The sequence below is a fragment of the Streptomyces guryensis genome (genome assembly GCF_021261325.1).
In the GTDB taxonomy this organism is placed as follows: domain Bacteria; phylum Actinomycetota; class Actinomycetes; order Streptomycetales; family Streptomycetaceae; genus Streptomyces; species Streptomyces guryensis.
In genome coordinates this window covers 56514-113321 of sequence record NZ_JAJSBI010000028.1, presented here as the reverse complement: position 1 = coordinate 113321, position 56808 = coordinate 56514, and the positions used below count along the sequence as shown (strand labels likewise).

Sequence of the window (56808 nt, the reverse complement as noted above, 5' to 3'; positions counted from 1 at the left end):
CAGGACCACCCGCACGGCGACCGCGCCCAGCACCACGGGAGTCGACTTCCCCCTCACCTGCGGCCCGGTGAAAGCAGTCGTACAGAAGAAGGCCACCGGAGACCTCGACGGCGACGGAAACCCCGAAACCGTGGCCGTGGTGCACTGCGACGCCCCCATGGGCACCCCGCCCGACGGCGTCTACGTCATCACCCGCGCCGGCGGCAGCAACAAACCCCGCGTGGTGGCCACCCTGCTCGACCCCAAGACCGGCGACACCGTCAGTGACTTCGCCATACGCGACGGAGCCGTCGTCGCCACACTCCTCGGCTACTCGACCAACGACATCCCCCGCTGCTGCCCCGACGTCACCGACAGCGCGAAGTGGCAGTGGAAGAACGGCGCGTTCACGCGCTCGACACCTGCCGGAGCACACAGCGTCTGAGCCGCGCAACCCCGCGTGTGAGATATCAGACAGCAGTAACAGGCAGTACTCGACAGGTCACTGCGCGTCCGGACCGTAGACCTCGACCCTGTCCGAAACCCGACGCACATGAATGCACTCGCCCGGACACTCCTTCGCCGAATCCACCACATCCGCCAGAAGCGGCAGCGGCACGGGCGTTGTGGCACCACTGGCCTGCAACAGCTCCTCGTCCGAGCCCTTCACATACGCCAGCCCGTCGATGTCCAGCTCGAACACCTCCGGCGCGTACTGGGCGCAGATCCCGTCGCCGGTACACAGGTCCTGGTCGATCCAGACCTCCAGCGCCTCGCCGCCGACCGCGGCCTCCTGCTGCACGCTCATGTCTCCTGCCGTAGAGAAGCCGAGCCGAACCGGGAATCCGGCCAGCTCTGACGGGTGTTGAACACTTCGACCCTACCTCCGGCGGCTTCCCAATCATGTTCGGTGGGTATTCCCCTGGCGTGAGGGAGAGCGCAAGGGTGAAGATCGGACACACCCCGACAGTCTTTGTGATCTAGGGGTTTCAATCGACACCCACCCAGGTAGGGTCTGGAAGCGTCCAGCTCCCCTTGGAGGAGGTGAGGACCGTGGCAGCCCACGACGACGACATGAACCGCGGCATCCGCCCGGGACGAGGGTCCGACGACCCGGCCGGGCAGATTGCCTACCTTGAGCAGGAGATCGCCGTCCTGCGACGCAAGCTCGCCGACTCTCCGCGACACACGAGGATTCTCGAAGAGCGGATCGTCGAGCTGCAGACCAACCTGGCCGGCGTGTCCGCCCAGAACGAGCGACTCGCCAACACGCTCCGTGAGGCCCGCGACCAGATCGTGGCCCTCAAGGAAGAGGTCGACCGGCTCGCACAGCCCCCGGCCGGCTTCGGAGTCTTCCTCACGGCGAACGAGGACGGCACGGCCGACATCTTCACCGGCGGCCGCAAGCTCCGCGTCAACGTCAGCCCCAGCGTCGACCTCGAAGAGCTCCGGCGCGGCCAGGAAGTGATGCTCAACGAAGCGCTCAACGTGGTCGAGGCCATGGAGTTCGAGCGCGTCGGGGACATCGTCACCCTCAAGGAGATCCTCGAGGACGGCGAGCGCGCCCTGGTACTCGGGCACACCGACGAGGAACGGGTGGTACGGCTCGCCGAGCCCCTGCTCGACGTGAACATCCGCCCCGGTGACGCCCTGCTGCTCGAACCCCGATCCGGCTATGTCTACGAGATCGTTCCGAAGAGCGAGGTCGAAGAACTCGTCCTCGAAGAGGTTCCCGACATCGGATACGAGCAGATCGGCGGCCTCGGCGGACAGATCGAGGCCATCCGCGACGCGGTCGAGCTGCCCTACCTCTACCCCGACCTGTTCAAGGAGCACGAACTGCGCCCGCCGAAGGGCGTCCTGCTCTACGGGCCGCCCGGATGCGGAAAGACGCTCATCGCCAAGGCCGTCGCCAACTCACTGGCCAAGAAGGTCGCCGAAGTCACCGGCCAGGCCGCCGGCAAGAGCTTCTTCCTCAACATCAAGGGCCCCGAGCTCCTCAACAAATACGTCGGCGAAACCGAGCGGCAGATCCGCCTCGTCTTCCAGCGAGCCCGCGAGAAGGCCAGCGAGGGCACACCCGTCATCGTCTTCTTCGACGAAATGGAATCCCTCTTCCGCACCCGCGGCTCCGGCGTCAGCTCGGACGTGGAGAACACCATCGTCCCCCAGCTGCTCGCCGAGATCGACGGAGTCGAAGGCCTGCAGAACGTGGTCGTGATCGGCGCCTCCAACCGCGAGGACATGATCGACCCCGCCATCCTGCGCCCCGGCCGCCTCGACGTGAAGATCAAGATCGAGCGCCCCGACGCCGAGGCCGCCAAGGACATCTTCGCCAAGTACCTCACCGAGCGGCTCCCGCTGCACGCCGACGACGTCGGCGAGCACGGCGGCAGCAAGACCACGACCGTCGAAAGCATGATCCAGACGGCCGTCGAGCACATGTACGCGGAATCCGAGGAAAACCGCTTCCTGGAGGTCACCTACGCCAACGGTGACAAGGAAGTCCTCTACTTCAAGGACTTCAACTCCGGCGCCATGATCGAGAACATCGTCGGCCGCGCCAAGAAGATGGCGATCAAGGACTTCCTCGACCACCAGGCGAAGGGCCTCCGCGTCTCCCACCTCCTCCAGGCATGCGTGGACGAGTTCAAGGAGAACGAAGACCTCCCCAACACCACCAACCCGGACGACTGGGCCCGAATCTCCGGGAAGAAGGGCGAGCGGATCGTCTACATCCGCACCCTCATCACCGGAAAGCAGGGCGCCGACACCGGACGCTCCATCGACACGGTGGCGAACACCGGTCAGTACCTGTAAAAAACAGGGCGGCTGCGGGTGCCCTCACCGGGTACCCGCAGCCGACTGTTTTTCAGGCCAAGACCGCAACAAGAGGCGCGCAAGGCAATGACGCAAATGATCTCCCCACCAGCGCAAAGCCGTTCTAGGCTCTTCGGTACCGCCGAGTCGCGCACTGCGGGGACGGGCACCGCACACGCACCGGAGCGCCAGCGGTACTTGAGCAGCGCCCCCGACCGAGGGCGCCGCCGGGCAAGGAGGGCCGCATGACCGTACGGCGAGTAATGGGCATCGAGACGGAGTACGGCATCTCCGTCCCCGGCCACCCCAACGCCAATGCCATGCTCACCTCGTCCCAGATCGTCAACGCCTACGCGGCGGCGATGCACAGGGCCCGCAGGGCCCGCTGGGACTTCGAGGAGGAGAACCCGCTGCGGGACGCGCGGGGCTTCGACCTAGCCCGCGAGGCCGCAGACTCCAGCCAGCTCACCGACGAGGACATCGGCCTCGCCAACGTCATCCTCACCAACGGCGCGCGACTCTACGTCGACCACGCACACCCCGAATACAGCTCCCCCGAGGTCACCAACCCCCGCGACGCCGTCCTCTGGGACAAGGCCGGCGAACGCATCATGGCCGAAGCCGCGGAGCGGGCGGCCGCCCTCCCGGGTGCCCAGCCGATCCACCTCTACAAGAACAACACCGACAACAAGGGCGCCTCCTACGGCACCCACGAGAACTACCTGATGAAGCGGGAAACCCCCTTCTCGGACATCGTGCGCCACCTCACGCCCTTCTTCGTCTCCCGCCAGGTCGTCACCGGAGCGGGCCGCGTCGGAATCGGCCAGGACGGCCACGAACACGGCTTCCAGCTCAGCCAGCGCGCCGACTACTTCGAGGTCGAGGTGGGCCTCGAAACCACCCTCAAGCGCCCCATCATCAACACCCGCGACGAGCCGCACGCGGACGCCGAGAAGTACCGCCGCCTGCACGTGATCATCGGCGACGCGAACCTCTCGGAGATCTCGACCTACCTCAAGCTGGGCACGACGGCCCTCGTCCTGTCCATGATCGAAGACGGCTTCATCGCCGTCGACCTGGCCGTGGACCAGCCCGTCCGCACCCTCCACCAGGTCTCCCACGACCCCACACTCAAGCGCCTGGTCACCCTCCGTAGCGGCCGCACACTCACCGCGGTCCAACTCCAGATGGAGTACTTCGAGCTCTCCCGCAAATACGTCGAGGAACGCTTCGGCGTGGACGCCGACGACCAGACCAAGGACGTCCTGGCCCGCTGGGAGGACACCCTCAACCGCCTGGAGAACGACCCCATGAGCCTCGCCGGCGAACTGGACTGGGTCGCCAAACGGGAACTCATGGAGGGCTACCGGCGCCGCGACGGCCTCGACTGGGACGCCGCGAAGCTCCACCTCCTCGACCTCCAGTACGCCGACGTACGCCCCGAGAAGGGCCTCTACAACCGTCTCGCGGCCCGCGGCCGCATGAAGCGGCTCCTGGACGAGAGCGAGGTCGAGAGGGCCCGCACGAAGCCCCCGGAGGACACCCGCGCCTACTTCCGCGGACGCTGCCTGGAGCAGTACGCGGACGACGTCGCGGCGGCCTCCTGGGACTCCGTGATCTTCGACCTCCCGGGCCGGGACTCGCTCCAGCGCGTCCCAACCCTGGAACCGCTTCGCGGAACGCGAAATCACGTCAAGGAACTCCTCGACCGCTGCCGCACGGCTGGAGACCTGGTCAGGGTGCTGTCCGGCGGCTGAGGAGCACACGGGACAGCCTCGTCCCGGCAGGGTGGAAAACCCGACGTCCGGGAATCATCGAGGTGGCACCCGTACGTTGTAGCAACTGCGGGGCCGATGTCAGACCCTGCTTGTAGGGTCTGATCAAGAACGTCGAACCGAGCGGGGTGAGGGGTTATGGCGACCAAGGACACCGGCGGCGGCCAGCAGAAGGCGACGCGCTCCACGGAGGAGGTCGAGGAGCAGGCGCAGGATGCGCAGGCTTCCGAGGACCTCAAGGAGCGGCAGGAGAAGCTGAGCGATGACGTGGACTCCGTCCTGGATGAAATCGATGACGTACTCGAGGAAAACGCCGAGGATTTCGTGCGCTCCTTCGTGCAAAAAGGTGGCCAGTGAAGGTCTGTTGAGCATCTAGCCTTCGAATCGAAGACTACGGGGGATGGGTGTGGCTGGCGAGCCGAACGCGAAGGAATGCCGCAAGTGCGAGCGAGACCTGCCACTGGCTGCGTTCGCGAGGGACAAGAACCGGCGTGATGGCCTTCCGGTGCACTGCCGGGAGTGCGTGGCGGAGTACAGCGCCGCGCACTACCGGCGTCGCCGCGAGGCCATAGGGAAGTCGGTTCGGGAACCCGTGGATGTCCCGGTCGGCCATAAGCTCTGCCGGACGTGCGGCGAGGTCAAGCCTCACAGCGAATGGCATCGAAACGCGACGGCGTCAGATGGCCTCTCTACGCGCTGCAAGGCATGTCGGGCCGAGCGTGGGCGGCAAGACCACCTGAGGCGCAATTACGGCATCACCGAAGCCGAGCGCGACGAGTTGATCGCCTCTCAAGGGGGCGTCTGCTGCATATGTTTGGCGGCTGTGCCCGAGCATGTGGATCACTGCCACAAGACGGGTAGGGTCCGAGGCGTACTGTGCTTCAGCTGCAATGCCGCACTGGGGCAGTTCAAGGATCGGCCCGATGCCATAAGGCGGGCTGCTGCTTACGTGGAAGGAATCGCGTGGAAGCCAACACTCGTAGCACCGGGCGTCTACCAGCTGCCTTCCTGACGCCTGGGTCCTCGTCCTTCATGGACTTCCTGTCCGAGCACCAGCCGGAGATGCTTCCGGGTAACCGGCAGCTGCCGCCCACCCAGGGTGTCATCGAGGCGCCGCACGGCACGACGATCGTGGCCGTGACCTTCCCGGGTGGTGTCGTGCTCGCCGGTGACCGTCGCGCCACCATGGGCAACGTCATCGCGCAGCGGGACATCGAGAAGGTGTTCCCGGCGGATGAGTACTCGGCCGTCGGTATCGCCGGTACGGCTGGTCTGGCCGTCGAGATGGTCAAGCTGTTCCAGCTGGAGCTGGAGCACTTCGAGAAGGTCGAGGGGGCGCAGCTCTCGCTGGAGGGCAAGGCGAACCGGCTGTCGACCATGATTCGTTCGAACCTGGGCATGGCCATGCAGGGTCTGGCTGTGGTTCCTCTCTTCGCGGGGTATGACGTGGACCGCGAGAGGGGCCGTATCTTCTCGTACGACGTGACGGGTGGCCGCTCAGAGGAGCACAACTTCGCGGCCACTGGTTCCGGGTCGATCTTCGCGCGTGGTGCCATGAAGAAGCTTTTCCGTGGGGACCTGAGCGAGGACGAGGCCACGACTCTGGTGGTGCAGGCCCTCTATGACGCGGCTGATGACGACTCGGCGACCGGTGGTCCCGATGTCGCCCGCCGGATCTATCCGATCGTCACGGTGATCACTGAGGACGGCTTCCGTCGGCTCACCGACGACGAGTCCTCCGAGATTGCCCGCTCGATTCTGGAGCGGCGGCTGGAGCAGCCCGACGGTCCGCGGGCCGCGCTGCTGTAGTCGGGTGACGGGCTCTTACGAAGGTGATCGCGTGACTTCGACAGAAAGGGACGGATAACCGGTGTCGACGCCGTTCTATGTCTCACCCCAGCAGGCCATGGCCGACCGGGCGGAGTACGCCCGTAAGGGCATCGCCCGTGGTCGCAGCCTGGTCGTGCTGCAGTATGCCGACGGCATTGTCTTCGTCGGCGAGAACCCGTCCCGTGCGCTGCACAAGTTCAGCGAGATCTATGACCGGATCGGCTTTGCGGCCGCCGGCAAGTACAACGAGTACGAGAATCTGCGGATCGGTGGTGTGCGGTATGCCGATCTTCGTGGTTACACCTATGACCGTGATGATGTGACCGCTCGGGGTCTTGCCAATGTCTACGCGCAGACGCTGGGCACGATCTTCTCCAGTGCGGCCGAGAAGCCGTACGAGGTGGAGTTGGTCGTTGCCGAGGTGGGTGAGACGTCTGAGGGTGACCAGATCTATCGGTTGCCGCATGACGGGTCGATCGTGGACGAGCACGGTTCGGTCGCGGTCGGTGGCAATTCTGAGCAGATCAGCACCTATCTCGATCAGCAGCACCGTGAGGGCATGTCCCTCGCGGAGGGGCTGAAGCTGGCTGTCGAGGCTCTGTCCCGTGACACGAATGGCACGCAGCGGGAGATTCCTGCTGAGCGTCTGGAGGTCGCGGTGCTGGACCGTACGCGTCCGCAGGCGCGGAAGTTCAAGCGGATCGTGGGTCGTCAGCTTGCCCGCCTCCTGGAGGTCGGCGGGGCGGCTACTGAGGCGGAGAGCAGTTCGGAGGAGGGCTCGGACGAAAAGTAGTCCCGCCTCGCCCCCACTCCCACCTCAGCCTCATTCCGCTCCTTGTGTGCCCCGGTCGTCGATGCGGCCGGGGCACAGGGCGTTCAGGGGCCGCTGGGCGGCGCCGTCGAGCCCCGTACGACCAGTTCGACGGGGATGTCGCCTGCGTCGGGCACGCGCCCCTCCAGGACGGCCAGCAGGGCCTTCATGCCGCGCTCGCCGAAGAGCTCGGCGTCCAGGCGGACGGTGGTCAGTTCGGGGTCGAGGGCGGTGGCGAGGGCGAGGTCGTCGAGGCCGGTGACGGAGATGTCGTCGGGGATGCGCAGGCCGAGGCGGCGGGCCGCCTTGTAGGTGCCGGCGGCGAGTTTGTCGTCGTCGCAGACCAGGGCCGTGGGTCGGGGGCCGGGTGTGGACAGGGCTGCTTCGGCGGCGGTGCGGGCGTCTTCGATGGAGATCGGTGCGCGGGTCGTCCGTACTGATGTACCTGGGACGGCGCCGACGCGTGCGGCCAGTTCTCGCGCGCGTACGTCGAAGGTCCAGGAGGCGACGTCGGCCGCGAGGTGCAGGAAGCGGCGGTGTCCCAGGGCCAACAGGTGGTCGGCGACCTGCCTGACTCCGTCGGCGATGTCCAGGTTGACCGTCGCGGCGCCGAGGCTGCCGTCCGGGTCGCTGTCGAGCATCACCAGGGGGAGTTGGTCGCCGCTGATGGCGGTGAGGGCGTCGGCGGCCATGGAGGAGGCGATGACGCCGTCGATGGCGGCCTGGGCGGAGGCGAAGGGGTCGCGGGCGGGGCCGATGCCTTCGGGGGAGGGGTATAGGACGACGCCGAAGCCGTGCTCGGCGGCCACGCGCGCTGCGCCGGTGTAGACGCCGGCGAAGAACTCCGTTGTCAGGGCGGGGACGACGAGGAGGACGGTGCGGGTACGGCCCAGGCGGAGGTTGCGGGCGGCGAGGTTGGGCCGGTAGCCGAGGTCGCGGGCGGCTTCGCGTACGCGTTCGGCGGTGGCCTGTGAGACGCGGCCGCGCCACTTGTCGCCGAGTACCAGGGAGACCGCGGCCTGGGAGACGCCGGCGGCCTGGGCGACGTCGCGGCTGGTGGGGCGGGTGCTGCCTGGTGCCACCGGGGGCCTGCTCTTTCGTCTGGACTCGTGAACAGCGCACATGGTACGTATGAGAGCGGACGTTATACGTAAAACTTCCGGCGATGGCCCGGGTGAGGGGAAGCGGACATGGCTGCGGGATACGTGGAGATCCTCAGGACTCGGCACGCCGTGCGTCTGCTTGCCGGCACGCTGGTGGGCCGGCTGCCGTGTGCGGTCGCCGCGATCGCCATCGTGCTGTTCGTGCGGGCGGAGGGCGGTACGTACAGCCTGGCCGGCGGCCTCGCCGCGACGTACGGGGTCGCCAATGCCGTGGGGCAGCCGCTGCTGGGGCGGCTCGTGGATGTGTACGGGCAGCCGCGGGTCCAGCTGCCCGCCGCGCTCGGCTCCGCGCTCGCCATGTCCGGGTTCGCCTTCGCAGGCATCGATCCGCTGGCGCTCGCGTACGCGTGCGTGGCGCTCTCCGGGCTCTTCACGCCCCCCTTGGAGGGTGGCCTGAGGGCGCTGTGGTCGTCGGTGCTGCACGGCGAGGGGCAGGTGCAGACGGCGTACGCGTTGGATGCCGTCGCTCAGGAAGTCATGTTCACCGTCGGCCCGTTGCTGGTGACGCTGTGCGTGTCGCTGTGGTCGGCGCAGGCGGCACTGGTGGTCGTCAACGTCGTCGGGGTGCTGGGTGCCTTGTCGGTGGTCGTGTCGCCGCCCTCGCGCGCGTGGCGTTCGGCGCCGCGCGAGGCGCACTGGCTGGGTGCGCTGCGCTCGCCGGGTCTGCTCGTCCTGCTCGGTGCGTTCCTGGCGGTGGGGATGGCGCTCGGCTCCATCGCGGTCGCGGCGGTGGCGTATGCGGACGGCCATGGTGGGGACGCGGTGTACGGCTGGCTGATGGCGGCGATCGGTCTCGGGGCTCTGGTGGGTGGTACGGCGTACGGCGCGCGGCAGTGGAGTGGTGCGCCGGAGCGGCGACTGCGGGTGCTGGTGGCTCTTCTGGCGGTGTGTTATCTGCCGCTCACTCTGATGCCGGGTCCGGTGGCGATGACGGTGCTGGCGGCGGTGGCGGGGCTCTTCCTCGCGCCGTGCCTCGCGTGTGCGTTCGTCCTCGTCGACCGTCATGCGCCGCGGGGCACGGTCACCGAGGCGTTCTCGTGGGTTGTGACGACGTTCACGGTGGGTTCCTCGGTGGGAACGGGCCTGGCGGGCCCGGTCGTCGAGTGGGGCGGGGCGGTGTGGGGCTTCGCGGTGCCGGGTGTCGCGGGGGCCGTGTCGTTGCTGGTTCTGGTGGCCACGGGGCGGGTCCTCGCAGCTCCCGCAGGGGGTGCGGTTGTTGCGGCTTCATCGGAAAATGATCCAAACCGTGCCGTCGAACCCCGTTTCAGCTCAGGGGATCGGGCGTAATGTTCAGTCATGGACCGCCGCATTTTCGGGCTGGAGAACGAGTACGGCGTCACGTGTACGTTCAGGGGACAGCGCCGCCTGTCTCCCGACGAGGTGGCGCGGTACCTCTTCCGCCGTGTCGTGTCATGGGGCCGCAGCAGCAATGTCTTTCTGCGAAACGGCGCCCGCCTCTATCTCGACGTGGGCTCACATCCGGAATACGCGACACCCGAATGTGACAACGTGACCGAGCTGGTCACCCACGACAAAGCGGGCGAGCGCATTCTCGAAGGACTCCTGGTGGACGCCGAACGACGCCTGCACGAGGAGGGAATCGCGGGCGACGTCTACCTCTTCAAGAACAACACCGACTCGGCGGGCAACTCCTACGGCTGCCACGAGAACTATCTCGTCGCACGCCATGGGGAGTTCTCCCGGCTCGCGGACATCCTCATCCCGTTCCTCGTCACGAGGCAGCTTCTGTGCGGTGCCGGCAAGGTGCTGCAGACTCCGCGGGGCGCGGTGTACTGCGTCAGTCAGCGGGCCGAGCACATCTGGGAGGGCGTCTCCTCGGCGACGACCCGTTCGAGGCCCATCATCAACACCCGCGACGAGCCGCACGCGGACGCCGAGCGCTACCGCCGCCTGCATGTGATCGTGGGCGACTCGAACATGTCCGAGACGACCATGCTGCTCAAGGTCGGGGCGACCGACCTGGTGCTGCGCATGATCGAGGCGGGCACGGTGATGCGTGACCTGACCCTGGAGAACCCGATCCGGGCGATCCGTGAGGTCAGCCATGACATCACGGGCCGGCGCAAGGTGCGCCTGGCCAGTGGCCGCGAGGCCTCCGCCCTTGAGGTGCAGCGCGAGTACTACGAGAAGGCCGTGGACTTCTGTGAGCGCCGCGGTATCCGCACCGGCGTCGTCGAGCAGGTCCTGGAGCTGTGGGGCCGGACGCTGGACTCGATCGAGGCCGAGGACCTCGACCGGATCGGCACCGAGATCGACTGGGTGATGAAGTACAAGCTCATCGAGCGGTACCGGGCCAAGCACAACATGACCATGTCGCACCCGAGGGTCGCGCAGATAGACCTCGCCTATCACGACATTCACCGCCGTCGTGGCTTGTACTACCTGCTGGAGAGGAAGGGGCAAGCGGCGCGGATCTGCAATGACTTGAAGATCTTCGAGGGCAAGTCCGTTCCTCCGCAGACCACTCGGGCCCGGTTGCGCGGTGACTTCATCCGCAGGGCCCAGGAACAGCGCCGGGACTTCACGGTCGACTGGGTCCATCTGAAGCTCAACGACCAGGCTCAGCGCACGGTGTTGTGCAAGGACCCGTTCCGTTCCGTGGACGACCGGGTGGAGAAGCTGATCGCAGGAATGTGAGCTATGTGAACAACGCGTTCCGGTGAAAGCCCGGAACGCAACACGGGCGCCGTACGTTTCCCGTACGGCGCCCTTCTCACGCCGTAGAGTTGCGCGCACGCCATCCACAAGATCGACCGATACGAGGCCTTTACCGTGCGCCGACGCTCCCTTCTCACCGCCGTACCCGCTGGACTGGTCACACTCGCTGCATGCGGTGACAACAAGGCCGCCTCGAGCAAGGCCGAAGCGAGTCCGTCGCCCTCTGCACCGGCCACGTCCGCCGCTCCGCCGCCGAAGATCGTCGACGGGCCGCTGCCGGCGATCACGGCGGGCGCGAAGTTCGGTGAGAAGCCGACCGTGGCCAAGGGCACGGGCGAGCCGTCGAAGAATCTCGCGGTCAAGACGCTCATCGCGGGCGGCGGGCAGACGGTCGCGGAGAACGACTATGTCCAGGCCCATTACCTCGGGCAGGTCTGGAACACGGCGAAGGTCTTCGACAACTCCTACGACCGCAAGACGCCGCTGATCATCCAGCTCGCTGCGGGCAGCATCATCGACGGCTGGCGTTACGGCCTGACGGGCAAGAAGACCGGCAGCCGCGTCCAGATGGCCGTCCCGCCCACCTGGGGGTACGGCACGTCGGGCAACCCGCAGGCGGGCATCAAGGGCACCGACACGCTGGTGTTCGTGGTGGACGTGCAGGCCACGTTCAACGCCAAGAGCTCCGCCAAGGGCACGGAGGTGGCGCAGAAGGACGCGGCGCTGCCCAAGGTCGGCACCAACACCGACGGCGCGGCGCCTTCCATCGACATCCCCAAGAAGTCCGCGCCCACCAAGCTGGTGGCGAACTACATCATCGAGGGCGACGGCGCGGTGGTCGGCGCGCAGGACAGCGTGCTCGTTCAGTACAAGGGCGTGTTCTGGGACTCGGGCAAGGAGTTCGACTCGACGTACAGCCGGGGGGCCCTGACGTCGTTCGGGCTGCAGCAGGTCGTCAAGGGCTGGGGGCAGGGTCTGACCGGCAAGAAGGTCGGCAGCCGGGTCCTCATCGTCATCCCGCCGAAGCTGGGCTACGGCGACAAGCCGCCGGCTGGCAGCGGCATCAAGAAGGACTCCGTGCTGGTCTTCTCGGTCGACATCCTGGCCAAGATGTAACGGCTCGGTGATGTAAGACTGTGCGTGTTGCCTTTCCGCAGACAAGCAGGAGCTAGAGACGTGAGCATCGAGAAGCCCGAGATCGACTTCCCGGGCGGCGAGCCCCCGGCGGACCTCGAGATCAAGGACATCTGGGAGGGCGACGGCGCTGTTGCGCAGGCGGGCCAGACCGTCACCGTCCACTACGTGGGCGTCGCCTTCAGCACCGGCGAGGAGTTCGACGCCAGCTGGAACCGCGGGACGCCGTTCCGCTTCCCGCTCGGTGGCGGCCGTGTCATCAAGGGCTGGGACCAGGGCGTGCAGGGCATGAAGGTCGGCGGCCGCCGCCAGCTGACCATTCCCGCCCACCTCGCCTACGGCAACCAGAGCCCGACCCCGGCGATCAAGCCGGGCGAGACCCTGATCTTCGTGGTCGACCTGGTCGCCGTCTGATCGTCGGTTGCGACCGGACCCGATCACCTGGGGCCCATGCCTGTCCGGGCATGGGCCCTCGGCTTTTGCCACGCCACCCGGGGGCGGTACGGTCATCGTCGTAAAGCACCGTAGGGAGGCGAAGGGCGTCGATGGCCATTGCCAAGGCCGAGCGGCTGATGAACCTGGCGCTGTGTCTGCTCGGGACGCGGCGACCGCTCAGCAAGCGCGAGCTGCGTGAGTCCATCGAGGCCTACCTCGAAGCGGGCAGTGACGACTCCTTCAGCCGGATGTTCGAGCGGGACAAGGACGATCTGCGCGAACTCGGCCTGGTCATCGAGACGGTGGAGAACCTCGACGGCGAGGTGGGCTACCTGGCCCGCCGTGACAGCAACCGCCTGCCGCCCGTCACGCTCGACGCCGAGGAGGCCGCCGCCCTCGGTCTCGCCGCCAAGGTGTGGCAGCAGGCCCGGCTCGCGGGTGCGGCCAGCGGCGCCCTGCAGAAACTGCGCGCGGCCGGGCTGCCCGAGGACGTCGACCCGTACGAGGCCCACGGCGCCCTGGAGCCCCGTATCCCCGTGCACGAGGTCGCGTTCGAGCCGCTGATGCTGGCCTGCCGCGACCGCCGCCCGGTGGTCTTCGACTACCGCAAGGCCACCGCCGCCCACCCCGAGCCCCGGCATGTGGAGCCGTGGGCGCTGGAGTGCTGGCGCGGCCACTGGTATCTGGCCGGCTGGGACCGCGACCGGGGCGCCGAGCGGGTGTTTCGGCTGTCGCGGATCACCGGCAAGGTGCGCAGCCGCAGCGGGCGGTTCACGGCCGAGGTGCCCGATGTCGTCACTGTCCGGGAGACCGTGGCGAGCTGGGCGGGGGAGACCGCCGACCGCTCCGCGCTGATCCGGCTGCGCTCGGGCGCGGGGTACCCCCTTCGGGCGAAGGCCACAGCGGTCCGGGAACTCGGGGATGGCTGGGACGAGTTGGAGATTCCGTACGGGCACGGGCTGGACGCCTGGCTGGTGGAGTTCGGGCCGGACGTGGTGGTCCTCGAGCCGGCCGAGCTGCGCGCGGACGTGGTGGACCGGCTGCGTGCCGTGGCCAAGGGCTGAGGGGGAGCGGAGCAAGACAGTGGCAGGCAAACCGGTCAGGCCCGTGAACGCCATCGACCAGACCCGGCGGATGCTCTCCCTGGTGACGTATCTGAAGGAGCGTCCCGGGGCGCGGGTCGAGGACGTCGCGCGCGCCTTCGGCATCAGCGAGGACGAGCTGGTCTCCGACCTGGACGTGCTGCCCATGTGCGGCACCAGCTTCCGCGGCGGCGACCTGCTCGACATCGACACCGACGGCGAGCGCATCTGGTGGCACAACCCCGCTGCCCTCGGCGAAGAGACGGCGGAGCCGCTGCGGCTGGCCGCCGACGAGGCGACGGCCCTGCTGGTGGCCGCCCGCGCGGTGTCCACGCTGCCCGGGCTGCGGGAGAGCGACCGGCAGGCGCTGCTGCGGGCCAACGCCAAGCTGGAGGCGGCGGCCGGTGAGGCGGCGGGCGCCAGTTCCCGGCTGTCGGTGACCTTCGAGTCCGAGGGCGGTGTCTTCGCCGACGTCGACCGTGCGATCTCGGAACGACGCCGTCTGTGGATCCGCTACTACTCGCCCGCTCGGGACGAGCTCACCGAGCGGGAGATCGACCCCATCCGCCTCGTCAGCGTCGGGCACACCTACGTGGAGGCCTGGTGCCGGCGCTCCGAGGCGCGCCGTACCTTCCGGCTCGACCGGGTCGCCGAGATCAGGATCCTGGACGAGCCGTCCGCGCCCCCCGAGATCGAGCTGCGGGACCTGTCGGAAGCACTGGTGCAGCCGGCCGCCGAGGATCCGGAGGTCGTCGTCGAGGTCGGCCCGGGCGGACGCTGGGTCGCCGAGTACTACCCGCACGACAGTGCGGATGAGCTTGTGGACGGCGGGCTGCGTATCACCCTGCGGACCCCGGATCCGGCGTCGCTGCGGCGGCTGGCGCTGCGGCTCGGGCGTGACGGCCGGATCGTCTCGCCGCCCGAGCTGGCCGACAGCGCCCGCCGGGCGGCCCGTGAGGCACTGGCGGCGTACGACGGTGTCGAGGCGCAGGAGCCGCACGACGGGCATGCGGTTCTCGACGGGTAGTCCGGCGGGCGGGAGTGAGCTGGAGGGGGCGTCGGCCGTGGGGCCCCGAGGCGATCGACCCAGGGAAGAGGAGCAGGGGCTGTGAGCGAGTCGTCGGTGTCTGGTGCGGGGGGCATGTCGGTGGCGGCCGCCTTCGCCGGGATGAGAAGCGTGACCCCGGTGACGTTCAGGGCGGGCTGCCCGGACTGCCGCGGCAGCTTCGAGCTCGCCGCCGCGGCCCTGCGCCTGGCGATCGGTGCCACCAGCCGCACCACTTTCTACTCCTTCACCTGCCCCGACTGCGGCGTCTCGGTCCGTAAGCCGGCGGGGGATCGGATCGTCGAGCTGCTGACCGGCGGCGGGGTCAGAACCCTGCGGCTGCATTCCCCGGTCCAGTGATGCTTCGGCGGTTCCTGATTCTGTTTGTTGTGATGACGTCGGATTCACGAATTGCGGTCGTGCGGGCCGTGTGACGAAAAGGCCCCGCAGCCAGGCCGGACATGGTCCTGGTTGCGGGGCCCGAATTTCGCCCGGCGGTGGGTCAGCAGCTACCGCCCCGGGCGGACGCGAAGGTCAGGGGCTTGTTGTACACGACGGTGTGGCCCTTGCCGTCCGCGGCCACGTTCGCGCACCACTTGTTGTTGAACAGTGCGTTGGTGGTGCCGGCGATCGCCGACTTCACCGTGCAGGTGTTGTGGTAGTAGATCGTGTAGGTGGCGTCGCCGTCCGCCCACGAGTAGTTGAAGCAGCCCACGCTGCCGCGGTGAACGGAATCGGCCGACATGGTGGCCGCACCCGCCGGCGCGCCGGCCGCTATGCCGAGAATTGCCGCAGAGCAGGCGGCGATAACGCTCAAGCGCTGCTTGAGGTTCACATTTCCCCCATACAGTTGCAAAGATTAAGACAAAGGGGCATGCAACGGCCCGCCCGGTAATTCAAGTCATGGGCGACGGTTATCCGTGCTTTCCCCGTCTCAGGTCGAGCAGACGTTAACCGGAGGCGGGTCCCGGTTGTCAAGATCTTTGTGGGGCCCGCCGGGGCGTGGACCGTCTAGGCTCGACGCCATGTTCTGGCCGATGTTCGCGGTAGCTGTGGGTTTCCTGGGTCTCGCCGTCCTCGGAGTGTTCGCTGTGCGGGTGTTCGTGGAGGCGCAGCGCCTCGGTAGGCAGGTCACGGACTCCGCGCGCCGAATCAGCAGAGCCGCCGAGGACCTCGAGCGGGCGGCGGTGAGTACGGCCCGCGCGGTGGACTCCCTCTGAGCGCCGCTGTGCGAGGTGTGTGAGTCCTGCGCCTCAGGCGGTTTGGGTCACTTCGACCTGTCATCGGGGCCACCCTGGCGGGTACGCTGCTGGTCGCGGCCCGGAGAACGAGGCCCGGACCGCGGACCGGGAGTACGCACGGGGATTGCCTCACGTTTACCCCTGAGCGTTACGATCGCTGTTAGCACGACTGATCGGACACTTGTCCGACCGGTCGGACGGCATCCCGCCCCCAGCCGCCTCGGTGAGAAGGTAAAGACTTATGTTCGGAAGGCTCGGCGCCCCCGAGATCATTCTCATCCTTATCGTCGTCGTTCTCCTTTTCGGCGCCAAGAAGCTTCCCGACATGGCGCGCTCGCTCGGCAAGTCCGCTCGCATCCTCAAGAGCGAGGCCAAGGCGATGAAGGAAGAGGGCAACAGCACGGCCACCCCGGCCGGCCCGCCCAACAACGACGAGCAGTCCCCGGCTCAGCGCACCATCCAGGCCGCCCCCGGCGACGTGACGAGCTCGCGCCCGGTCAGCGAGCCCACGGACACCACCAAGCGCTGACGCAGGGCCGGACACCTCCGGCCTGCCGCACGAGATGAGGACGTGGGTTGCTCAAGTCTGCCCGCAAGAAGGAGAAGGATCCCGAGGGGCGGATGCCGCTCGTGGATCACCTTCGTGAGCTCCGCAACCGGCTCGCGAAGGGCATGCTGGCGATCACGGTCGTGTCCGTGGTGGCCGCCTTTTACAGCCAGGACCTGATGAACTTCCTGATAGACCCCGTGCCGCGCTGCACGACGGGTCTGGGCGAGTCCACCGGAGGCACCTGCGCTGTCATCGCGTACACCGACCTGTTGTCCCCCTTCACCACCACGGTGAAGGTGTGCTTCATGGCGGGCGCCGTCCTCTCCAGCCCGGTCTGGCTCTACCAGCTCTGGGCGTTCGTGGCGCCGGGCCTGCACAAGCACGAGCGGAAGTACACGTACTGGTTCGTGTCCGCCGCCGTCCCGCTCTTCCTGAGCGGTGCCTGGCTCGCCTACACGATCCTGCCCATCAGCATGCGCGTGCTCCTGGGGATCACGCCCCAGGGCTCGGCGAACATCCTGCCGATGGACAAGGTCCTGGACTTCATCGTCCGGATGATCCTCATCTTCGGCGGCGCCTTCGAGCTGCCCCTGGTGCTGGTCATGCTCAACTTCGCGGGCATCGTGACCGGCCGCAGGATGGTCAGCTGGTGGCGCGGCGTCGTCATGGGCGTCTTCGTCTTCGGAGCGGTGGCGACTCCCACCACCGACCCCTTCGGCATGATCGCGCTGGCCGGGCCCATCGTGGTCCTGTACTTCATCGCGGTCGGCGTCGCCATGCTCAACGACCGCCGCCGTCAGCGTGCCAACCCCGACGCCCAGCTGGACGACGACGAGGCGTCGGACCTCGACCTGACGCCGGAACCCGTCGGCGAGGTCGAGCGCGTGTCGGCGGGGCCGTCCGTGCCCGAGCAGGCCAACGGGAGCGTCAACGGCTACGACGACGTCACCTGAGCAACACCCCGAAGCAACGGCATGAGCGAGGGCCGGACGGAAGACCCGTCCGGCCCTTGTGCTGTGCGCGGTGAGGGGCCCGGAACGGATAATGATCGTCCTGTTGTCAGTGCGGCCCGGTACGCTCGAAAGCACGATGACAGAGGAACTCTCCCCGGCTGAGCGGTACGCGGCTGCCCGCAGGCGCGCTGCCGAGCAGGCCACCGCGCTCGCCCCCTTCCGCGAGATGTACGACTTCGGCCTCGACCAGTTCCAGATAGAGGCCTGCCAGGCACTCGAAGCGGGCAAGGGTGTGCTGGTCGCCGCGCCCACCGGCTCCGGCAAGACGATCGTGGGCGAGTTCGCCGTCCACCTCGCCCTGATGCAGGGCAGGAAGTGCTTCTACACGACACCCATCAAGGCGCTGTCGAACCAGAAGTACGCGGACCTGAGCCGTCGTTACGGGGACGGCATGGTCGGACTGCTCACCGGCGACAACAGCATCAACCCCGACGCCCCGGTGGTCGTGATGACCACCGAGGTGCTGCGGAACATGCTGTACGCGGGCTCGCAGACCCTCCTCGGCCTCGGCTACGTGGTCATGGACGAGGTGCACTACCTCTCCGACCGCTTCCGCGGCGCCGTATGGGAAGAGGTGATCATCCACCTGCCCGAGTCGGTGACTCTGGTGTCCCTCTCGGCGACCGTGTCCAACGCCGAGGAGTTCGGTGACTGGCTCGACACCGTCCGTGGTGACACCGAGGTGATCGTGTCCGAGCACCGGCCCGTGCCGCTGTTCCAGCACGTGCTCGCCGGGCGGCGGATGTACGACCTGTTCGAGGAGGGCGAGGGCCACAAGAAGGCCGTCAACCCCGACCTCACCCGCCTGGCCCGGATGGAGGCCCAGCGTCCGTCGTACCAGGACCGCAGACGGGGCCGGGCGATGCGCGAGGCCGACCGCGAGCGGGAGCGCAGACAGCGGTCGCGGGTCTGGACCCCGGGACGCCCCGAGGTCATCGAACGGCTCGACGCCGAGGGCCTGCTGCCCGCCATCACCTTCATCTTCAGCCGCGCCGCCTGCGAGGCCGCCGTACAGCAGTGCCTGTACGCGGGGCTGCGGCTCAACGACGACGAGGCGCGGGACAAGGTCCGTGCCCTCGTCGAGGAGCGCACCGCCGCCATCCCCACCGAGGACCTGCACGTCCTCGGCTACTACGAGTGGCTGGAGGGCCTGGAGCGCGGTATCGCGGCCCACCACGCGGGCATGCTGCCGACGTTCAAGGAGGTCGTCGAGGAGCTGTTCGTGCGGGGGCTGGTGAAGGCAGTGTTCGCCACCGAGACCCTCGCGCTCGGCATCAACATGCCCGCGCGCTCCGTGGTGTTGGAGAAGCTCGTCAAGTGGAACGGCGAACAGCACGCCGACATCACCCCCGGCGAGTACACACAGTTGACCGGCCGCGCGGGCCGGCGCGGCATCGACGTCGAGGGACACGCGGTCGTCCTGTGGCAGCGCGGGATGAGCCCCGAGCACCTCGCGGGACTGGCCGGCACGCGCACCTACCCGCTGCGCTCCAGCTTCAAGCCCTCGTACAACATGGCGGTCAACCTGGTCGAGCAGTTCGGCCGGCACCGCTCGCGTGAGCTCCTCGAGACGTCGTTCGCGCAGTTCCAGGCCGACAAGTCGGTCGTCGGGATCTCCCGGCAGGTGCAGCGCAACGAGGAGGGCCTGGACGGCTACAAGGCCTCCATGACCTGCCACTTGGGCGACTTCGACGAGTACGCGCGGCTGCGCCGCGAGCTCAAGGACCGGGAGAACGAGCTGGCCCGGCAGGGTGCGGTCGAGCGGCGTGCCGAGGCCGCCGTCGCGCTGGAGAAGCTGAAGCCGGGCGATGTCATCCATGTGCCGACGGGCAAGTACGCGGGTCTGGCGCTGGTGCTGGATCCCGGGCTGCCGGCGGGGCGTTCCAACGGCCACCGGGGCTTCGAGCACCATGACGGGCCGCGTCCGCTGGTCCTGACCGCCGAGCGGCAGGTCAAGCGGCTCGCCTCGATGGACTTCCCGGTACCGGTCGAGGCGCTGGAGCGGATGCGCATCCCGAAGTCCTTCAACCCGCGCTCCCCGCAGTCCCGCAGGGACCTCGCCTCCGCGCTGCGCACCAAGGCCGGGCATATTCCGCCGGAGCGGGCCCGCAAGAAGCGCTCCCAGGCGGCTGACGACCGCGAGATCGCGCGGCTGCGGACCGCCCTGCGCGCGCACCCCTGCCATGGGTGCGACGAGCGTGAGGACCACGCGCGCTGGGCGGAGCGGTATCACCGGCTGCTGCGGGACACCTCGCAGCTGGAGCGTCGTATCGAGGGCCGCACGAACACGATCGCGCGGACGTTCGACCGGATCGTGGCGCTGTTGACCGAGCTGGACTATCTGCGGGGCGACGAGGTCACCGAGCACGGCAAGCGGCTGGCACGGCTGTACGGCGAACTCGACCTGCTGGCCAGTGAATGCCTGCGGGCCGGTGTCTGGAACGGGCTCGGCCCTGCCGAACTGGCCGCCTGTGTCTCGGCGTTGGTGTACGAGGCACGGGTGGGCGACGACGCCATGGCCCCGAAGCTGCCCTCCGGCAAGGCGAAGGCCGCGCTCGGCGAGATGGTGCGGATCTGGGGGCGGCTGGACGCCCTGGAGGAGGACTTCCGCATCACCCAGACCGAGGGCGTGGGACAGCGGGAACCGGACCTCGGGTTCGCCTGGGCCGCGTACATGTGGGCCGACGGCAAGGGGCTCGACGAGGTGCTGCGGGAGGCCGAGATGCCGGCCGGGGACTTCGTACGGTGGTGCAAGCAGGTCATCGACGTGCTCGGGCAGATCTCGGCGGCGGCTCCCGTCTCCGGCGGGGAGAGTTCGACGGTCGCGAAGAACGCGCGCAAGGCGGTCGACCTGCTGCTGCGCGGAGTGGTGGCCTACTCGTCCGTGGGCTGAGCCACCGACCCCGCCGGGGCCGACTCCACCAGGGCCGAGGCGGCGTCCCGGACGACGCCGACCCGGCCGAAGCACCGCGCTCCCGCTGACCGGGATCGCGGTGCTTCGGCTTCCGCGGGCGGGGCGGCGTGCTGCTGGGCGCCGGGTTCTGAATCATCGGGCCGGGGAGTGAGGCGGCAGGCCGTCCGATTCGCGGGGCGGAGCGTGGCGCTTTCACGGCGCGTCGGCCTCGTGGGGGCCGCGGTTCGTCGCCGCGACGGTCTGTCGGCGCCGCAACCTGAAGAGCGTCGGCTGGGCCTCCACCGGGTCGGCCGAGTGGGGTCAGCGGCTGAGGTATGCCCGCCAGCTGCCGTATGACGTGATGTCCTCGGCGTCCGTGAGGGCGGACGGTTCGCACAGGAAGCCGGGGACGCGGGTGCCGTCCGCCAGTTCCACGCTGCCCAGGGTCATCGGGCGGGGGAGCGTCGCCAGCAGGCGGCCCAGGCCCTCCGTCGGGAGGGCCCAGACCTCCGTCTCGATCGCCGTGCCGCCCTCGCCGACGTGGACGAGGCCCGGCTTCGGGGGCGTCGTGCGCAGGGCGTGCAGGCGGTAGGCGGGGGCGGTCGTGGTCGTACGGTCCAAGCGGGCGCCCAGGGCCAGGAGTTGCGGGTTGAGGGGCTGGCCCGTCAGGTGCGCGCCCACCACCGCCACCCGCGTGTCAGGCTGGAGCAGTGCGGCGATCCGGGCCAGGCGTTCGTCGCTGAAGGCCGGGCCGATCAGCATCACGCCGAACGGCAGACCGTTCACCTCGCCCGCCGGGACGGCGGCCGCCGCCAGGTCGAAGAGGTTGGTGGAGTTGGTGAAGCGGCCCAGGCGGGCGTTGGCGCCCAGCGGGTCGGCGGCCACCTCGGCGAGGGTCGGGTGGCCGGGGGTGGTGGGCAGCAGCAGGGCGTCCGCGTCGGCCAGTTCCGCGAGGGCGCGGGCCCGCAGGGCGGCCAGGCGGTCGGCGTCTGCGTAGAGCCGGTGGGCCGGGATGTCGCGGGCGCGGGTGATGATGCCGGCGACGGTGGGATCGAGGCCCGCCGCGCCGTCTGCGATCGCCTTGTCGACAAAGGTGCCGACCGCCGTGTAGCGCTCGGCGACGAAAGCGCCCTCGTAGAGCATCGCTGCCGCCTCGGTGAAGGCCGTCAGGTCGAGGGTGCGGATGCCGGCTCCGGCCGCTTCGAGCCGGCGTATCGCCGCCTCGTACGCCTCCGCCCAGCCCTTGTCCAGCTCACCGAGCTGCTCCCGCGGCGGGACCGCGATGCGCCACGGGCCGGGAGCCCGCTGGGGCAGCGGCGGGAGTTCGCGGTCCGGCGGGGAGGTCATCAAGGACAGCGCCTGCTCGGCCTCCGGGAGGGTGCGGGCGAACACCGTCACACAGTCGAGGGAGGCGCAGGCCGGGACCACGCCCGCCGTCGGGACCAGACCGCGGGTCGGTTTGAGGCCGACGATGCCGTTGAACGCGGCCGGGACCCGGCCCGAGCCCGCGGTGTCCGTGCCCAGCGCGAGGTCGACGATGCCCAGCGCCACGGCGACGGCCGAGCCGGAGCTGGAGCCGCCACTGACGCGGGCGGGATCGTGTGCGTTGCGGACCGCGCCGAGGGGCGAGCGCGTGCCCACCAGACCCGTCGCGAACTGGTCCAGGTTGGTCGTGCCCAGCACGATCGCTCCCGCCGCGCGCAGGCGGGCGACGACCGGTGCGTCCGCCTCCGGCTGGTAGGCGTACGCCGGGCAGCCCGCGGTGGTGGGCAGACCGGCCACGTCGATGTTGCCCTTCGCCGCGAAGAGGCGTCCGGCAAGCGGCAGTTGCTCACCTGCCGCCACCCGGGCGTCGATGGCGTCCGCCTCCGCCTCGACCTCGGCCCGCGGGCGCAGGTCGATCCAGATCTCGGGACGGTCCACGGCCTCGATGCGGGCGTAGGCGGCACGGACACGGTTCACAGCGGACATCTCTTGCTCCTCGGTGTGGTTCAGTGCGCGGCCGGGGCCAGGACCAGCAGTGCCGTCCCCGCCTCCACCTGGTCGCCCGGCACGGCCAGGATCTCCGCCACCACGCCGTCGATCGGGGCGTGCACCCTGGACTCCATCTTCATCGCCTCCAGGGCGAGGAGCGGCTGTCCGGCCGTCACCTCGTCACCGGGCGACACGATCAACTGCCATACGCAGGCGGCGAATTCGGCCTCGACAAGGCGGCCGCCCGCCGGGATGGTCACCTCGGCCGGAGGAGCCGCCGGTGCGGCCGCCGCCTCGGCCCGGGTGAACTCGCCGACGGCCTCCCAGGCGTCCCGCTCCGCGGCGAAGGCCGTCTGCTGCCGGGCCCTGAACTCACCGATCGACTCGGCGTTCTCGTCCAGGAAGCCCTGGTACTCGGCGAGTGAGAAAGTGCCCTCCTCGATGCGCGGCACGAAGCGGCCGGACGTGATGTCCGCGCGCAGGTCGAGGAGTTCGTCCGCGTCCACCGGATACCACCTGATGCGGTCGAAGAAGCGCAGCAGCCAGGGCGAGCCCGGCTCGAACGCGCCGCGCTGCTGCCACCCCGACCACACCTGCGTCGTACGGCCCACGAACTGGTAGCCGCCCGGGCCCTCCATGCCGTAGACGCACAGGTACGCCCCGCCGATGCCGACCGAGTTCTCGGCGGTCCAGGTGCGTGCCGGGTTGTACTTCGTGGTCACCAGGCGGTGGCGGGGGTCGAGCGGGGTCGCCACGGGGGCGCCCAGGTACACGTCTCCCAGGCCCAGTACGAGGTACTCCGCGTCGAAGACCGTGTCGTACACGTCGTTCACCGACTCCAGGCCGTTGACCCGGCGGATGAACTCGATGTTCCACGGGCACCAGGGGGCGTCGTCACGGACACCCGCCATGTAGCGGGCGATCGCCTCGCGGGTCGCCGGGTCGTCCCAGGAGAGGGGGAGGTGCACGGTGCGGGAGGGGACGACGAGCTCGTCCGTGGGCGGGAGCGTCGCCGTGATCTCCCGTACCGCGGCGAGGAGTTGGTGCTGGGGCAGGCGGCTCGGGTCCGTCCGGATCTGCAGTGAGCGGATGCCCGGTGTGAGGTCCGTGACGCCTTCGGGGCCCTCCTCGGCCACCGCCTCCATCAGCGCGTGGACGCGCATGCGGAGAGCCAGGTCGAGCTGCATGGGCCCGAATTCGACCAGCAGGTTGTCGTCGCCGCTGCGGCGGTAGGTGATGTCGCCGTCGCGGGCCAGTATGCCGCCGTCCACGATGTCCGCGCGGGGCGAGCCGTCGACGGTCACCGGCGCGAAACGCACCGTGTCGCCCGGGCGCAGCTGGCCCAGCTTCCACCGCTCGCCGGTCAGGACCGTGGCCGGGCAGACGAACCCGCCGAGGGAGGGGCCGTCCGGGCCGAGCAGCACCGGCATGTCGCCGGTGTAGTCGACGGCACCGACGGAGTACGGGGTGTCGTGGATGTTGGACGGGTGCAGGCCCGCCTCGCCGCCGTCGGTGCGTGCCCAGCGCGGCTTCGGGCCGACCAGCCGCACGCCGGTGCGGGCCGAGTTGAAGTGGACCTTCCAGTCGGCGGCGTAGAAGTCGCGGATGTCGTCCTCGGTGAAGAACTCCGGTGCCGCATGGGGTCCTTCGGCCGCGCCGAGGTGCCATACGGCGGTGAAGGACGGGCGGTCGTCGACAGGCACCGGGGTGCCCTCGGCGACCGTACCGCCGTGCAGTACGTCGCCCGTGCGCAGCGCCCGGCCGCCGTGCCCGCCGAACCGGCCGAGTGTGAAGGTGCTCGCGCTCCCCAGGAAGCCCGGTATGTCCAGGCCGCCGGCGAAGAGCACATAGGTGCGCAGGCCGTGCTGTGACGGTGCGCCGATCTCCAGTACGGCACCCGCCGGCACCGTCACCGGTTCCCACTGGGGGGCCGCCGTCCCGTCCACGCTCACGGCCGCCGGGGCGCCCGTCACGCACACCGTCGTCGGGTGCGTGAACCTCAACGACGGCCCCCGGAGCGTGCATTCGAGACCCGGGGCACCCTCCTGGTTGCCGAGCGCCCGGTTGCCGAGCCGGAAGGACAGGTCGTCCATCGGGCCGCTCGGCGGCACGCCGACCTGCCAGTGGCCGGTGCGGCCGGGCCAGTCCTGCACGGTGGTGAGGGTGCCGCCGGAGACGACCTCGACACGCGGCGTCGGGTCGGTCACGGAGGCAAGCGTCGCCGTGGAGTGAGCGGCGGCCTGGAAGTCCCGGTCGGCGAGCGCCGCGCGCACCAGGCCCAGGTTGGTCTCGATGCCGTCGACGCGGGTGCGGGCCAGTGCCTCGTCCAGTCTGCGGAGCGCGTGGGCGCGGTCGGGGCCGTAGGCGATGACCTTGGCGAGCATCGGGTCGTACGACGTCGTCACCTCGGTGCCGGTCTCCACCCAGCCGTCGAGACGCACGCCCGGCGGGAACTCGACCCGCGTCAGCAGGCCGGCGCTGGGCCGGTGTCCGTGCGAGGGGTCCTCGGCGTAGAGGCGGGCCTCGACGGCGTGGCCGCGGGGTGCGCCCGGTTCGCGTACGACGTCCGACTCGCCGCGGGCCAGGCGCAGCATCCAGGCGACGAGGTCGACGCCGTAGATCTCCTCCGTGACCGGATGCTCCACCTGGAGGCGGGTGTTGACCTCGAGGAAGTGCGCCTCCTCGCGGGCGGCGTCGTAGACGAACTCGACGGTGCCGGCGGAGCGGTAGCCGACGGAGGCACACAAGTCGCGGGCGCTCGCGGCGAGTTGCTTGCGTATGCGATCCGGGAGGTCCGGGGCCGGGGCCTCCTCCAGCACCTTCTGGTTGCGGCGCTGGAGGGAGCAGTCGCGGTCGCCGAAGGTGACGACCCGGCCCTCGCCGTCGCCGAAGACCTGCACCTCGACATGGCGGGCGTGCTCGACGAGCCGCTCCAGGAAGACACCCGCGGAGGAGAAGGAGGCGGCGGCGACGCGCTGCACCCGCTCCCAGGCGTCGGTCAGTTCATCGGCTGACCGACATGCCGACATACCGATACCGCCGCCGCCACCGGTCGCCTTGAGCATGACCGGGTAGCCGATCACGGTGGCCTGCGCCAGGGCCTCCTCCACAGAGGCCAGCAGTCCCGTCCCCGGCGCCAGCGGCACACCCGCCGCCTCGGCCGCCGCCCGCGCCGTGTGCTTGGCGCCGAACAGCTCCAGCTGCCCGGGGGTCGGGCCGACGAACACGATCCCGGCGTCCTCGCAGCGACGCGCGAAGGCCGCGTCCTCGGACAGGAAGCCGTAGCCGGGGTGGATCGCCCCCGCGCCGGTGTCCTTGGCCGCCTTCAGCACCAGGTCGGCGCCGAGGTACGACTCCTTCGCGGGCGCCGGGCCGAGCCGTACCGCCTCGTCGGCGAGCCGCACGTGGGGGGCGGAGCGGTCCGCATCGGAGTACACGGCGACCGTGCGCAGGCCGAGTTCGCGGGCGGTGCGGATGATCCGGACCGCGATCTCGCCCCGGTTGGCGACCAGCAGCGTGTCGAAGCTCATGCGTCGGCCCCCGAAGCCGCGGCCCCGATCGTCATCTCCACCGCCGTCGGCTCGAAGCCGTTGCACGGGTTGTTGATCTGGGGGCAGTTGGAGACCAGGACGAGGACGTCGCGTTCGGCGCGCAGGGTCAGCTTCAGGCCCGGCGCGGAGAGGCCGTCGACGATGCCGAGGGTGCCGTCCTTCTCGACGGGCACGTTCATGTACCAGTTGATGTTGGAGACGAGGTCGCGCTTGCCGAGACCGTGTTTCGCGCCCTCGGCCAGGAAGTTGTCCACGCACGCGTGCTGGGACCAGGTGTGGTGGCCGTAGCGGAGGCTGTTCGACTCCTTGGAGCAGGCCCCGCCGACCGTGTCGTGGCGGCCCACGTCGTCGGCGGTCAGCGTCATCAGCGGGGTGTGCTCGTTGGACATCAGCACGCTGCCCGTGGTCAGGAAGATGCTGCCCTGGGCGTGGACGGTGTCGGGGGCGCTGTAGCGGACCGAGGTGTCGTGGGCGTCGTAGACGAGGAAGTCGACTGCCTGGTTGCCGTGCAGGTCGGTGATGGTCAGCGTCTGGCCCGTGCGGACGACGGAGGACCAGGCGGCGCGGGCGGGAACGGTCGTCGTGCTCATGCGAGCCCCCTCGCGGCGAGGAATTCGGTGGTGTTGAGGAAGGCGCGACGGCCCTCGGGCGTGGCCTCCCACAGCGGGTCGCCCGGTACGGTCGGCGCGGCACGCCAGGCGAGGACCTCCAGCGGCGTGCTGACGTAGTCCGGGCGCGGGTCGGCCGGGTGCGGCACGTTGGCGATCAGTACGGTGACGTCCTGTTCGGCGCGGAGGGTGACGCTGCCGCCGGGGCCCGTGGACCCGGTGAAGTCCAGGGCGCCGTCCTCGCGCACCTCCACGCCCTGGAACAAGGACAGCGACGGCGGCAGGTCGCGCGGCCGGAGGCCGTTCTTGGCGGCCGCCAGCTTGAACAGCTCGCGGCCCGCGGGGGAGGCGGACTGCGGGGTGCCGTCGCCGTACCGCTCCGTGTTGCGTACGAGAGTGGAGGTGCCGCACAGCGCGTCGTGCCGCCCGGAGGTGTCGGCGACGACACTGGCGAGCACGCGGCCCTGGTCGGACAGGAGCAGCCGGCCCTCGCCGAGGTAGGCGTTCCACTGGACCTTCACCGTGTCGGCGACGTTCAGCCGCTCCCAGGGCCGGTCGGCCACGTACAGCAGCAGATGGGCGCAGGCGTCGCCGTGCAGGTCGGTCAGGCGCAGCTCCGTGCCGCGGGCCAGCACCCGGTGGGTGTAGTTGCCGCCCGCCACCGTCTCGGCCCAGACCAGATGGCCCGCCGCGCGGGGCGGGCCGGGCCAGGAGGCGGCCGGCACGACGGGCATGGCTTCGGCGTGTGTGCCCTCCTGGGCGCGTGCGTGGTCGCGGGCTCCGTATGTGGTCGCAGTCGCCATTGCGGGACCTCCGGCTCCGGTGTGGTCTCTTCCGGGGTTATTTCTGTCGCCCGACAGAAATTAGAAGGCGGACGGGTCACGGGCGTTGCCCGCGCGTTGCCGACGGGTTACCGGGCCCTCACGAGGACCACCGGCGGCTCACCCGAGGAACGCTGGGGCGCCCGAGGGTGCGTGCTGGTGGGTTTGGGGTCGTCCGGAGACGCCTGGATGGGTCGGGTGTTGCCCGGCGACGCCTGGAGATGGGGCGGGATGCCCGAGGATCCACGAGGTGGGTCGGGGGGCGACGGGGGACCTGGAGGTGAGCCGGGGCGTCCGAGGGCCCTGAAGAGGGGTCGGGGAAACGGGGGCCCTGGAGGTGGCCGAGGTCGCCCGGAGATACCCGAATGCCGCCGGGGGCACGTCGGGAGCCGCTCAAAGGTGGCCGAAGCCGGTCCCAGGGCGGCGAAAGGCCGCCCGCAGATCTGCGTTGGACCGACCGGAGATCTGCGGTGGGCCGACCGGAGATCGTCCCGCCCGGCCGTGTGCGAGGATCGAACGCATGGGAACGCCGGGTGGAGGAGGCGGCCGTCGGGTCGGCAGGCCGCGGGTCGCGCAGCGGCCGGACACCGGGCTGCAGCCGCGCGACGAACTGCTCGCGGCCGCCGCCGAGTTGTTCACCACTCAGGGCTACGCGGCCACCACCACCCGTGCGGTCGCCGAGCGTGCGGGGATGCGGCAGGCATCCATGTACCACTACGTCTCCGGCAAGGAAGAACTCCTCGCCGAGCTGCTGGAGTCCACGGTCACGCCCTCGCTGGCCTGCGCCCGTCAGCTCCTCGCCGACGACGCGAGCCCGCCCGAGGGCCGGCTGTGGGAGCTGTGCCGGACGGACGTGGAGTTGCTGTGCGGCGGTCCGCACAACCTCGGCGGGCTGTACCTGCTGCCCGAGGTGCGCGCCGAGCGCTTCGCCGGCTTCCATGCCGTGCGCGCCGAACTCAAGGACGCCTACCGGCAGTTGCTCGCCGCCACGGCCGCCGGGAGCGCGCTCGCCAAGCACGAGCTCGATCTCCGTACGGACCTGTTGTTCGGTCTGATCGAGGGCGTGATCCTCGTTCACCGCTCCGACCCCGAACGCCCGGTGTCGGTGTTCGCCGAGGCCACGGCGGACGCGGCCCTGCGGATCGCCGGCGTGTGACCGACCGCCGCGGAAGCTGATCTTCACTCGTCACGGTGAGTGTTTTTCGTACGCCCGTACGTCGTGACGCACCGTGTTCGAACAGTGCCCGAGTGTGTAAATGCAGCCGAGGTTACCCCCTGGCCCGGTCCGGTTTCAGGTGCTTGCTGAATATGACACGGTGATGATCCGGTCGGACTAAGCTCGCCCGCAGCGCACCGAGTTGAGGCGTATTCGTGCGCTTGTTCCCAAAAATACCGAAGATCCAGCGCAATCCCATGCGTACCCCACTTGCAAGCTCCCCAGACACCCAGCCGATCTTTTTCAGAGGGCCTACATGGTGAGTGTTCAATCCCCTCCAAGGCGCCGTGAACTTCCTTACGCGCGCGTTCTGTTGCTCCCCGCCATAGTGATGGCCGCAGCCACCGGAGCAGCCGTCGCCCTGGTGACCGTGCCGGCCCGCGCGGCCGTCGTGTGGTGCGGCGCCGTCGCCACGCTCCTGGTGATCGCGACGACGGCCGAAGCGGTACGCCGCGGCCGCACCCTGCGGGCCCTGCGCGAGGAGAGCGCCCGTGACCGTGCGTACATGGAGCGGCGTATCTCCGGACACGACCAGGAGATCCACCGTCTCGCGCACGAGATCGTCCCGACCGCCATCGAGTACCTGCGCGGCGGGCATTCGCCCAGAGAGGTGGTCCGCCAGCTCGGCCGCATCGACCCCGCCTACGCCGAACTGCCCAAGGCCCAGGTGGCGTTGGTCAAGCGGATGCTCGACATCATCGACACCGAGGAAGCCCTGCGGGACTCCTCGCAGCGTTCCTTCGTCAACATCGCCCGCCGCGTCCAGGCGATCGTGCACCAACAGGCCAAGGAACTCCGGGAGATGGAGGAGGACCACGGCCGCAACCCCGAGGTCTTCGACGACCTCCTGCGCATCGACCACGGCACCGCGCTGATCGGCCGCCTCGCCGACTCCATCGCAGTGCTCGGCGGCGGCCGCCCCGGACGCCAGTGGCCGCAGCCCGTACCGCTGTACAGCGTGCTGCGCGGCGCCATGTCCCGGATCCTGGAGTACCGGCGCATCTCGCTCGACAACATCGCCAAGGTCAACATCCGCGGCATCTCCGTCGAGCCGGTCATCCACGCCTGCGCCGAACTCCTCGACAACGCCACGCGCTACTCGCCGCCGCAGACCAAGGTGCACGTCATCGCGACCGAGGTGCAGACCGGCATCGCCATCGAGATCGAGGACGCCGGCGTCAGCCTCAGCGAGGAGGCCCGCGCCAAGGCGGAGTCCATGCTGGAGCGCGCCCAGGCCGGCGTCGATCTCCAGGAACTCGGCGACTCCCCCCGGCTGGGCCTGGCCGTCGTCGGCCGTCTGTGCAAGGCGTTCGACATGCAGATCTCGCTGCGCGCCTCCGCATACGGCGGTGTCCGCGCCGTCCTCGTCATCCCGCGCGTGATGGTGACCAGCGGCTCCGCGCCCGGCCTCGCCCACGGCATCGGCGCCACCGCGGCGCCCAAGCTGGAACTCGGTGCGCTCGAAGGTCCCAAGCGCGCACCGAAGCGGCGGCGTCCCACCAGCCCGCGCATCCCGGCCGGCGTGTCCATGGAGGACGAGATCCCCGAGGTCACCGAGTGGACCGCGGGCGGCCTGCCGCAGCGCCGTAGCCGGGTCAAGATCCCGCTCAGCCAGCGGCTCGCCGAACAGGCCGCCGCCGAAGAGGCGGAGCGGGAGGCCCGGGCGAGCAGGCCCGCCTGGGCGACGCCGGTGCCCGAACCGGAACCGGAGACGAAGGAAACCGAACCCGGGCTGTGGGTCGAGGCGTTCTGGGAGGGCCTCAAGGGCGACCCGGACCCGACCGCGTTCACCCAGCCGACCAACGAGCCGGCCCGTATCGAGGCCGACGACGAGAGGGACCACAAGTGATCCAGCAGCGAGCCAACTTCGACTGGATGCTCAAGGATCTCGCCGACGGAGTACCGGGCATCGAGATGATCGTGGTGCTCTCCGCCGACGGCCTGCGCATCGCTCGCTACGGGGGCGATCCGGACGCCGCCGACCGCGTCGCCGCGGCCTGTGCGGGACTGCAGAGCCTGGCAGGCGCCGTCGCCCATGAGATCCCGGGCAGCGACGGCCGGATGAAGCTGGTCATCATCGAGATCAACGGCGGTTACTTCTATCTGATGGCCGCCGGAGCCAACGCCTACCTCGCGGTCCTCTCCGACGTGGTGGCCGAACCCGGTCTGATGAGCAACCGCATGCGGGACCTCGTCGTACGCATCGGGGCCCACCTCACCAGTCCGCCCCGGCGCAACGGGCAGACCGTATGACTCCTCCGCAACGCCGGCGGCGATATCCCAGTCAGGAAACCGCGGAACCTCACCCGACACGCCCCAAAGAAGGCCCTGAGGGTGACACGAAGGCCCCGGAGCGGCTCTACGTCGTCGCCGGGCCGGACGGGGAACGCGCCGACATCGACCTGGTCACGTTAATCGTGGCGCGCGCCGACCCGCCGCCTTCCGCCACCCCGGAGCAGACGGCGATGCTCCGGCTCTGCACGGCCCCGCTGTCGGTGGCCGAGCTCTCGGCCTATCTGAGTCTGCCGTTCAGCGTGGTGACCGTGCTGCTGACCGAGATGCTGACGACAGAACTGGTGCAGGCGCGCGCCCCGATCGTGCGGCAGGCGCTCCCCGACCGTTCCCTCCTCGAAGCGGTGATGCATGGACTTCAAAGGCTCTGACACCATCCCCGGCCCACGAACAGAGGATCATCTGCCGCAGACGGCCCAGGCCGCGGTGAAGATCGTGATCGTGGGCGGCTTCGGAGTCGGCAAGACGACGATGGTCGGCTCGGTCAGCGAGATCAGGCCGCTGACCACCGAGGAGACCATGACGCAGGCCGGCGTCGGGGTCGACGACAACTACGGCTCCGAGTCCAAGACGGCCACCACCGTGGCCATGGACTTCGGCCGTATCAGCATCACCGAGCAGCTGGTGCTCTACCTCTTCGGCACCCCCGGCCAGGAACGCTTCTGGTTCCTGTGGAACGGGCTGTTCGAGGGGGCGCTGGGCGCGGTCGTCCTGATCGACACCCGTCGGCTCGAGGTCAGCTTCGACGTCATCGGGCGGCTGGAGGAGCGCGGTGTGCCCTTCGTGATCGCCGTCAACTCCTTCCCGGACGCGCCCCGTTACCCCGTCGCCGACCTGCGCGCCGCGCTCGACCTGGCCGAGGAGATCCCGATCATCGACTGCGACGCGCGCCGCCGGGCCTCCAGCCGGGACGTCCTGATGACGCTGCTGCGCTTCCTGCATTCGCTGGCGCGGGCGAAGGCCCCCACGTGAGTCACGCGCCGATCGAGCCGGGCCGTACGTCGCCCCGTCCCGTCCCCGAGTCGTACGGACCGGCCACCGTCCACCTGAACGACCTCCCCCACGTTTCCGGTTTCGCCCGAACCGCCCGAACCGGGGGACCCCATCACCTCCTGTACACCGGATCCACTTCAGCTTCGGAGCGATCATCGTGACGCCTGAACCCTTCTCCCCGCCCGGTACGGACGAGTCCATGGCCGGTCCGCCCCCCGGCTGCCCAGCGCACGGCATCGGCCCCGGCGGGGCGCGACGGCTGTACGGCCCCGAGGCGGAGGACCTCGGTGCCGTGTACGAGAAGCTCCGCGCCGAGCACGGCACCGTGGCTCCCGCGCTGCTGCACGAGGACGTGCCGATGTGGGTGGTGCTCGGCCACAGCGAGAACCTGCACATGGTGAGCAGTCCCTCGCTGTACAGCCGTGACAACCGGTTGTGGACGGCTCTGCAGGACGGCACGATCAAGCCGGATCACCCCCTCATGCCGCACATGGCCTGGCAGCCCATCTGCTGTTTCGCCGAGGGTGACGAGCACCTGCGGCTGCGCGGCGCGGTCACCGGCGCCATGTCGACCATCGACCACCGGGGCATCCGCCGGCACATCAACCGCGCGACCCAGCACCTCGTCAACAAGTTCTGCGAGGAGGGCAGGGCCGATCTGGTCGGTCAGTTCGCCGAGCACCTGCCGATGGCGGTGATGTGCGAGATCCTCGGCATGCCCGAGGAGTACAACGACCGGATCGTGCAGGCCGCCCGCGACATGCTCAAGGGCACCGAGACCGCCATCGCCAGCAACGCGTACATCATGGACACGCTGACCCGGCTCACCGCCCGCCGCCGCGCCGAACCCGAGGACGACTTCACCAGCCACCTGATCAACCACCCGGCGGGGCTCACCGACGAGGAGGTCGGCCAGCACCTGCGCGTCGTCCTGATCGTCGCGTTCGAATCGACCGCCAACCTCCTCGCCAACGTACTGCGCGTGGTGCTCACCGACCCCGGGTTCCGTGCCCAGCTCAACGGCGGCCAGATGACCGTGCCCCAGGCGGTGGAGCAGTCCCTGTGGGACGAGCCGCCGTTCAGCACCATCCTGGGCTACTTCGCCAAGCAGGACACCGAGCTGGGCGGTCAGCGCATCCGCCAGGGCGACGGCCTCCTCCTGGGCATCGCGCCGGGCAACGTCGACCCGCGCGTACGCCCCGACCCGTCGGCCAACATGATGGGCAACCGATCCCACCTCGCCTTCAGCGGCGGCCCTCACGAATGCCCCGGCCAGGACATCGGCCGTGCCATCGCCGACGTCGGCGTCGACGCGCTGCTGAGCCGCCTGCCGGACGTCCAGCTCGCCTGCGAGGAGGACGAGCTGCGCTGGCGGGCGTCCATCTCGAACCGGCACCTGGTGGAACTGCCGGTCTATTTCGAGCCGAAGCCCCAGCAGGACGTGAAGGCGCTGCCCGGCCACGCCCCCGTGCCGTCACAGCGCAAGGACTGGCAGATCGGCACCATGCAGTCCGAACCGCCCGCCGCTGCCCCGAAGCCCCAGCCGGCCGCACCACCCCGGCAGGCGGCGCCGGCGCCCGCGGAACCGGCCCGCCCGAAGGGCGCCTGGCGCCGCTTCCGGCTGTGGTGGCGCGGCTACTGACGGATCGGTGAACTCCGGCGCCCGCGCGAGCAGTTCGGAGCGGGCGCCGGCAGTCGTTCCCGCGGATCTCCAGTCGGCGGGGCAGTCGTGGCTCACTCGTCGCGGAAGCTCAGCCACTCCATCTCCCCGGTGTACCGGGGAGAGCTGCGGCACCAGTAGTACGAGGACGCGCAGCTCGACCGCAGGTCGTCGACGAAGGCGTAGGTGTTCGCCCGGTCCGTCAGAGAGACGCCGCGGGCTTCCAGCGCGGCCGACAACTGGGCTTCCGCCATGAGGAAGCCGGCGAGGTGCTCACCCAGCATGGACACCACCGCGTCGACCGCCTCCGAACGCGAGCAGCCGCGCTCACGCTCGACGACGAGCACCATATTGTGGGGTTCTCCCTGAGCCGCCTCTTTCTCGAACGAGAACAGGTCGTCGACCAGGTTGAGACACCACACATTCGCGTCGTACAGGGTTCGGAATACCGGATCGGCATATACCTCGGGCGTAAGCTCGAAACCCCTCAGGCGCTCGGTCATGTCGAGTATGGGGGGCATGTATCCGGATCGGTACCGGATATCTCGGTACTCCTCGATCGTGGGGAAGTGACCGGCCGTGATGTTCACAACCTCCGTCAGGAGGGCGTCGAACACTTTCGTCCAGTTGTCTGCCGCGCGCCTGCAGTATCGGGCCGACATCCCCTTGCACTGGCGGGCCCACACATCGGCGAAGAAGTCGACCCGGCTGTCGCCGTTGCCGCCGGCGCCCTCCACGACGGCGGTGAAGGTCTTGATCAGCTTCTCCGCCTCGTGTGCGTCGAGGCCGTCGAAGGCATCGTCGACCAGGAACAGCCAGGCGAAGAAGTCCAGCCCCAGGTCCAGCTCTTCCCCGTGCGCCTCGGGCCACCACCCTCCGACGATGTCGGGGCATCGTTGGGCCAGGTAGACCTTCTCCGGCAGGCCGAAGTTCCACAGCCGCTGCACATGTCCGGGGAGGGCCTTTTCCAGCCGGGGGTTTGTCCGCAGAGCGAACGGTACGTCGAGCTCAAGCGTCGGCATAGCGATGTCCTCATCACGAAGAGTGGCTGACGATCTTGTAGGTGAGCATCTCCCTCGAGCACAGGGCGTGGGAAGCCCGGAACTGGACAGGTGTAGTCACCACGCGTATCGCTCACTGCGCCGACAGGCCATCCGCTGGATGGGGTCACGGCGTGCGCGTCGCAGGTAATGTGGGAGCGCGCATTCCGCTCTGTGTTCGCAATTCAATCCGCACCAGAGGTGATGCGAGCGATGCGGCCGTTCCTTAACGCCGCGTGCGTCCGACAGCTGCTCGAGAGCCTCCTGCGCAGAGCCCTTCCAAGTCGGTATGTACGGGGTTACTGCCTCGATCTCAACGCGACTTGGTGCCATGACCCGAGCCTCCGCAAGAACATCCCACTTCTCGCTGTAATCCCCAGAGTGCGCGCGACGCCGGTCCCCGTGAAGGAGCGTAGGAGGAGCGTACGACGGCACACCAGGGGCGCACTTGGTTGAAATGTTGTCATGTATGAACTCGATCCGAAAGGGTTGGTGGCCGATTCGGGCATAGCTGTGCAAGTGAACTGCTGGGGGACAAGCGGCAGTTGTGACCGTCGAGGCGCGGCTACCGGGCGGCCCAGTCGTCGTAGGAGCTCCAGGCTTCCAGGGTCCGCGCACTGCGGAACCGGTGCTCCGCCCCGGTGACCGGATCGGTGAAGTCCAGGGCCCGGGCCAGCAGCTGGAGCGGCCGCCGGAAGTCATCGGCCGGCACGGGACCGGTCACCACGGGATAGAGCGGGTCGCCGAGGATGGGCACTCCCAGCGCGTTCATGTGGACGCGCAGCTGATGGGTCTGCCCGGTGCTCGGGGTCAGCCGGTACCGGCCGAGGCCGCGGGCGTCGCACTCGATCAGCTCGACGCGGCTGACGGCGTTCGGCTCGCCGGCCACCTCGTACGCGGCGAGCACGCCCCGCTCCTTGACGATCCGGCTCCGCACGGTCCGGGGGAGGGCGAGGCCGGGCTCGTACGGGGCCACCGCCTCGTACTCCTTGAAGACCCGCCTGTCGCGGAAGAGCGACTGGTACGCGCCCCGCTCCCCGGGCCGCACCGTGAACAGCACCAGCCCTGCGGTGAGCCGGTCCAGCCGGTGGGCGGCGCCCAGCGCGGGGAGGCCCAGGTCCCGGCGCAGACGGGCGAGCGCGGTCTGGGTGACGTGGCTGCCGCGCGGGGTGGTGGCCAGGAAGTGCGGCTTGTCGACGACGACGATGTGCTCGTCGCGGTGCACGACCTCCAGCGGGAACGGCACCGGCACCTCGGCGGGCAGGTCCCGGTGGAACCACACGAACATGCCGGGTTCGTATGCGGCGTCCGGTGCGACGGCCCGCCCGTCGGCGCCGACGATCCTCCCGGCGTCCAGCATGCCGTCGACGACACCGGCACCCGCCCCGCTGAGCCGCTCGACCAGGTGCTCGCGCACCGTGGCCCACGGTCCCTCGACAGGCAGTCGCACCCGCACCGGATCCACCCCGTGGCGTTGCGGCAGGGGGGCGGGGGGAATGCGGGGCCTGCGTCTCATCACGATCAAGGGTACGGCGCCGGAAAACCCGTTGGCCGGGCCGCGCCCCGGCGGCAGGATGCGGATCATGCCGTACACCGCTGACACCGTCCTGCCCGAGAAGACCCTCTCCCGCGCTCCGCAGCCCGTGATCGCCGGCGGCGACGGTCTGGTTCTGCGCCCGTGGCGGGCCGAAGACGTGTCCGCGGTCCATGCGGCGTTCCAGGACCCGCTGATGCACCAGTGGCACCTCATGCGCAGCGACTCGCAGGCGGAGGCCGCCGGGTGGATCGAGACGTGGCGCAAGGAATGGGAGGGAGAGCGGCGCGCCCAGTGGGCCGTCGTCGACGCGGACACCGATCTGCTGCTCGGGCGGGTGGCGCTGCGCGACATCAGCCTTGCCGAGGGCGTGGCCAAGGTCGCGTACTGGACCACGGCGGCGGCCCGCGGCCAGGGCGTCGCCGCACGAGCGACGACCGCCCTGACCCGCTGGGCCTTCGAGGAGATCGGCTTCCACCGCCTCGAACTCCTGCACGCCACCGCCAACCAGGCCTCCTGCCGGGTCGCCGCCAAGGCGGGCTTCACCCTGGAGGGAACCAAGCGCAGCGCCTTCCTGCACGCCGACGGCTGGCACGACATGCACCTGCACGCGCGCGTGCGGGGCGACTGACCCGGGCCCTAGACCACGGCCTCCGGAACCGCCCTTTCCGTTACGGCACTTCGAGCGGTCGCCCGCTTCCGGTACGCCCGGTACCCGCCGCCGGCCAGCACCGTCACCGCGAGGAACAGCACCGTGAACCACTGGAAGTACCAGTGCCCGCCCGCCGGGTCGTACACCGCTGCCCGCGGCCAGGCCAGGTTGACCGTCATGAGGAGGCCGTAGAGGAGGGCGAGGGTGTTGACCGGGATGCCCCAGCGGCCGAGGGAGAAGAGCCTGCCGCCCGTCTCGTCGGTGCCCTCCGGGGTGAACTGGCCGCGCAGGCGGCGGATCAGCAGTGGGCCCGTGACCATCGCGTACGCCAGGTACAGCATCACGATGCAGGTGGTGCCGATGGCCAGGAACGCGTCCGGGGAAGCGAAGTTGAGCAGCAGGAGGGCCGCGGCCAGGACACCGACGACCAGTGCTGGGGCGGTCGGCATGCCCGTGCGCGGGGTGACGCGGGCGAGGCGGCGGGAGAAGGGGAGTTGGCCGTCGCGGGCCATCGAGAACAGCATCCGGCAGGCCGCGGTCTGGATGGCGAGGGTCGCCACCGCGATCGCCACCACCACGTCGGCCAGCAGCACCTTGCCGACGCCGTCGCCGAGGCTGCTGGTGAGGACGTAGCTCAGACCGTCGACTCCGAGCCGGCCGTCGGTCAGGCTGGGCGCGGCGAGCAGGCCGCCGAGGATGACCATGCCGCCGAGCAGGCCCGCGGCGCCGAGTGCCGTGAGGATGGTGCGGGGCGCCGTACGTCGTGGGTTGTGTGTCTCCTCGCTCATCTCGCCCGCGCTGTCGAAGCCGATCATCACGTACGCCGCCGTGAAGGACCCCACGGCAAGTGCCCCGAACAGGCCGGAACTCGCGGCTCCCGTGGTGTGGAAGGTGATGCCGGGGGAGCGCTTGGAGTGGGTGAGCAGCAGCACGACGATGAGCGCCGCACCGATGATCTCGGCGGTCACCCCGACCCGGTTGATCAGGGACATCACCCGGTTGTCCACGATGTTCACGAGCGTGGTCAGCACCAGCAGGATCACTCCGAGTACCGCCGCGTTCGCCGCGCCGTCCTGGGACGTCACCGACGGGTCGGTGCCCACGAGCTGGAAGCCCGACCAGATCGCCGGCAGCACCATCTGCAGCGCCAGCGCGGCCGCCGCGACCACCACGATCTGTCCGATCACCATGATCCAGCCGGCGAACCAGCCGAAGGTGAGGTTGGAAAGCCGCGAGGACCACTGGTAGATGGCGCCCGAGATCGGATACCGGGCGGCCAGCTCCGCGAAGCACGCGGCCACCAGCAGCTGTCCGACGAGCACCGCCGGCCAGGCCCAGAAGAAGACGGGGCCGCCGAACGCGTACCCGAAGGCGAAGAACTGGAAGACGGTCGTCAGGACGGAGATGAAGGAGAACCCGGCCGCGAAGGAGGCGTACCGGCCCAGGCTGCGGTGCAGTTCCTGGTGATAGCCGAACTCCGCGAGGGAGCCGTCGTCGGGGGAGTGCGGTGGGTCGGGGCGTACATCGGCGGGGGTGGTTGTCGTCACGGCGGCACCTGCCTTCGGCGCGGGGAGCGGAGAGTGGTGCGGGGTTCCTGTCAGGCGACAGAAATTAGGGACGGGCTGTTTCGTCTGCGTCACGCCGTCGTGTCCACGGCGGGCCCAAGTCCTCACGCCCTTGCTCTACACACCGGAACGCGATACATCGTGTGTATTGACGCATGATGTAGATCGCGATATGTTCGTTCACGGATATTCGTAAGCGAGGTGATCGGTCATGGCGATGAAGCGCCGCAAGCTCAGCAACCCCCTGGCGCTCGCCGTGATGGTCACGCTCTGGCAGAAGCCGATGCATCCGTACGAGATCGCCCAGACGCTGCGCCGTCAGGGCAAGGACGCCAGTACGAAGATCAAGTACGGCTCGCTCTACACGGTCGTGCAGAACCTTCAGAAGCACGGTTTCGTCGAGGTCGCGGACGTCGAGCGGCAGGGCAACCGGCCCGAGCGCACGGTCTACGGGCTCACCGAGGCGGGGCGGGAGGAGATGGCCGACTGGCTGTCCGATCTGCTGGCGGTCCCGGCCAAGGAGTTCCCGATCTTCGAGACCGCGCTGTCGCTGCTCGGGGCTCTGCCCCCCGACGACGTGGTGCGGCTGCTCGCGGAGCGGCTGCAGAACCTCGAGGTGGAGGTGGTGAGCGGGCGCGCGGCACTGGAGAAGCTGGCCGAGACGCTCCCGCGGCTCTTCCTCGTCGAGGCCGAGTACCAGCTGCACATGGTCGAGGCGCAGGCGGAATGGGTCCGCGGTTTCCTGGAGGAGATCGAGAAGGGCTCACTGCCGGGCGTCGACGGGTGGCGCCACTTCCATGAAACGGGGGAGCTGCCACCGGAGTTCACCTGACGAAACAGACCCCGGCCGGGCTGTTGGAGCAGCTGGGCCGGGGTCTCGAACCCCGAACTGAATCCGCCGTGAAGCGGCTCCAGGCGATCGAGGTGCGGCACACCCAGGATAGCCCGGTGCTCTTCAAGCGGACGGATCAGTTGTCATCCGCTCATTCAGGAGAGCAGTCGTGAGTGCTACCCGTGCGCCCGCAGTGGAGGCGCGCCAGCTGATCAAGACCTACGCCGGTGAGGTCACCGCTTTGTGCGGCATGGACGTCACCGTCGAACCGGGCACCGTCTTCGGGCTCCTCGGGCCCAACGGCGCCGGCAAGTCCACCACCGTCAAGATCCTCACCACCCTGGCCGAGCCCGACTCGGGCACCGCCACCGTCGCCGGGCACGATGTGCTGCGCCACCCGGACCGGGTGCGCCGCGCGATCGGCGTGGTCGCCCAGAGCTCCGGCGCCGACCCGGTCGCCACGGGCCGCGAGAACCTCCAACTGCAAGGCAGGCTGTACGGGTTGAAGGGCGCCGCACTGAACGGGCGGGTGGACGAGCTGCTCGACCGCTTCAGCCTCGCCGATGCCGCGAAGCGTCCGGTCAAGGGCTACTCGGGCGGAATGCGACGCCGGCTCGACGTCGCCCTCGGTCTGGTGCACCGGCCCGAGGTGCTCTTCCTCGACGAGCCCACCACCGGTCTGGATCCCGAGGCCCGCACGGCGATGTGGGACGAGATCGACCGGCTGGCGGGGGAGGAGGGGCTGACGATCCTGCTCACCACGCACTACCTCGAGGAGGCCGACCGGCTCGCCGAGCGCATCGCCATCGTCGACCGCGGCCGGGTCGTCGTCGAGGGTACCCCGGACTCGCTCAAGGGTGAACTGCGCGGCGACGCCGTCCACTTGGAGCTGCGGGAGGCGGTCGGCGAGGCCGGCCGTACGCTCCTCAGGGGTGTCCTCGGCTCGCTGCCCGGTATGCACGAGGTCCTGGTCGACGGCCGCCGCGTCAGCGTTCGCGCCGACGACGGAGCAGCCGCCGTACCCGCACTGCTCGGGGCCCTGGAGCGGGCCGGGGTCGGGGTCGCAGCCGCGACCGTCGCCCGGCCCTCCCTCGACGACGTCTACCTCCGTTACGCCGGCCGCCGTTACTCCGAGGCCGACGCCGAAGCCACCGAGAACCTCGTCCTCGCCGGAGGTGCGCGATGAGCACGGCCGTCTCCCAGACCTGGTACATGACGCAGCGTCAGCTCATGGTGTTCACCCGGCAGCCTGCGTACGCGATCATCACGCTGATCCAGCCGGTGATCTGGCTGTTCCTGTTCGGCAACCTCTTCAAGAAGGTCGTCGAGCTGGGCGGCTTCGGGACGACCACGTACCTCGACTACCTGGTGCCGGGCGTGGTCGTGATGAGCGCGCTCAGCTCGAACATGTGGGCCGGGATGGGCACGCTGGAGGAGATCCAGCGGGGCACGCTCAACCGCTTCCTCACCACTCCGGTCAGCCGGGCCGCGCTGATGAACGGCAACGTCGTCAACAACGGCCTGATCACCGCGTTCCAGTCGGTCGTCATCGTGCTGCTCGCCCTGGCGGGCGGTGCCGACTACCCGGGCGGCATCGGCGGCATCGCGATCCTGGTCCTCGCCTCGGTGCTGCTCGGCACGGTCTTCGGGGCGCTGTCCAACGCGCTGGGCATGCTGGTGCGGGAGCGGGAGTCGCTCATCGGCATCAACACCTTCCTGCTGCTGCCGCTGACGTTTCTTTCGAGTGCGTTCATGGCGCCCGCCCAGATGCCGTCCTGGATGCGGCACATCGCCGACTTCAACCCGCTCAACTGGGCGATGGTCGCGGGCCGTTCGGCCCTGTCCGAGCACCCCGACTGGGGTGAGGTGCTCAGTCGCGGCGGCGCGCTGCTGGCGCTCGCGGTGGCGGCGGTATGGCTGTCGATCCGGACGTTCCGGTCCTACCAGCGGTCGGTGTGAGCGCACTTTCGGCGTGACGGGACGGCGAAGGGGCGGCACCTTACGAGGTGCCGCCCCTTCGGACGTCTCACGCGGCGGGCGCCGCGCTCTCCTGCTCCGCCTCGATGCGCGCGTTCCACTCCCGCTTGGAGGCCTGCCAGCCGTCCTCGTTGTGGCCGAGCCGCCAGTAGCCGGAGATCGACAGGTCCTCGCGCGGGATCGCCAGGTCGCAGCGGAGCAGCTGGCGCAGCTGCTTCACGAAGTGCGCCTCGCCGTGCACGAACGCGTGCATCCGGCCCTCGGGGAACCGCAGCGACCGTACGGCCTCGACCAGTGCCTCGCCGACGGGCCGGTCCCCGCGGTGCAGCCAGACGACCTCCACGTCGGAGTCGATCTTCTGCTCCTCCTCGGGTCCGGAGACCTCCACGAACGCGTGTGCCGTGGTGCCGTCGGGCAGCGACTCCAGGGAGCGGGCGATCGCGGGCAGTGCGCTCTCGTCGCCGACGAACAGATGCCAGTCGGCGCTGATGTCCGGGGCGTAGGCGCCGCCGGGGCCCATGAAGTGCACGGTCTCGCCCGGCTGGACGCGCGCCGCCCACGGTCCGGCCAGACCTTCGTCGCCGTGGATCACGAAGTCCAGAGCCAGCTCGCGGTGGACCGGGTCCCAGCCCCGCACGGTGTACGTCCGGGTCACCGGCCACTGCTCGCGCGGGAGTTCCTCGCGGATGCGCTCCACGTCGAAGGGCTCGGGATAGGTCACGCCGTCGGCCGGGGGGAACAGCAGCTTCACATAGTGGTCGGTGCAGGTGTCGGCCGAGAATCCGGTCAGACCCTCGCCGCCGAGTACCACGCGCTGCATGTGCGGAGTCAGCCGTTCGGTGCGGACCACCTGCGCGGACTGGGCCTTCCGCGGCTTCCGTGCCGGACGTTCTGCCATGGCGGCCTCCCTGTTCCCAAGCTTAGGTTTACCTAAGTTAGCATCTTCTTTCAGTTAACACCTCTCCCCTGAGGGCTTGATGAGCGCGCGTCGCCGTAACGGTCACGTCCGCAGCGTCGTCAGCAGACGCTGCAGCGAGCCGCCCAGTCCCCAGCGGGCCGCCAACCCGTCCAGCGCCGCCGGGTCGCGCGGGGCGTGCGGCAGGGCGGTGTCGACCTCCGGCAGCGGGACGTCGTCCGCGACCTTCACCACCTTCGGTGCGACGGCGACATAAGGCCGCGACTCGTCCAGACGCCTGCGCTGCGACGGCGTGAGCTTCGCCTTCGGGTCCTCGACCGCGGCCATGATCCCGGCCAGGTCCCCGAACTCGGCGAGCAGCTTCGCTGCCGTCTTCTCGCCGATGCCAGGCACGCCCGGCAGCCCGTCGCTCGGGTCGCCGCGCAGCAGCGCCAGATCCGCGTAGCCCTTGCCGTCCACCCCGTACTTCTCGCGCAGCCACGCCTCGTCGGTGAGCTGTAGCGTCCCGACGCCCTTCAGCGGGTAGAGGACGCGCACCCCGCGCGCGTCGTCGACCAGTTGGTACAGGTCGCGGTCGCCGGTGACGATGTCGACCGGGCCCTTCGCCCGCCCGGTGAACGTGCCGATCACGTCGTCCGCCTCGTACGGCTCGACGCCCACGCGCGCGATGCCGAGCGCGTCCAGGACCGCCTCGATCACGGGCACCTGCGGGGAGAGCGTGTCCGGCACCTCCTCCTCGTCAGGGCCCATCTCGTGCTCCTCGGCGACGCGGTGCGCCTTGTAGGAGGGGATGAGGTCGACCCGCCACTGGGGGCGCCAGTCGGCGTCCATGCACGCCACCAGGTGGTCGGGGCGGTGGTCCTTGACCAGGCGGTCGATGAATTCGAGGAGGCCGCGCACGGCGTTCACCGGGGTGCCGTCCGGCGCCTTCACGGACTCCGGCACGCCGAAGTAGGCGCGGAAGTAGAGCGAGGCGGTGTCGAGGAGCATCAGTCGTCCGGTCACGCCTCGCATCATGCCGTACACCACTGACAGTCCCCCGCAGGCGGGCACACCCGTGGGCGGGCAGGGACGGTGTGAAGCACCGGCGGCGATCCCACGCACTGGTTGTGAACTGAACCACCTCGGCGTTTGTCCTGGTCCGCCCCGGGCAGGCGCGGCCCTTGACCATTGCTTTATCCGCCTATGGCTTCTGCGACGAGAGGTAAGCGTGTCATCCAGGCTTGAGGCCGAACATCTCTACAAGGTGTTCGGCAGACGACCCGACGACGCAGTCGAGCGGCTCCGCCAGGGAGCCGACCGGGAGGAGCTGCGCGCCGACGGCACCACAGCCGCCGTGGTCGACGCCTCCTTCACCGTGGAACCGGGCCAGATCTTCGTCGTCATGGGCCTGTCCGGCTCCGGCAAGTCCACGCTGCTGCGCATGCTCAACGGCCTGCTGGAGCCGACCGCCGGACAGGTCCGCTTCGACGGCCAGGATCTGACCGCGCTCGCCGACCGTGAACTGCGCGCGGTCCGCGCGAGGAAGATCAGCATGGTCTTCCAGCACTTCGCGCTGTTCCCGCACCGCAGCGTCCTGGAGAACGCCGCCTACGGCCTGGCCGTGCAGGGCGTGCCCCGCGCCGAGCGCGAGCAGCGCGCCGGCGAGGCGCTGGCCCTGTGCGGACTGGCAGGCTGGGAGAAGTCCTGGCCCGACGAGCTCTCCGGCGGCATGCAGCAGCGCGTCGGCCTCGCCCGCGCCCTCGCGACCGACGCCGATCTGCTGCTGATGGACGAGTCGTTCAGCGCCCTGGACCCGCTGATCCGCCGCGACATGCAGGACCAGCTGCTCCAGCTGCAGCAGACCCTGAAGAAGACGATCGTCTTCATCACCCACGACCTCAACGAGGCCATGCGCCTGGGCGACCGCATCGCCGTCATGCGCGACGGCCGCATCGTCCAGACCGGCACGGCCGAGGACATCCTGCTGCGGCCCGCCAACGACTACGTCGCCTCCTTCATCCAGGACGTCGACCGCACCCGTGTGCTGACCGCGTCCGCCGTCATGGACACGGACGTACGGGGTGACGAGGCCGACTGCGGCTGCGAGAGCGACTGCGAGGCCGCGACACCCGACACGCCGTTCACCGAGCTCTGCGCGATCAGCGCCCGGACGGGACACCCCGTGGCCGTCCTGGACGCGCGGGAAAAACTCGTCGGAGTGGTCCCGGCCCAACGCCTGGTCGCCTTCCTCGGCAACGAGGAGGCCGCCCATGCCTAGGATTCCGCTCGGCGACTGGGTCAACAGCACCGTCGACTGGCTGCTGGGCCATGTGTCCTGGCTCTTCGACTTCTTCAAGGCCGTCTTCACGGGCACCTACGACGGCATCAACGCCGTCCTGCAGGCCCCCCAACCCCTGCTGCTCGCGGGCATCTTCGCCGTGCTCGCGTTCTGGCTGCGCGGCACCCTCGCCGCCGTCCTGACCTTCGTGGGGTTCGCCTTCATCGACTCCCTCGAACTGTGGGACGACGCGATGATCACCCTGGCGCTCGTCCTCGTCGCCACCGTCATCGCGCTGGTGATCTCGGTGCCCGTCGGCATCTGGGCCGCGCGCTCCGACCGGGTCAGCGGGCTCGTCCGGCCCGTCCTGGACTTCATGCAGACGCTGCCCGCGATGATCTACCTCATCCCGGCGATCCTGTTCTTCGGCACCGGCGCCTCCGCGGGCATCGTCGCCACCCTGATCTTCGCGCTCGCACCCGGCGTGCGCATGACGGAACTGGGCATCCGGCAGGTCGACAAGGAACTGGTCGAGGCCGCCGAGGCGTTCGGCACCTCGCCCCGCGACACCCTCCTGCGCGTCCAGCTGCCCCTTGCGCTGCCGACGGTCATGGCCGGTGTGAACCAGGTCATCATGCTGGGCCTGTCCATGGCCGCCATCGCCGGCATGGTCGGCACCGGCGGCCTCGGCGGCGACGTCAACGAGGCCATCGGCCAGCTCAACGTGGGCCTCGGCTCCGAGGCCGGTGTCGCCATCGTCATCCTCGCGATCTACCTCGACCGCATGACCGGAGCCCTGGGCACCCAGGTCTCCCCGCTGGGCCGCCGCGCCGCCGCCAAGGCCCGCGCCACCCAGGGGCTGAAGATCTGGTCGTACCGGCCCCGCCCGCAGATCGCCGTGATCGGCGTCGTGATCCTCGGCCTCGTCGCGGGCGGCATGGGCATGTTCGGAGGCGGCTCCGACGGCACCGCCCCCGTCGCGGGCGCCGAGAACGTCGGCCAGGGCAAGAAGGTCACCATCGGCTACGTCCCCTGGGACGACGGCGTCGCCTCCACCTTCCTGTGGAAGGAGATCCTGGAGGAACGCGGCTTCCAGGTGGACGCCAAGCAGTTCGACGCGGGCCCGCTCTACACGTCCGTCGCCGCCGGAAACGTCGACTTCATGACGGGCGCGTGGCTGCCGACGACCCACGAGCAGTACTGGAAGAAGTACGGCAGCAAGCTCGACGACCTCGGCGCCTGGTATGCCGACACCTCGCTGGAGCTGAGCGTGCCGTCGTACATGAAGGGCATCGACTCCCTCGACGACCTCAAGGGCAAGGCGTCGGACTTCGGCGGGAAGATCACCGGCATCGAGTCGAGCGCCGGCGAGATGGCCCTGCTCAAGAGCAAGGTGCTGGGGGACTACGGGCTCGACAAGGAGTACCAGGTCGTCGACAGCTCCACCCCGGCGATGCTGGCCGAGCTGAAGCGGGCGTACAGCCAGAAGGACCCCATCGTCGTCACGCTGTGGTCGCCGCACTGGGCGTACAACGACTACAGCCTGAAGAAGCTGAAGGATCCCAAGGGCGCCTGGGGCAAGGGCGACGGCATCCACACCGTCTCCCGCAAGGGCTTCGCCGCACAGAACCCGGTCGTCGGCAAGTGGCTGAAGAACTTCCGCATGAGCGAGAAGCAGCTGACCGGCCTGGAAGCCGGGATCAACAAGGCGGGCAAGGGCAAGCAGCAGGACGCCGTACGGACCTGGCTGAAGCAGAACCCGGGTCTGGTCGACAAGCTGGCACCCGTGCAGAGGAGCACGACCGCCGCCGAGGCCAAGCGGCCCGTGAACGTCGCCTGGTTCCCCTGGGACGAGGACATCGCCGTCACCTACCTCTGGAAGAACGTCCTGGAGCGGCGCGGCTACAAGCTCAACCTCAAGCAGATGGACGTCGGCCCGGTCTACACCGGCCTCGCCTCCGGAGACCTCGACGTCAACTTCGACGCCTGGCTGCCGTACGCGCAGAAGAACTACTGGGACAAGTCCAAGGACAGACTCAAGGACCTCGGCACCTGGTACCGGCCGACCTCGCTGGAGGTCGCCGTCCCCTCGTACGTCAAGGGCGTGAAGTCCTACGAGGACCTCAAGGGCAAGGCGGGCACCTTCGGCGGGAAGATCATCGGGATCGAGCCGGGCACCGGCGAGATGAACCTCCTCAAGACGAAGGTCCTGCCCGGCTACGGCCTCGACAAGGAGTACAAGGTCGTCGACGGCTCCACGCCGGCGATGCTGGCCGAGCTCAAGCGCGCCTACGCCAAGAAGGAGCCGGTCGCCGTGGTGCTGTGGTCGCCGCACTGGGCGTACAGCCGCTACGACCTCACCAAGCTCAAGGACGACAAGAAGCTCTTCGGCCAGGGCAACACGATCCGCACCATCTCCAACGGGAAGTTCCCCCAGCAGTACCCGCAGCTCACCAAGTGGATCAAGAACTTCAGGATGAGCGAGGCCGAGCTCGGCAGCCTGGAGGCCGAGATCAACAAGCGCGGCCAGGGCCATGAGGAGGAGGCCGTCGCCGCCTGGGTGAAGGAGCACCCGGACGTGGTCGGCCGGATGACACCTCAGTAGGCCCGGACGACACCTCGGGAGCAGAGCACGCGCGCGTGGGCGGTCCGTTTCGCGACGGACCGCCCACGCGCGCGTGAAGGGCGGACGAAAAGGATCCGGCCAACCACGTAGCGCCATGCCATCGCCCAAGCCTCACCGCCCTTTCGGAGGGAAGTGCCGACCGCACATGCACCGCGCGGCGCACCCTGGCCGAGCCCGCCGAAGGCACCCCGGGCGTTGCCTCGATGCATGGCGACACCATCGAACTGACCAGCCATGACCAGCCATGACCGGCCGGCCCGCGGCCCGGAGCGCCAACTGGGCGCCGCCCCGCGGACGTCGTGAGCCGGCAGCGGTACGCCCGCGATCCCGGCACCGGAAGGGCCGGTCCGAGGGTGGTCCGCCCGCCCGCAGGCGGTGTCGCCCGCCCGAGCGCCGACGGCCCCCGCCCCCGGCCCGGTCCGCCCTCCGGCCCTGCTGGTCAGCGGCTTCGTCCCGAAGGCGGAATCCGTGGCCGGCGAGTCCGGAGACCTCATCCACGGGCCGGGGATGGCGAATTGACCGCACCCAGTGTTTACGGGGATGTGACGGGCGCATGAAACGGTTTGCCGAACCTGCGTAAGGTGCAGAGAGCTCATCAGAAGTGCCGCACCCGGACGCCGGTGCACGGAATACGGAACCGCGCCATACGGACCACGAGCGAAGGAGGGAGCCGGAGCGATGGGCGACCACAAAGACGACCACAAGGACCAGCCCCTGCGCGTGGGCGCGGCCGTGCGGCGACGCCGCCGGGCGCTGCAGCTCACCCTCGCCGTCGTGGCCGAGCGCAGCGGCCTGTCCGTTCCCTTCCTGAGTCAGGTCGAGAACGACCGGGCGCGGCCCAGCAGAGCGTCCCTCGAAAAGGTCGCGGACGCCCTGCGCACCACCGCCGTGGAACTCCTCGCCGCCGCCGACCCGGCGTGCAGCGTCGACGTCGTGCGTGCCGAGCCCGAGCCGGCGGCGGAAGCCGCTCGGGTGCGCTCCCTGGTGCGGGGGCACCACCAGATGCACGCCTCCGAGTTCACCGGGGACCATGACGCGGGCCGCGAATTCCAGTACCGCAACGACCAGTTGATGTATGTCGCCGACGGGGCGGTGGAGATCGAGGCCGAGGGGAGGGCCTATCGGCTCGGCCGCGGCGACACGCTGTATCTGACGGGCGGCGTACGCCACCGGTGGCGGGCGACCGTGTCGGACACGCGCGTGGTCGTCGTCGCGGTGGCCGAGCACGTCGAGGCGGTCCAGAACCGGTCGCGGTAAGCAGGGTGGGCGAAGTCCGCTGCGGTTCGGCGGCCCCCTACAGGGGCGCGGGCTGTATTGATATGCGGCTCCGCCGCGTGGGCGCGATCAGCTACGACGGTGCCGCAGCTGATCGACGGCACATCGCGGCACATCCCGCGGAGCGTTCGGTGCCGGTGCGCGTCGTCTCCCTCGTCCCGTCGCTGACGGAGGCGGTCGCGGTCTCCGTCCCGGGCGCCCTGGTCGGCGCGACCGACTGGTGCACCCACCCCGCGGACCTGGACGTCCCCCGTATCGGCGGCACCAAGAACCCGAACCTCGACCGCATCCTCGACCTTGCCCCCGACCTGGTGGTCGCCAACGAGGAGGAGAACCGCGAACCCGACCTGGCGGCGCTGCGCGCGGCGGGCGTCGAGGTCCTGGTGACGGTGGTATGTGACATACCACAGGCATTCACCGAGCTGTCCCGCGTGCTGGACGCCTGCGGGGCGAAATCCCGCCCCCGCTGGCTCGACGAGGCGGAGACGGCCTGGTCCCGCCTGCCGCGCCCCGAACGCCGCACGACGGCCGTGGTCCCGATCTGGCGCCGCCCCTGGATGGTGCTGGGCCGGGACACCTTCGCGGGCGACGTACTGTCCCGCCTCGGCGTCGATCACGTCTACGCGAGCCACCCCGACCGCTACCCCCGCATCCCGCTCGACGAACTGCGGGCGGCCGCCCCGGACGTCGTCGTACTGCCGGACGAGCCGTACCGCTTCACGGCCGACGACGGCCCCGAGGCGTTCCCAGGACTCAGGTGCGCTCTCGTCAGCGGGCGCCATCTGACGTGGTACGGACCGTCGTTGACCGAAGCGCCGCGGGTGCTGGCCGAGGCGCTGCGAGCAGCGCTCCGCTGAGCAGGCCGCGGACCGTGTGCAGGGCGGCGGTGCCCCAGGCGGCGACGAGCAGGACGTACAGCCCGACCGCGAGCCAGTCGTACACGACGAGCCCGGTGTGCCGGGCGAGCGCCTCGGCACCCGTGACACACGTCCCCACCGGGAAGGTGAACGCCCACCACGTCATCGCGAAGCCCATGCCCTGCTGCCGCCGGGCACGCACCACATGCGCGGTCGCGAACACGAGCCAGAGCAGCGCGAAGCCCATGACGGGCACGCCGTACAGGACGGCGAGGATGCCGAATCCCTCGCTGTACGGCGCCGGGACGACCCCCGGCGCCACCTCCGCGAACCTGCCGACCGCCGTGGTGGACTGCCCGAGCGGCCCGAGCACCAGGAACAGCGTCGGGGTCAGCACGGGGGGCAGCGGCCCACCGGTGACCAGGCGGCCGAAGACCAACGGCAGCATCAGGAGGGTCGCGAGAAGACTGAGCCCGAACATCGCGAAGCAGGCGAGAAGGAACGTCTCCCGGGGCTGGCCGGCCGGCAGGTGCGGCACGAGGAGCGGCCCGAGCGCCGCCGACACCATGGGCGCGACGAAGGGCAGCAGCCATACGGGCGTGACCTGGCCCGGCTCGACCTTGTGCCGTACGGCGATGAGGTACGGGACGGCGACGGCGGCCGCGAGCCCCACCACCGTCCCGGCGGTGAACAGCACGGCGTCGAGGACCAGCGCGCCGTCCAGCCCGATCCAGTAGCGGCCCACGGTGACGGCACCGCCGCCGACGGCCAGCAGGGCCATGGCGAGACATCCGTAGAACGGTGCCGTCGCCGGGTCGAGGAGATGGGCGCGGGCCTGGTCGCGGTGGTGCGTCCAGTGCAGGGCGCGGGCGGCGAGCAGGGCCAGGAGAAGGCCGAGGGAGAGGGCCCACACCGCTGCGCAGGCGGTGCGCAGTCCGGGGACGCCGAGGGGGAGCGCAGACCCTGCGGTGGCGACGATGGCGGTGCCCATGACGGCGGCGTACCAGTTGGGTCCGAGATGACGGACGGCCGTGGCGCGCGGGGGGCGTGCGGTGGCACGCGGAAGAGGCTGGGCTGCGGTGACCATGTCACGACCGACGGTCTCGCTGCCGGTCGGCCACGACCAGGGAGTATGGCTCTATGAGCGCATAAGCTGGGGTTATGAGTAACAGGGAGGAGCCGCCGACCGCCGTTGTCCCGCTGGCGCATCGGGTGCCCGATCTCGGGGCGCTGGAGTTGCTGCTGGCGGTGGCGCGGCTCGGCAGTCTGGGCGGGGCCGCGCGGGAGGTGGGGATCACCCAGCCGGCGGCGAGCAGCCGGATCCGGTCCATGGAACGGCAGTTGGGTGTGGCGCTCGTCGACCGTTCACCGCGCGGCTCCCGCCTCACGGACGCCGGTGCGCTGGTCACGGACTGGGCTCGGCGGATCGTCGAGGCGGCGGAGGCCTTCGACGTGGGTGCGCAGGCGCTGCGCGACCGGCGGGACTCCCGGCTGCGGGTGGCGGCGAGCATGACGATCGCCGAATACCTGCTCCCCGGCTGGCTGTTGGCGCTGCGCGCCCAGCGCCCCGACACGGCGGTGTCGCTGCTCGCGGGCAACTCGGCTGTGGTGGGGGAGCGGTTGCTGTCGGGTGAGGCGGACCTGGGTTTCGTGGAGGGGGTCAGTGTGCCGCCCGGCCTGGACTCGGCGGTCATCGCCCACGACCGGCTGATCGTGGTGACGGCACCCGGGCATGCGTGGGCCCGGCGCCGGCGTCCGCTGGAGGCCTCGGAGCTGGCGGCGACGCCCCTGATTCTGCGGGAGAAGGGTTCAGGGACCCGGCAGGTCCTCGATGCGGCACTGGGCGGGCTGGCGCGGCCGCTGATCGAACTGTCTTCGACGACCGCGGTGAAGGCTGCGGTGGTCAGTGGGGCGGGGCCGGCCGTGCTGAGTGAGCTGGCGGTGGGGGAGGAGCTTGCGATGCGGCGCCTGGTGTCGGTGCCGGTCGACGGCGTCGCGCTGGCCAGGGATCTGCGGGCGGTGTGGCCGACGGGGCATCGGCCGGTGGGGCCGGCACGGGAGCTGCTGTCGCTGACCCGGGGGTAACGATTCTTCCTCGCCCCCGCCGCCCCTACCCGTCCCCAACCGGGGGCCAGCCCCCCGGACCCCCGCTCCTCAAACGCCGGAGGGGCTGAATTTTCACCGGCCGGGGCTGATCTTCGCCCGCCGGGGCTTGGTCTTTCAGCCCGTCCGGCGTTTGAGGACGAGGCCGTTCAGGCCGAAAGCGGGGGTCTGGGGGCGCAGCCCCCAGGGGACGGGAATGGGAAGGGGCGGCGGGGGCGAAAACCTTTGGCGGGCGGGGGGCGCCGGACCGCATCATGAACCGCATGACCACCCCCGCCCCGCCCGCCGCAGGCGTCCGCACACCCTGGGAGGCACTCCCACCCACCGTGCGCAACGCCGTCGCAGACGTGCTCGGCGGCACTCCCGTCGTCCACGCAGTCACCCAATCCGGCGGCTTCTCCCCAGGCACAGCCGCCCGCATCCGAACCGCCGACGGCCGCCGCGCCTTCGTCAAGGCGGTGAGCGCGGACACCAACCCGCACAGCCCCGCCCTGCACCGCACCGAGGCCCGCCACACCGCCGCCCTCCCGCACACCGTCCCCGCACCCCGCCTCCTCGGCACCTTCGACGACGGCACCTGGGTCGCCCTGGTCCTGGAGGAGGTCCCCGGCCGCCAGCCCCATGTCCCCTGGCGGGAGCGGGAGTTGCAGCGCGTCCTCGACGCCGTGGCAGAACTCAGCCGTATCCTCACCCCGTCCCCGGTGGACGCACCGGCCGCGGCCGAAGCGCTCGCCGAGGACTTCTCCGGCTGGCAGCGGTTGCGGGCGCAGCCGGAGCACGAGGTCCGCGGACGCCTCGACGCCTGGACTCTCGCCCAACTGCCCCGCCTCGCCGACATCGCCGCGGACTGGACCCGGGCCGCGTGCGGTGACACCCTCGCCCACGCCGACCTGCGCGCCGACAACATGCTGCTCACCGCCGAAGACCGGGTCGTCTTCGTCGACTGGCCGCACGCGGTGCGCGCCGCACCGTGGTTCGACCTGCTGGTCATGCTGCCGTGCGTACGGGCCCAAGGCGGTCCGGACCCGGAGGAGGTGTTCACGGCGCATCCGCTGGGCCGTGACGCGGATCCGGTCGGCGTCACCGCCGCGCTCGCGGCACTGGCCGGGTTCTTCGTGGAGAAGTCCCTGCTTCCGGCTCCGCCCGGCCTGCCCACCCTGCGCGCCTTCCAACGCGCCCAGGGCGGCGCCGCCCTCGCCTGGCTCAGGAGACGGCTGAAGGCCTCGTAGGAGAAGCAGCCGCCTCCACCAGCGCCTGCATCACCCGCAGGTCGTCCCCCATCTCCGGATGCCACTGCACGCCCAGCACCCAGCCGTCGGCGGACGGCAGTTCCAGCGCCTCCACCGTCCCGTCCGCCGCGTGTGCCGACGCGACGAGGCCGGTGCCGAGGTGGTCGACGGCCTGGTGGTGATACGTCGGTACGAACGTCTCCTCGGGGACGGCGGCGGCGTACCGCGTGCCGGGCACCGGCTTGACCGGATGGTGGCCGAAGACGCCGACCACCTCGGCGTGGCCGTCGATGTGCTGGACGAGGGTGCCGCCCAGGGCGACGTTCAGGAGCTGCATGCCCCGGCAGATGCCCAGCAGGGGGACCCGTGCGGCCAGCGCCGCGTCGATCAGCGCCAGTTCCCAGGCGTCCCTGGCGCGGGCCGGCGGACCCGTCCGCGGATGGGGCTCCGCGCCGTAATGGACCGGCTCGACGTCCGGACCGCCCGCGATCACCAGACCGTCGAGGCGCGCCACGGCCGCGGAGGCGTGCTCCGGCGCGTCCGGCGGCAGCATCACGGCCAACCCGCCCGCCCGCTGGACCAGCCGCGGATAGCCGGCCGGCAGCAACGCGGCCTCCAGCTCCCACACGCCCCAACGCGCCCCGGCCTCCAGATACGTACTGATGCCGATCAGCGGCCCGTCCGCCATGCGTCCTCCCGGTCCGGCAAAGGATTGTATTCATACCTTTGTCGAGAGGTGCCCTCGAAGGCAAGGCCCCCCAGAAAGCGGCTCCTCACGCCAGGAAGCCCCTGAGCAGCGCCGCCGTCCCCGCGCAGTGCTCCCGCATCATCTCCCGTGCCCCGTCCGCGTCCCCGTCCAGGACCGCCTCCACCAGTGCGACGTGCTGCCGCTGCGAGTGCTCCAGGTTGCGGACGAGGAGCGGGATGCAGTCGAGCAGGTCGTTCACCGTCGCCCGGACCGCCGCGTACTGCGCGGTCAGCGTCGGAGAGCCGCACAGCTCGGCCAGCGTCAGATGCAGCATCGTGTCCAGCCGCCGGTAGTCGGCGAGCGGCGCGTCGCCCGTGCGGGCCAGTGCCTCGCGCAGCCGGTCCGCCTGCTCCTCGCCCAGGCCGTGCGTCGCGCACAGCCCGGCCGCCCCGACCTCCAGGACCTCCCGGAAACGCAGGACGTCCTCGATGTCGACCTCGGCGATCCGGCGCCGCAGCTCGTCCTCGCCGCCCGCGTCCGCGCGGGGCAGGACGAACGTGCCGCCGTAGCGTCCGCGCCGGGACTCCACCAGACCCTGGTCCTGCAGCACCTTCAGCACCTCGCGCAGCGTCACCCGGCTGATCCCGAGCCGCTCCGCCAGCTCCCGCTCGGCCGGCAGCCGGTCGCCCCCCGGGACCAGGCCCAGCCGTACGACCTGGAGGATCTGCTCCAGTGCCTCCTCGAAGCCGTTGCCCGCCCGCACCGGCCGCAGTACCGGTGTCAACCGGTCCTCCGGGCTGCCGTCCGGATTCAGCGACATCCCGCCGCACCCCCTTCCCAAGCAATGGTTCTCCGCAATACCTTATGGCTTCCGGCCCGGTCGAAAAAGCGTCAGCAGCCGAAGGAGCTCTCCCGTGGCAGACCGCACACCCCCGCTCGGCGTCGAGGAGCTGCATGCCCTCGTCGCGAGCGGTGAGATCGACACTGTCGTCCTGGCCTTCCCCGACATGCAAGGGCGGCTCCAGGGCAAGCGGTTCGCCGCACGTTTCTTCCTCGACGAGGTCCTCCACCACGGCACCGAGGGCTGCAACTACCTCCTCGCCGTCGACACCGAGATGAACACCGTCGACGGATACGCCATGTCCTCCTGGGAGCGCGGCTACGGCGACTTCGCCATGCACCCGGACCTGCGCACCCTGCGCCGGGTGCCCTGGAACGCCGGTACCGCCATGCTCATCGCCGACCTCGCCTGGAACGACGGCTCGCCCGTGGTCGCCGCCCCGCGCCAGATCCTCCGCCGCCAGCTGGACCGCCTCGCCGAGCACGGCTTCACCGCCCAGGTCGGCACCGAGCTGGAGTTCATCGTCTTCAAGGACACCTATGAGCAGGCCTGGGACGCCAATTACCGAGGGCTGACACCGGCGAACCAGTACAACATCGACTACTCGGTCCTCGGGACCGGGCGCATCGAGCCCCTGCTCCGCCGTATCCGCAACGAAATGGCGGGCGCCGGCCTCACCGTCGAGTCCGCCAAGGGCGAGTGCAACCCCGGCCAGCACGAGATCGCCTTCCGCTACGACGACGCCCTGCGCACCTGCGACCAGCACGCGATCTACAAGACCGGCACCAAGGAGATCGCCGCCCAGGAGGGCGTGTCGATCACCTTCATGGCCAAGTACAACGAGCGCGAGGGGAATTCCTGTCATATCCACCTCTCCCTCGCGGACGCGGCCGGCAACAACGCCATGGCGGGCTCCTCCGACGACCCCGGCGGCATGTCGGACGTCATGCGGTACTTCCTCGCCGGACAGCTCGCCGCCCTGCGCGACTTCTCGCTCCTGTACGCCCCCAACATCAACTCCTACAAGCGGTTCCAGCCGGGCTCCTTCGCCCCGACCGCCGTCGCCTGGGGATACGACAACCGCACCTGTGCCCTGCGGGTCGTCGGCCACGGCCGCTCGATGCGCTTCGAGAACCGGCTGCCCGGCGGTGACGTCAACCCGCACCTCGCCGTCGCCGGGCTGGTGGCGGCCGGGCTGTACGGCATCGAGCAGAAGCTGGAGCTTCCCGAGGCCTGCGCGGGGAACGCGTACACCGCCGAGTACGAGCACGTCCCGACCACCCTGCGCGAGGCCGCCGAGCTCTGGGAGAACAGCCCCATCGCCAAGACCGCCTTCGGCGACGAGGTCGTCGCGCACTACCGCAACATGGCGCGCGTCGAGCTCGAGGCCTTCGACGCCGCGGTGACCGACTGGGAGCTGCGCCGCTCCTTCGAACGCATGTGAGGCCCCTGTTGTCTGCCGAGCACGAACTCGTCGTACTGAACCCCGCCACCGAGGAGGTCGTCGCCACCGTCCCCGCCGCCGACGCGGCCGAGGTGGATCGCGCCGTCGCCCGCGCGGCAGCCGCCCAGCGGACCTGGGCGTCCGCCGCCCCCGCCGACCGGGCCCGGCTGCTGCGCCGCTTCGCCGACGCCGTCGACGCGCACGCCGAGGAACTGGCCCAGCTGGAGGTCCGCGAGGCCGGCCACGTCCTCGGCAACGCCCGCTGGGAGGCAGGCAACGCCCGCGACCTGCTGCTCTACTCAGCGGGCGGCGCCGAACGCCTCCTCGGCAAGCAGATCCCGGTACCCGGCGGCTGGGACGTCACCTTCCAGGAACCGCTGGGCGTGGTCGGTGTGATCGCCCCCTGGAACTTCCCGATGCCCATCGCCGCCTGGGGCTCCTTCCCGGCCCTCGCCGCGGGCAACGCGGTCGTCCTCAAGCCCGCCGAGACCACCCCGCTGACGGCCCTGCGCCTGGCCGAACTCGCCCTGGAGGCGGGCCTGCCGGAGCATCTCTTCCAGGTCGTGCCGGGCTACGGCCACATCGCCGGCCGTGCCCTCGTCGACCACCCCGACGTGGCGAAGATCGTGTTCACCGGCTCCACCCGCACCGGCCGAGAGGTCATGGAGCGCTGCGCCCGTCTGGTCAAGCCGGTCACCCTCGAACTCGGCGGCAAGAGCCCCAACATCGTCTTCGCCGACGCAGACCTCAGGAGCGCCGTAGACCCCTTCTCCTTCCTGGACAACTCCGGCCAGGACTGCTGCGCCCGCACCCGGATCCTGGTCCAGGAGTCGGTGTACGACGAGGTACGCGAGCTGCTCGCCGACGCGCTGGCGGGTGTCGTGGTGGGCGACCCCGCCGACGAGAAGACCCAGATGGGCCCGCTGATCAGCCGTCAACAGCTGGACCGCGTACGGGCGTTGGTGCCGGACGAGGCTCCCGCTCTGCGCGGCAGCTCCCCCGACGGGCCCGGCTTCTGGTTCCCGCCGACCGTCCTCACCGGTGAGCGGCACGACTCCGACGCGGCCCGCGAGGAGATCTTCGGTCCCGTCGCCGTCCTGTTGCCCTTCACCGACGAGGCGGACGCGATCCGCCTCGCCAACGACACCCCGTACGGACTGGCCGGCTCCCTGTGGACCCGAGACCTGGGGCGCGCCCTGCGTGTCTCGCGGGCCGTCCGCGCCGGCAACCTCTCCGTCAACTCCCACTCCGCCGTCCGCTACTGGACCCCCTTCGGCGGCTTCAAGCAGTCCGGCCTGGGCCGCGAGCTCGGCCCGGACGCCGTGGCCGCCTTCACCGAAACCAAGAACGTCTTCATCAGCACGGAGGGCCCCGCACAGTGACCGACACCCCTGTTTGCCGACG

At 70.0% G+C, this 56808-nt stretch carries 52 protein-coding genes (2 of these 52 running past the window's edge); 37 read left to right on the top strand and 15 right to left on the bottom strand.

Annotation, left to right across the window (positions count from 1 at the left end):
- Positions 1-424, top strand: partial view of a hypothetical protein gene (locus LJ657_RS38720; protein ID WP_232654291.1) — the 3' portion only. The gene continues 152 nt to the left of window position 1, outside the view; 424 of the gene's 576 nt are visible here — the last part of the coding sequence; the start codon falls outside the window, past its left edge; it ends in the stop codon at positions 422-424.
- A 57-nt stretch (positions 425-481) separates the two neighbouring features.
- Here the strand turns inward: LJ657_RS38720 and LJ657_RS38715 are convergent, their stop codons facing one another.
- Positions 482-787, bottom strand: a complete 306-nt coding sequence (locus tag LJ657_RS38715) for a ferredoxin (protein ID WP_232654288.1) — start codon at positions 785-787, stop codon at positions 482-484.
- A 245-nt stretch (positions 788-1032) separates the two neighbouring features.
- Between LJ657_RS38715 and arc the strand changes: the two genes are divergently transcribed.
- The 6 genes from arc to prcA all read left to right on the top strand — a co-directional run bounded on the left by arc (position 1033) and on the right by prcA (position 7197).
- Positions 1033-2799, top strand: a complete 1767-nt coding sequence (gene arc / locus LJ657_RS38710; RefSeq protein ID WP_232654274.1) for a proteasome ATPase — start codon at positions 1033-1035, stop codon at positions 2797-2799.
- A 245-nt stretch (positions 2800-3044) separates the two neighbouring features.
- Entirely contained in the window at positions 3045-4556 is a 1512-nt protein-coding gene (dop, locus tag LJ657_RS38705; RefSeq protein WP_372488028.1) for a depupylase/deamidase Dop, read from the top strand.
- Between the two features lie 156 nt (positions 4557-4712).
- Entirely contained in the window at positions 4713-4931 is a 219-nt protein-coding gene (locus LJ657_RS38700) for a ubiquitin-like protein Pup (RefSeq protein ID WP_016325855.1), read from the top strand.
- 43 nt (positions 4932-4974) lie between these two features.
- Complete coding sequence (locus LJ657_RS38695) at positions 4975-5586, top strand: endonuclease VII domain-containing protein (protein ID WP_232654272.1); 612 nt, start codon at positions 4975-4977, stop codon at positions 5584-5586.
- Positions 5538-6383: a proteasome subunit beta gene (prcB, locus tag LJ657_RS38690; RefSeq protein ID WP_232654269.1), complete on the top strand. Its 846-nt coding sequence runs from the start codon at positions 5538-5540 to the stop codon at positions 6381-6383. The genes LJ657_RS38695 and prcB overlap by 49 nt, the downstream gene beginning before the upstream one ends.
- Before the next feature lie 61 nt (positions 6384-6444).
- Complete coding sequence (prcA, locus tag LJ657_RS38685; RefSeq protein WP_232654266.1) at positions 6445-7197, top strand: proteasome subunit alpha; 753 nt, start codon at positions 6445-6447, stop codon at positions 7195-7197.
- Positions 7198-7280: 83 nt separating this feature from the next.
- Here the strand turns inward: prcA and LJ657_RS38680 are convergent, their stop codons facing one another.
- Entirely contained in the window at positions 7281-8297 is a 1017-nt protein-coding gene (locus LJ657_RS38680) for a LacI family DNA-binding transcriptional regulator (RefSeq protein ID WP_232654264.1), read from the bottom strand.
- A 108-nt stretch (positions 8298-8405) separates the two neighbouring features.
- Between LJ657_RS38680 and LJ657_RS38675 the strand changes: the two genes are divergently transcribed.
- The 7 genes from LJ657_RS38675 (at position 8406) to LJ657_RS38645 (ending at position 15113) form a co-directional block, all read left to right on the top strand.
- Positions 8406-9665, top strand: a complete 1260-nt coding sequence (locus tag LJ657_RS38675; RefSeq protein WP_232654262.1) for an MFS transporter — start codon at positions 8406-8408, stop codon at positions 9663-9665.
- 9 nt (positions 9666-9674) lie between these two features.
- Positions 9675-11036 (top strand): Pup--protein ligase, encoded by a 1362-nt coding sequence (gene pafA / locus LJ657_RS38670; protein WP_232654258.1) that lies wholly within the window; start codon positions 9675-9677, stop codon positions 11034-11036.
- 135 nt (positions 11037-11171) lie between these two features.
- Positions 11172-12173 carry an FKBP-type peptidyl-prolyl cis-trans isomerase gene (locus LJ657_RS38665; protein ID WP_232654256.1) on the top strand — a complete coding sequence of 334 codons (1002 nt, stop codon included), beginning with the start codon at positions 11172-11174 and terminating at the stop codon, positions 12171-12173.
- 60 nt (positions 12174-12233) lie between these two features.
- On the top strand, positions 12234-12605 hold the full coding sequence (locus LJ657_RS38660) for an FKBP-type peptidyl-prolyl cis-trans isomerase (RefSeq protein WP_232654253.1): 372 nt from the start codon (positions 12234-12236) through the stop codon (positions 12603-12605).
- Positions 12606-12736: 131 nt separating this feature from the next.
- Entirely contained in the window at positions 12737-13690 is a 954-nt protein-coding gene (locus LJ657_RS38655) for a helix-turn-helix transcriptional regulator (RefSeq protein ID WP_232654251.1), read from the top strand.
- 19 nt (positions 13691-13709) lie between these two features.
- Positions 13710-14735: a helix-turn-helix transcriptional regulator gene (locus LJ657_RS38650; RefSeq protein WP_232654249.1), complete on the top strand. Its 1026-nt coding sequence runs from the start codon at positions 13710-13712 to the stop codon at positions 14733-14735.
- 81 nt (positions 14736-14816) lie between these two features.
- Positions 14817-15113, top strand: a complete 297-nt coding sequence (locus LJ657_RS38645) for a hypothetical protein (protein WP_232654235.1) — start codon at positions 14817-14819, stop codon at positions 15111-15113.
- A 142-nt stretch (positions 15114-15255) separates the two neighbouring features.
- Here LJ657_RS38645 and LJ657_RS38640 read toward each other — a convergent pair whose 3' ends face one another.
- Positions 15256-15498, bottom strand: a complete 243-nt coding sequence (locus LJ657_RS38640) for a hypothetical protein (RefSeq protein ID WP_232654231.1) — start codon at positions 15496-15498, stop codon at positions 15256-15258.
- Positions 15499-15778: 280 nt separating this feature from the next.
- On the opposite strand from LJ657_RS38640, the gene LJ657_RS38635 reads away from it, so the two are divergent.
- The 4 genes from LJ657_RS38635 (at position 15779) to LJ657_RS38620 (ending at position 20450) form a co-directional block, all read left to right on the top strand.
- Positions 15779-15973, top strand: coding sequence for a hypothetical protein (locus LJ657_RS38635; RefSeq protein ID WP_232654228.1), 195 nt, complete (start codon positions 15779-15781; stop codon positions 15971-15973).
- Positions 15974-16235: 262 nt separating this feature from the next.
- On the top strand, positions 16236-16523 hold the full coding sequence (tatA, locus tag LJ657_RS38630; RefSeq protein ID WP_232654225.1) for a Sec-independent protein translocase subunit TatA: 288 nt from the start codon (positions 16236-16238) through the stop codon (positions 16521-16523).
- A 92-nt stretch (positions 16524-16615) separates the two neighbouring features.
- The gene (gene tatC / locus LJ657_RS38625; RefSeq protein ID WP_232654314.1) at positions 16616-17497 is read left to right on the top strand and encodes a twin-arginine translocase subunit TatC; all 882 of its coding nucleotides are present in this window, start codon (positions 16616-16618) and stop codon (positions 17495-17497) included.
- Positions 17498-17588: 91 nt separating this feature from the next.
- On the top strand, positions 17589-20450 hold the full coding sequence (locus tag LJ657_RS38620; RefSeq protein ID WP_232654223.1) for a DEAD/DEAH box helicase: 2862 nt from the start codon (positions 17589-17591) through the stop codon (positions 20448-20450).
- Positions 20451-20771: 321 nt separating this feature from the next.
- Here LJ657_RS38620 and atzF read toward each other — a convergent pair whose 3' ends face one another.
- Genes atzF through LJ657_RS38600 form a run of 4 tightly spaced genes read right to left on the bottom strand, consistent with a single transcriptional unit; the run spans position 20772 to position 27386 of the window.
- The gene (gene atzF / locus LJ657_RS38615; RefSeq protein ID WP_269787435.1) at positions 20772-22445 is read right to left on the bottom strand and encodes an allophanate hydrolase; all 1674 of its coding nucleotides are present in this window, start codon (positions 22443-22445) and stop codon (positions 20772-20774) included.
- Positions 22442-25954 carry a 5-oxoprolinase/urea amidolyase family protein gene (locus LJ657_RS38610; protein ID WP_232654218.1) on the bottom strand — a complete coding sequence of 1171 codons (3513 nt, stop codon included), beginning with the start codon at positions 25952-25954 and terminating at the stop codon, positions 22442-22444. Before LJ657_RS38610 ends, atzF begins: the two co-directional genes overlap by 4 nt.
- Positions 25951-26565 carry an urea amidolyase associated protein UAAP2 gene (locus LJ657_RS38605; protein WP_232654216.1) on the bottom strand — a complete coding sequence of 205 codons (615 nt, stop codon included), beginning with the start codon at positions 26563-26565 and terminating at the stop codon, positions 25951-25953. The genes LJ657_RS38610 and LJ657_RS38605 overlap by 4 nt, the downstream gene beginning before the upstream one ends.
- Positions 26562-27386, bottom strand: coding sequence for an urea amidolyase associated protein UAAP1 (locus LJ657_RS38600; RefSeq protein WP_232654201.1), 825 nt, complete (start codon positions 27384-27386; stop codon positions 26562-26564). Before LJ657_RS38600 ends, LJ657_RS38605 begins: the two co-directional genes overlap by 4 nt.
- Before the next feature lie 538 nt (positions 27387-27924).
- On the opposite strand from LJ657_RS38600, the gene LJ657_RS38595 reads away from it, so the two are divergent.
- The 6 genes from LJ657_RS38595 (at position 27925) to LJ657_RS38570 (ending at position 33547) form a co-directional block, all read left to right on the top strand.
- Positions 27925-28560, top strand: coding sequence for a TetR/AcrR family transcriptional regulator (locus tag LJ657_RS38595; RefSeq protein WP_232654186.1), 636 nt, complete (start codon positions 27925-27927; stop codon positions 28558-28560).
- A 316-nt stretch (positions 28561-28876) separates the two neighbouring features.
- Positions 28877-30469: a sensor histidine kinase gene (locus LJ657_RS38590; RefSeq protein ID WP_232654183.1), complete on the top strand. Its 1593-nt coding sequence runs from the start codon at positions 28877-28879 to the stop codon at positions 30467-30469.
- Complete coding sequence (locus LJ657_RS38585) at positions 30466-30873, top strand: roadblock/LC7 domain-containing protein (protein WP_016434374.1); 408 nt, start codon at positions 30466-30468, stop codon at positions 30871-30873. The genes LJ657_RS38590 and LJ657_RS38585 overlap by 4 nt, the downstream gene beginning before the upstream one ends.
- Complete coding sequence (locus LJ657_RS38580; RefSeq protein ID WP_232654180.1) at positions 30870-31283, top strand: DUF742 domain-containing protein; 414 nt, start codon at positions 30870-30872, stop codon at positions 31281-31283. The genes LJ657_RS38585 and LJ657_RS38580 overlap by 4 nt, the downstream gene beginning before the upstream one ends.
- Positions 31264-31884, top strand: a complete 621-nt coding sequence (locus LJ657_RS38575; RefSeq protein ID WP_232654178.1) for a GTP-binding protein — start codon at positions 31264-31266, stop codon at positions 31882-31884. Before LJ657_RS38580 ends, LJ657_RS38575 begins: the two co-directional genes overlap by 20 nt.
- 178 nt (positions 31885-32062) lie before the next feature.
- On the top strand, positions 32063-33547 hold the full coding sequence (locus LJ657_RS38570; protein WP_232654176.1) for a cytochrome P450: 1485 nt from the start codon (positions 32063-32065) through the stop codon (positions 33545-33547).
- Positions 33548-33639: 92 nt separating this feature from the next.
- Here the strand turns inward: LJ657_RS38570 and LJ657_RS38565 are convergent, their stop codons facing one another.
- Together LJ657_RS38565 and LJ657_RS38560 are read right to left on the bottom strand one after the other, a co-directional pair.
- Positions 33640-34587 (bottom strand): terpene synthase family protein, encoded by a 948-nt coding sequence (locus tag LJ657_RS38565; protein WP_232654174.1) that lies wholly within the window; start codon positions 34585-34587, stop codon positions 33640-33642.
- A gap of 583 nt (positions 34588-35170) precedes the next feature.
- Complete coding sequence (locus tag LJ657_RS38560; RefSeq protein WP_232654162.1) at positions 35171-36121, bottom strand: RluA family pseudouridine synthase; 951 nt, start codon at positions 36119-36121, stop codon at positions 35171-35173.
- A 67-nt stretch (positions 36122-36188) separates the two neighbouring features.
- Here LJ657_RS38560 and LJ657_RS38555 point away from each other — a divergent pair, with 67 nt between their 5' ends.
- The gene (locus LJ657_RS38555) at positions 36189-36770 is read left to right on the top strand and encodes a GNAT family N-acetyltransferase (RefSeq protein WP_232654160.1); all 582 of its coding nucleotides are present in this window, start codon (positions 36189-36191) and stop codon (positions 36768-36770) included.
- An 8-nt stretch (positions 36771-36778) separates the two neighbouring features.
- Here LJ657_RS38555 and LJ657_RS38550 read toward each other — a convergent pair whose 3' ends face one another.
- The gene (locus tag LJ657_RS38550; RefSeq protein ID WP_232654157.1) at positions 36779-38338 is read right to left on the bottom strand and encodes an amino acid permease; all 1560 of its coding nucleotides are present in this window, start codon (positions 38336-38338) and stop codon (positions 36779-36781) included.
- Positions 38339-38567: 229 nt separating this feature from the next.
- Here LJ657_RS38550 and LJ657_RS38545 point away from each other — a divergent pair, with 229 nt between their 5' ends.
- From LJ657_RS38545 to LJ657_RS38535, 3 genes are all read left to right on the top strand, one after another.
- Positions 38568-39188, top strand: a complete 621-nt coding sequence (locus LJ657_RS38545) for a PadR family transcriptional regulator (protein ID WP_232654155.1) — start codon at positions 38568-38570, stop codon at positions 39186-39188.
- Positions 39189-39357: 169 nt separating this feature from the next.
- Positions 39358-40374, top strand: a complete 1017-nt coding sequence (locus tag LJ657_RS38540) for an ATP-binding cassette domain-containing protein (RefSeq protein WP_232654152.1) — start codon at positions 39358-39360, stop codon at positions 40372-40374.
- Positions 40371-41147 carry an ABC transporter permease gene (locus tag LJ657_RS38535; RefSeq protein ID WP_232654150.1) on the top strand — a complete coding sequence of 259 codons (777 nt, stop codon included), beginning with the start codon at positions 40371-40373 and terminating at the stop codon, positions 41145-41147. The genes LJ657_RS38540 and LJ657_RS38535 overlap by 4 nt, the downstream gene beginning before the upstream one ends.
- Before the next feature lie 67 nt (positions 41148-41214).
- On the opposite strand, the gene LJ657_RS38530 is transcribed toward LJ657_RS38535, so the two are convergent.
- Both LJ657_RS38530 and LJ657_RS38525 read right to left on the bottom strand, forming a co-directional pair.
- Entirely contained in the window at positions 41215-42063 is an 849-nt protein-coding gene (locus LJ657_RS38530) for a siderophore-interacting protein (RefSeq protein WP_232654147.1), read from the bottom strand.
- A 102-nt stretch (positions 42064-42165) separates the two neighbouring features.
- A complete protein-coding gene (locus LJ657_RS38525) occupies positions 42166-43095 on the bottom strand; it encodes a 5'-3' exonuclease (protein ID WP_232654312.1) in 930 nt (309 codons plus the stop codon).
- A gap of 196 nt (positions 43096-43291) precedes the next feature.
- Between LJ657_RS38525 and LJ657_RS38520 the strand changes: the two genes are divergently transcribed.
- From LJ657_RS38520 to LJ657_RS38505, 4 genes are all read left to right on the top strand, one after another.
- Positions 43292-44341, top strand: a complete 1050-nt coding sequence (locus tag LJ657_RS38520) for a quaternary amine ABC transporter ATP-binding protein (protein WP_232654145.1) — start codon at positions 43292-43294, stop codon at positions 44339-44341.
- Positions 44334-46946 (top strand): ABC transporter permease/substrate binding protein, encoded by a 2613-nt coding sequence (locus LJ657_RS38515; RefSeq protein ID WP_232654143.1) that lies wholly within the window; start codon positions 44334-44336, stop codon positions 46944-46946. Before LJ657_RS38520 ends, LJ657_RS38515 begins: the two co-directional genes overlap by 8 nt.
- Before the next feature lie 699 nt (positions 46947-47645).
- Positions 47646-48224 carry a helix-turn-helix domain-containing protein gene (locus tag LJ657_RS38510; protein WP_232654140.1) on the top strand — a complete coding sequence of 193 codons (579 nt, stop codon included), beginning with the start codon at positions 47646-47648 and terminating at the stop codon, positions 48222-48224.
- 155 nt (positions 48225-48379) lie between these two features.
- Entirely contained in the window at positions 48380-49099 is a 720-nt protein-coding gene (locus LJ657_RS38505) for a helical backbone metal receptor (protein WP_232654310.1), read from the top strand.
- On the opposite strand, the gene LJ657_RS38500 is transcribed toward LJ657_RS38505, so the two are convergent.
- On the bottom strand, positions 49011-50186 hold the full coding sequence (locus tag LJ657_RS38500; RefSeq protein ID WP_232654137.1) for a TDT family transporter: 1176 nt from the start codon (positions 50184-50186) through the stop codon (positions 49011-49013). The two genes, LJ657_RS38505 and LJ657_RS38500, sit on opposite strands and share 89 nt — an antisense overlap.
- Before the next feature lie 74 nt (positions 50187-50260).
- Here LJ657_RS38500 and LJ657_RS38495 point away from each other — a divergent pair, with 74 nt between their 5' ends.
- Both LJ657_RS38495 and LJ657_RS38490 read left to right on the top strand, forming a co-directional pair.
- Complete coding sequence (locus LJ657_RS38495; protein ID WP_232654131.1) at positions 50261-51184, top strand: LysR family transcriptional regulator; 924 nt, start codon at positions 50261-50263, stop codon at positions 51182-51184.
- A gap of 281 nt (positions 51185-51465) precedes the next feature.
- Positions 51466-52431, top strand: a complete 966-nt coding sequence (locus LJ657_RS38490; protein WP_232654129.1) for a phosphotransferase — start codon at positions 51466-51468, stop codon at positions 52429-52431.
- On the opposite strand, the gene LJ657_RS38485 is transcribed toward LJ657_RS38490, so the two are convergent.
- Positions 52406-53119, bottom strand: coding sequence for a gamma-glutamyl-gamma-aminobutyrate hydrolase family protein (locus LJ657_RS38485; RefSeq protein ID WP_232654126.1), 714 nt, complete (start codon positions 53117-53119; stop codon positions 52406-52408). The two genes, LJ657_RS38490 and LJ657_RS38485, sit on opposite strands and share 26 nt — an antisense overlap.
- Before the next feature lie 85 nt (positions 53120-53204).
- Positions 53205-53939, bottom strand: a complete 735-nt coding sequence (locus LJ657_RS38480) for a FadR/GntR family transcriptional regulator (RefSeq protein WP_232654123.1) — start codon at positions 53937-53939, stop codon at positions 53205-53207.
- Between the two features lie 94 nt (positions 53940-54033).
- Between LJ657_RS38480 and LJ657_RS38475 the strand changes: the two genes are divergently transcribed.
- The 3 genes in view from LJ657_RS38475 to LJ657_RS38465 are tightly spaced (at most 8 nt apart) and all read left to right on the top strand, a layout consistent with a single transcriptional unit that may run on beyond the window.
- A complete protein-coding gene (locus LJ657_RS38475) occupies positions 54034-55404 on the top strand; it encodes a glutamine synthetase family protein (protein ID WP_232654121.1) in 1371 nt (456 codons plus the stop codon).
- Positions 55405-55412: 8 nt separating this feature from the next.
- The gene (locus LJ657_RS38470) at positions 55413-56786 is read left to right on the top strand and encodes an aldehyde dehydrogenase family protein (RefSeq protein WP_232654119.1); all 1374 of its coding nucleotides are present in this window, start codon (positions 55413-55415) and stop codon (positions 56784-56786) included.
- Positions 56783-56808, top strand: partial view of a 3-oxoacyl-ACP reductase gene (locus LJ657_RS38465; protein ID WP_232654117.1) — the beginning only. 757 nt of this gene lie beyond the right edge of the window; the window shows 26 of its 783 coding nt (coding positions 1-26); the start codon lies at positions 56783-56785; the stop codon falls past the right edge of the window. The genes LJ657_RS38470 and LJ657_RS38465 overlap by 4 nt, the downstream gene beginning before the upstream one ends.

Bases quoted from the DNA above. Each gene is read 5' to 3' on its own strand.
- tatA (WP_232654225.1), top strand. From the start codon at position 16,236: ATGTTCGGAAGGCTCGGCGCCCCCGAGATCATTCTCATCCTTATCGTC.
- LJ657_RS38525 (WP_232654312.1), bottom strand. From the start codon at position 43,095: ATGCGAGGCGTGACCGGACGACTGATGCTCCTCGACACCGCCTCGCTC.
- LJ657_RS38595 (WP_232654186.1), top strand. From the start codon at position 27,925: ATGGGAACGCCGGGTGGAGGAGGCGGCCGTCGGGTCGGCAGGCCGCGG.
- LJ657_RS38565 (WP_232654174.1), bottom strand. From the start codon at position 34,587: ATGCCGACGCTTGAGCTCGACGTACCGTTCGCTCTGCGGACAAACCCC.
- LJ657_RS38510 (WP_232654140.1), top strand. From the start codon at position 47,646: ATGGGCGACCACAAAGACGACCACAAGGACCAGCCCCTGCGCGTGGGC.
- LJ657_RS38600 (WP_232654201.1), bottom strand. From the start codon at position 27,386: ATGGCGACTGCGACCACATACGGAGCCCGCGACCACGCACGCGCCCAG.
- LJ657_RS38555 (WP_232654160.1), top strand. From the start codon at position 36,189: ATGCCGTACACCGCTGACACCGTCCTGCCCGAGAAGACCCTCTCCCGC.
- LJ657_RS38580 (WP_232654180.1), top strand. From the start codon at position 30,870: ATGACTCCTCCGCAACGCCGGCGGCGATATCCCAGTCAGGAAACCGCG.
- LJ657_RS38605 (WP_232654216.1), bottom strand. From the start codon at position 26,565: ATGAGCACGACGACCGTTCCCGCCCGCGCCGCCTGGTCCTCCGTCGTC.
- LJ657_RS38575 (WP_232654178.1), top strand. From the start codon at position 31,264: ATGGACTTCAAAGGCTCTGACACCATCCCCGGCCCACGAACAGAGGAT.
- LJ657_RS38695 (WP_232654272.1), top strand. From the start codon at position 4,975: ATGGGTGTGGCTGGCGAGCCGAACGCGAAGGAATGCCGCAAGTGCGAG.
- LJ657_RS38700 (WP_016325855.1), top strand. From the start codon at position 4,713: ATGGCGACCAAGGACACCGGCGGCGGCCAGCAGAAGGCGACGCGCTCC.
- LJ657_RS38640 (WP_232654231.1), bottom strand. From the start codon at position 15,498: ATGTCGGCCGATTCCGTTCACCGCGGCAGCGTGGGCTGCTTCAACTAC.
- LJ657_RS38535 (WP_232654150.1), top strand. From the start codon at position 40,371: ATGAGCACGGCCGTCTCCCAGACCTGGTACATGACGCAGCGTCAGCTC.
- pafA (WP_232654258.1), top strand. From the start codon at position 9,675: ATGGACCGCCGCATTTTCGGGCTGGAGAACGAGTACGGCGTCACGTGT.
- LJ657_RS38545 (WP_232654155.1), top strand. From the start codon at position 38,568: ATGGCGATGAAGCGCCGCAAGCTCAGCAACCCCCTGGCGCTCGCCGTG.
- LJ657_RS38590 (WP_232654183.1), top strand. From the start codon at position 28,877: ATGGTGAGTGTTCAATCCCCTCCAAGGCGCCGTGAACTTCCTTACGCG.
- LJ657_RS38500 (WP_232654137.1), bottom strand. From the start codon at position 50,186: ATGGTCACCGCAGCCCAGCCTCTTCCGCGTGCCACCGCACGCCCCCCG.
- LJ657_RS38485 (WP_232654126.1), bottom strand. From the start codon at position 53,119: ATGGCGGACGGGCCGCTGATCGGCATCAGTACGTATCTGGAGGCCGGG.
- LJ657_RS38655 (WP_232654251.1), top strand. From the start codon at position 12,737: ATGGCCATTGCCAAGGCCGAGCGGCTGATGAACCTGGCGCTGTGTCTG.
- LJ657_RS38490 (WP_232654129.1), top strand. From the start codon at position 51,466: ATGACCACCCCCGCCCCGCCCGCCGCAGGCGTCCGCACACCCTGGGAG.
- LJ657_RS38515 (WP_232654143.1), top strand. From the start codon at position 44,334: ATGCCTAGGATTCCGCTCGGCGACTGGGTCAACAGCACCGTCGACTGG.
- LJ657_RS38675 (WP_232654262.1), top strand. From the start codon at position 8,406: ATGGCTGCGGGATACGTGGAGATCCTCAGGACTCGGCACGCCGTGCGT.
- LJ657_RS38560 (WP_232654162.1), bottom strand. From the start codon at position 36,121: ATGAGACGCAGGCCCCGCATTCCCCCCGCCCCCCTGCCGCAACGCCAC.
- LJ657_RS38715 (WP_232654288.1), bottom strand. From the start codon at position 787: ATGAGCGTGCAGCAGGAGGCCGCGGTCGGCGGCGAGGCGCTGGAGGTC.
- LJ657_RS38530 (WP_232654147.1), bottom strand. From the start codon at position 42,063: ATGGCAGAACGTCCGGCACGGAAGCCGCGGAAGGCCCAGTCCGCGCAG.
- LJ657_RS38495 (WP_232654131.1), top strand. From the start codon at position 50,261: ATGAGTAACAGGGAGGAGCCGCCGACCGCCGTTGTCCCGCTGGCGCAT.
- tatC (WP_232654314.1), top strand. From the start codon at position 16,616: ATGCCGCTCGTGGATCACCTTCGTGAGCTCCGCAACCGGCTCGCGAAG.
- LJ657_RS38635 (WP_232654228.1), top strand. From the start codon at position 15,779: ATGTTCTGGCCGATGTTCGCGGTAGCTGTGGGTTTCCTGGGTCTCGCC.
- LJ657_RS38610 (WP_232654218.1), bottom strand. From the start codon at position 25,954: ATGAGCTTCGACACGCTGCTGGTCGCCAACCGGGGCGAGATCGCGGTC.
- LJ657_RS38620 (WP_232654223.1), top strand. From the start codon at position 17,589: ATGATCGTCCTGTTGTCAGTGCGGCCCGGTACGCTCGAAAGCACGATG.
- dop (WP_372488028.1), top strand. From the start codon at position 3,045: ATGACCGTACGGCGAGTAATGGGCATCGAGACGGAGTACGGCATCTCC.
- LJ657_RS38480 (WP_232654123.1), bottom strand. From the start codon at position 53,939: ATGTCGCTGAATCCGGACGGCAGCCCGGAGGACCGGTTGACACCGGTA.